The sequence below is a fragment of the Micromonospora sp. NPDC048887 genome, from assembly GCF_040649715.1.
Taxonomy (GTDB): domain Bacteria; phylum Actinomycetota; class Actinomycetes; order Mycobacteriales; family Micromonosporaceae; genus Micromonospora.
This window is the reverse complement of record NZ_JBEZGA010000009.1, coordinates 169,478-225,740: the sequence shown is the minus strand read 5'-3', so window position 1 is coordinate 225,740 and position 56,263 is coordinate 169,478. Positions and strand designations below refer to the sequence as shown.

Annotated in this window: 53 protein-coding genes (2 of these 53 cut by a window edge); 27 read left to right on the top strand and 26 right to left on the bottom strand. The window is 72.2% G+C overall.

Features of this window, described 5'->3' with window-relative positions:
• The 8 genes from AB0C17_RS16725 to AB0C17_RS16690 form a co-directional block, all read right to left on the bottom strand.
• Window positions 1-1,173 carry the 5' portion of a hypothetical protein gene (locus AB0C17_RS16725; RefSeq protein ID WP_357384471.1) on the bottom strand. 180 nt of this gene lie to the left of the window's left edge, so 1,173 of the gene's 1,353 nt are visible here — the first part of the coding sequence; its start codon is at window positions 1,171-1,173; its stop codon lies off the left edge, out of view.
• Entirely contained in the window at window positions 1,170-1,967 is a 798-nt protein-coding gene (locus AB0C17_RS16720) for an ABC transporter ATP-binding protein (protein WP_357384473.1), read from the bottom strand. The genes AB0C17_RS16725 and AB0C17_RS16720 overlap by 4 nt, the downstream gene beginning before the upstream one ends.
• A 79-nt stretch (window positions 1,968-2,046) precedes the next feature.
• A complete protein-coding gene (locus AB0C17_RS16715; RefSeq protein WP_357384475.1) occupies window positions 2,047-2,853 on the bottom strand; it encodes a zf-HC2 domain-containing protein in 807 nt (268 codons plus the stop codon).
• Window positions 2,850-3,416 carry an RNA polymerase sigma factor gene (locus AB0C17_RS16710; RefSeq protein ID WP_357384477.1) on the bottom strand — a complete coding sequence of 189 codons (567 nt, stop codon included), beginning with the start codon at window positions 3,414-3,416 and terminating at the stop codon, window positions 2,850-2,852. The genes AB0C17_RS16715 and AB0C17_RS16710 overlap by 4 nt, the downstream gene beginning before the upstream one ends.
• Before the next feature lie 82 nt (window positions 3,417-3,498).
• The gene (locus AB0C17_RS16705; RefSeq protein WP_357384479.1) at window positions 3,499-4,665 is read right to left on the bottom strand and encodes an SGNH/GDSL hydrolase family protein; all 1,167 of its coding nucleotides are present in this window, start codon (window positions 4,663-4,665) and stop codon (window positions 3,499-3,501) included.
• 73 nt (window positions 4,666-4,738) lie between these two features.
• Entirely contained in the window at window positions 4,739-5,578 is an 840-nt protein-coding gene (locus AB0C17_RS16700) for a sugar phosphate isomerase/epimerase family protein (protein WP_357384481.1), read from the bottom strand.
• Window positions 5,575-6,738 (bottom strand): dihydrodipicolinate synthase family protein, encoded by a 1,164-nt coding sequence (locus AB0C17_RS16695; protein WP_357384483.1) that lies wholly within the window; start codon window positions 6,736-6,738, stop codon window positions 5,575-5,577. The genes AB0C17_RS16700 and AB0C17_RS16695 overlap by 4 nt, the downstream gene beginning before the upstream one ends.
• Window positions 6,735-7,886, bottom strand: a complete 1,152-nt coding sequence (locus AB0C17_RS16690; protein WP_357384485.1) for a Gfo/Idh/MocA family oxidoreductase — start codon at window positions 7,884-7,886, stop codon at window positions 6,735-6,737. The genes AB0C17_RS16695 and AB0C17_RS16690 overlap by 4 nt, the downstream gene beginning before the upstream one ends.
• 102 nt (window positions 7,887-7,988) lie before the next feature.
• Between AB0C17_RS16690 and AB0C17_RS16685 the strand changes: the two genes are divergently transcribed.
• Together AB0C17_RS16685 and AB0C17_RS16680 are read left to right on the top strand one after the other, a co-directional pair.
• Window positions 7,989-9,008 carry a LacI family DNA-binding transcriptional regulator gene (locus AB0C17_RS16685; RefSeq protein WP_357479256.1) on the top strand — a complete coding sequence of 340 codons (1,020 nt, stop codon included), beginning with the start codon at window positions 7,989-7,991 and terminating at the stop codon, window positions 9,006-9,008.
• A gap of 39 nt (window positions 9,009-9,047) precedes the next feature.
• Entirely contained in the window at window positions 9,048-9,557 is a 510-nt protein-coding gene (locus tag AB0C17_RS16680; protein WP_357479253.1) for a pyridoxamine 5'-phosphate oxidase family protein, read from the top strand.
• Window positions 9,558-9,629: 72 nt separating this feature from the next.
• Here AB0C17_RS16680 and AB0C17_RS16675 read toward each other — a convergent pair whose 3' ends face one another.
• Both AB0C17_RS16675 and AB0C17_RS16670 read right to left on the bottom strand, forming a co-directional pair.
• Complete coding sequence (locus tag AB0C17_RS16675) at window positions 9,630-10,520, bottom strand: arginase family protein (RefSeq protein ID WP_357479250.1); 891 nt, start codon at window positions 10,518-10,520, stop codon at window positions 9,630-9,632.
• Window positions 10,521-10,559: 39 nt separating this feature from the next.
• Entirely contained in the window at window positions 10,560-11,291 is a 732-nt protein-coding gene (locus AB0C17_RS16670; RefSeq protein ID WP_357479248.1) for a methyltransferase domain-containing protein, read from the bottom strand.
• Between the two features lie 79 nt (window positions 11,292-11,370).
• Between AB0C17_RS16670 and AB0C17_RS16665 the strand changes: the two genes are divergently transcribed.
• The gene (locus AB0C17_RS16665) at window positions 11,371-11,838 is read left to right on the top strand and encodes a hypothetical protein (RefSeq protein WP_357472817.1); all 468 of its coding nucleotides are present in this window, start codon (window positions 11,371-11,373) and stop codon (window positions 11,836-11,838) included.
• A 17-nt stretch (window positions 11,839-11,855) separates the two neighbouring features.
• Here the strand turns inward: AB0C17_RS16665 and AB0C17_RS16660 are convergent, their stop codons facing one another.
• The 3 genes from AB0C17_RS16660 to AB0C17_RS16650 form a co-directional block, all read right to left on the bottom strand.
• On the bottom strand, window positions 11,856-12,674 hold the full coding sequence (locus AB0C17_RS16660) for an RNase H family protein (protein WP_357384497.1): 819 nt from the start codon (window positions 12,672-12,674) through the stop codon (window positions 11,856-11,858).
• 32 nt (window positions 12,675-12,706) lie between these two features.
• The gene (locus AB0C17_RS16655) at window positions 12,707-13,543 is read right to left on the bottom strand and encodes a hypothetical protein (protein WP_357384499.1); all 837 of its coding nucleotides are present in this window, start codon (window positions 13,541-13,543) and stop codon (window positions 12,707-12,709) included.
• A gap of 62 nt (window positions 13,544-13,605) precedes the next feature.
• Window positions 13,606-14,178: a DUF4352 domain-containing protein gene (locus tag AB0C17_RS16650; RefSeq protein WP_357479245.1), complete on the bottom strand. Its 573-nt coding sequence runs from the start codon at window positions 14,176-14,178 to the stop codon at window positions 13,606-13,608.
• 99 nt (window positions 14,179-14,277) lie between these two features.
• Between AB0C17_RS16650 and AB0C17_RS16645 the strand changes: the two genes are divergently transcribed.
• The 9 genes from AB0C17_RS16645 to AB0C17_RS16605 all read left to right on the top strand — a co-directional run bounded on the left by AB0C17_RS16645 (window position 14,278) and on the right by AB0C17_RS16605 (window position 28,998).
• Window positions 14,278-16,182 (top strand): N-6 DNA methylase, encoded by a 1,905-nt coding sequence (locus AB0C17_RS16645; RefSeq protein WP_357384503.1) that lies wholly within the window; start codon window positions 14,278-14,280, stop codon window positions 16,180-16,182.
• 211 nt (window positions 16,183-16,393) lie between these two features.
• Window positions 16,394-18,355, top strand: a complete 1,962-nt coding sequence (locus AB0C17_RS16640; RefSeq protein WP_357384505.1) for a class I SAM-dependent DNA methyltransferase — start codon at window positions 16,394-16,396, stop codon at window positions 18,353-18,355.
• Window positions 18,352-19,662, top strand: coding sequence for a restriction endonuclease subunit S (locus AB0C17_RS16635; protein ID WP_357384507.1), 1,311 nt, complete (start codon window positions 18,352-18,354; stop codon window positions 19,660-19,662). The genes AB0C17_RS16640 and AB0C17_RS16635 overlap by 4 nt, the downstream gene beginning before the upstream one ends.
• The gene (locus AB0C17_RS16630) at window positions 19,659-22,706 is read left to right on the top strand and encodes a type I restriction endonuclease (protein WP_357384509.1); all 3,048 of its coding nucleotides are present in this window, start codon (window positions 19,659-19,661) and stop codon (window positions 22,704-22,706) included. Before AB0C17_RS16635 ends, AB0C17_RS16630 begins: the two co-directional genes overlap by 4 nt.
• 25 nt (window positions 22,707-22,731) lie before the next feature.
• The gene (locus AB0C17_RS16625; protein WP_357479241.1) at window positions 22,732-23,517 is read left to right on the top strand and encodes a hypothetical protein; all 786 of its coding nucleotides are present in this window, start codon (window positions 22,732-22,734) and stop codon (window positions 23,515-23,517) included.
• A 46-nt stretch (window positions 23,518-23,563) separates the two neighbouring features.
• On the top strand, window positions 23,564-25,186 hold the full coding sequence (locus AB0C17_RS16620) for a serine/threonine-protein kinase (RefSeq protein WP_357479238.1): 1,623 nt from the start codon (window positions 23,564-23,566) through the stop codon (window positions 25,184-25,186).
• A 5-nt stretch (window positions 25,187-25,191) separates the two neighbouring features.
• Window positions 25,192-25,347 carry a hypothetical protein gene (locus AB0C17_RS16615; RefSeq protein WP_357384515.1) on the top strand — a complete coding sequence of 52 codons (156 nt, stop codon included), beginning with the start codon at window positions 25,192-25,194 and terminating at the stop codon, window positions 25,345-25,347.
• A 415-nt stretch (window positions 25,348-25,762) separates the two neighbouring features.
• Window positions 25,763-28,282 carry a DUF262 domain-containing protein gene (locus AB0C17_RS16610; protein ID WP_357384517.1) on the top strand — a complete coding sequence of 840 codons (2,520 nt, stop codon included), beginning with the start codon at window positions 25,763-25,765 and terminating at the stop codon, window positions 28,280-28,282.
• Window positions 28,283-28,314: 32 nt separating this feature from the next.
• Complete coding sequence (locus tag AB0C17_RS16605) at window positions 28,315-28,998, top strand: DUF6308 family protein (protein ID WP_357384519.1); 684 nt, start codon at window positions 28,315-28,317, stop codon at window positions 28,996-28,998.
• 128 nt (window positions 28,999-29,126) lie between these two features.
• Here the strand turns inward: AB0C17_RS16605 and AB0C17_RS16600 are convergent, their stop codons facing one another.
• The 6 genes from AB0C17_RS16600 to AB0C17_RS16575 all read right to left on the bottom strand — a co-directional run bounded on the left by AB0C17_RS16600 (window position 29,127) and on the right by AB0C17_RS16575 (window position 33,409).
• Window positions 29,127-29,600, bottom strand: a complete 474-nt coding sequence (locus AB0C17_RS16600; protein ID WP_357384521.1) for a hypothetical protein — start codon at window positions 29,598-29,600, stop codon at window positions 29,127-29,129.
• Between the two features lie 14 nt (window positions 29,601-29,614).
• Window positions 29,615-30,904, bottom strand: a complete 1,290-nt coding sequence (locus tag AB0C17_RS16595; protein ID WP_357384523.1) for a hypothetical protein — start codon at window positions 30,902-30,904, stop codon at window positions 29,615-29,617.
• Window positions 30,901-31,221, bottom strand: a complete 321-nt coding sequence (locus AB0C17_RS16590) for a type VII secretion target (RefSeq protein ID WP_357479235.1) — start codon at window positions 31,219-31,221, stop codon at window positions 30,901-30,903. Before AB0C17_RS16590 ends, AB0C17_RS16595 begins: the two co-directional genes overlap by 4 nt.
• A complete protein-coding gene (locus tag AB0C17_RS16585; protein ID WP_357479232.1) occupies window positions 31,208-31,609 on the bottom strand; it encodes a YbaB/EbfC family nucleoid-associated protein in 402 nt (133 codons plus the stop codon). Before AB0C17_RS16585 ends, AB0C17_RS16590 begins: the two co-directional genes overlap by 14 nt.
• Before the next feature lie 85 nt (window positions 31,610-31,694).
• On the bottom strand, window positions 31,695-32,012 hold the full coding sequence (locus tag AB0C17_RS16580; RefSeq protein WP_357479229.1) for a hypothetical protein: 318 nt from the start codon (window positions 32,010-32,012) through the stop codon (window positions 31,695-31,697).
• Window positions 32,013-32,017: 5 nt separating this feature from the next.
• Complete coding sequence (locus tag AB0C17_RS16575) at window positions 32,018-33,409, bottom strand: pyridoxal-dependent decarboxylase (RefSeq protein WP_357479226.1); 1,392 nt, start codon at window positions 33,407-33,409, stop codon at window positions 32,018-32,020.
• A 177-nt stretch (window positions 33,410-33,586) separates the two neighbouring features.
• On the opposite strand from AB0C17_RS16575, the gene AB0C17_RS16570 reads away from it, so the two are divergent.
• Together AB0C17_RS16570 and AB0C17_RS16565 are read left to right on the top strand one after the other, a co-directional pair.
• Window positions 33,587-34,510, top strand: coding sequence for a hypothetical protein (locus AB0C17_RS16570; RefSeq protein ID WP_357384533.1), 924 nt, complete (start codon window positions 33,587-33,589; stop codon window positions 34,508-34,510).
• 43 nt (window positions 34,511-34,553) lie between these two features.
• Complete coding sequence (locus AB0C17_RS16565; protein ID WP_357384535.1) at window positions 34,554-34,856, top strand: hypothetical protein; 303 nt, start codon at window positions 34,554-34,556, stop codon at window positions 34,854-34,856.
• Window positions 34,857-34,865: 9 nt separating this feature from the next.
• On the opposite strand, the gene AB0C17_RS16560 is transcribed toward AB0C17_RS16565, so the two are convergent.
• Window positions 34,866-36,815, bottom strand: coding sequence for a BTAD domain-containing putative transcriptional regulator (locus AB0C17_RS16560; protein WP_357479223.1), 1,950 nt, complete (start codon window positions 36,813-36,815; stop codon window positions 34,866-34,868).
• Between the two features lie 96 nt (window positions 36,816-36,911).
• Between AB0C17_RS16560 and AB0C17_RS16555 the strand changes: the two genes are divergently transcribed.
• Window positions 36,912-37,781, top strand: coding sequence for an alpha/beta fold hydrolase (locus AB0C17_RS16555; protein WP_357479220.1), 870 nt, complete (start codon window positions 36,912-36,914; stop codon window positions 37,779-37,781).
• 58 nt (window positions 37,782-37,839) lie between these two features.
• Here the strand turns inward: AB0C17_RS16555 and AB0C17_RS16550 are convergent, their stop codons facing one another.
• Window positions 37,840-38,811: an ABC transporter permease subunit gene (locus AB0C17_RS16550; protein WP_357479217.1), complete on the bottom strand. Its 972-nt coding sequence runs from the start codon at window positions 38,809-38,811 to the stop codon at window positions 37,840-37,842.
• A complete protein-coding gene (locus AB0C17_RS16545) occupies window positions 38,808-39,638 on the bottom strand; it encodes an ABC transporter ATP-binding protein (protein WP_357479214.1) in 831 nt (276 codons plus the stop codon). Before AB0C17_RS16545 ends, AB0C17_RS16550 begins: the two co-directional genes overlap by 4 nt.
• Window positions 39,639-39,756: 118 nt before the next feature.
• Here AB0C17_RS16545 and AB0C17_RS16540 point away from each other — a divergent pair, with 118 nt between their 5' ends.
• From AB0C17_RS16540 to AB0C17_RS16525, 4 genes are all read left to right on the top strand, one after another.
• Window positions 39,757-40,875, top strand: coding sequence for a histidine kinase (locus AB0C17_RS16540; RefSeq protein WP_357479211.1), 1,119 nt, complete (start codon window positions 39,757-39,759; stop codon window positions 40,873-40,875).
• On the top strand, window positions 40,875-41,522 hold the full coding sequence (locus tag AB0C17_RS16535) for a response regulator transcription factor (RefSeq protein WP_357479208.1): 648 nt from the start codon (window positions 40,875-40,877) through the stop codon (window positions 41,520-41,522). Before AB0C17_RS16540 ends, AB0C17_RS16535 begins: the two co-directional genes overlap by 1 nt.
• A 66-nt stretch (window positions 41,523-41,588) precedes the next feature.
• On the top strand, window positions 41,589-42,557 hold the full coding sequence (locus tag AB0C17_RS16530) for an ATP-binding cassette domain-containing protein (RefSeq protein WP_357479205.1): 969 nt from the start codon (window positions 41,589-41,591) through the stop codon (window positions 42,555-42,557).
• Complete coding sequence (locus AB0C17_RS16525; RefSeq protein ID WP_357384544.1) at window positions 42,554-43,363, top strand: ABC transporter permease; 810 nt, start codon at window positions 42,554-42,556, stop codon at window positions 43,361-43,363. Before AB0C17_RS16530 ends, AB0C17_RS16525 begins: the two co-directional genes overlap by 4 nt.
• 40 nt (window positions 43,364-43,403) lie before the next feature.
• Here AB0C17_RS16525 and helR read toward each other — a convergent pair whose 3' ends face one another.
• Window positions 43,404-45,575: an RNA polymerase recycling motor ATPase HelR gene (helR, locus tag AB0C17_RS16520; protein WP_357472769.1), complete on the bottom strand. Its 2,172-nt coding sequence runs from the start codon at window positions 45,573-45,575 to the stop codon at window positions 43,404-43,406.
• A 224-nt stretch (window positions 45,576-45,799) separates the two neighbouring features.
• On the opposite strand from helR, the gene AB0C17_RS16515 reads away from it, so the two are divergent.
• Both AB0C17_RS16515 and AB0C17_RS16510 read left to right on the top strand, forming a co-directional pair.
• Window positions 45,800-46,591 (top strand): TetR/AcrR family transcriptional regulator, encoded by a 792-nt coding sequence (locus AB0C17_RS16515; protein WP_357384548.1) that lies wholly within the window; start codon window positions 45,800-45,802, stop codon window positions 46,589-46,591.
• Window positions 46,592-46,634: 43 nt separating this feature from the next.
• Window positions 46,635-46,946 carry an NIPSNAP family protein gene (locus AB0C17_RS16510; RefSeq protein WP_357384550.1) on the top strand — a complete coding sequence of 104 codons (312 nt, stop codon included), beginning with the start codon at window positions 46,635-46,637 and terminating at the stop codon, window positions 46,944-46,946.
• Between the two features lie 16 nt (window positions 46,947-46,962).
• Here the strand turns inward: AB0C17_RS16510 and AB0C17_RS16505 are convergent, their stop codons facing one another.
• Window positions 46,963-47,961, bottom strand: a complete 999-nt coding sequence (locus AB0C17_RS16505; RefSeq protein WP_357384552.1) for a WYL domain-containing protein — start codon at window positions 47,959-47,961, stop codon at window positions 46,963-46,965.
• Window positions 47,962-48,057: 96 nt separating this feature from the next.
• Here AB0C17_RS16505 and AB0C17_RS16500 point away from each other — a divergent pair, with 96 nt between their 5' ends.
• Window positions 48,058-48,636: a DinB family protein gene (locus AB0C17_RS16500; protein ID WP_357384554.1), complete on the top strand. Its 579-nt coding sequence runs from the start codon at window positions 48,058-48,060 to the stop codon at window positions 48,634-48,636.
• A gap of 30 nt (window positions 48,637-48,666) precedes the next feature.
• Here the strand turns inward: AB0C17_RS16500 and AB0C17_RS16495 are convergent, their stop codons facing one another.
• On the bottom strand, window positions 48,667-49,875 hold the full coding sequence (locus AB0C17_RS16495; protein ID WP_357479201.1) for a MalY/PatB family protein: 1,209 nt from the start codon (window positions 49,873-49,875) through the stop codon (window positions 48,667-48,669).
• A gap of 34 nt (window positions 49,876-49,909) precedes the next feature.
• On the opposite strand from AB0C17_RS16495, the gene AB0C17_RS16490 reads away from it, so the two are divergent.
• Window positions 49,910-50,464, top strand: a complete 555-nt coding sequence (locus AB0C17_RS16490; RefSeq protein WP_357384558.1) for a GNAT family protein — start codon at window positions 49,910-49,912, stop codon at window positions 50,462-50,464.
• Window positions 50,465-50,530: 66 nt separating this feature from the next.
• Here the strand turns inward: AB0C17_RS16490 and AB0C17_RS16485 are convergent, their stop codons facing one another.
• Window positions 50,531-52,159, bottom strand: coding sequence for an acyl-CoA dehydrogenase family protein (locus tag AB0C17_RS16485; RefSeq protein WP_357384560.1), 1,629 nt, complete (start codon window positions 52,157-52,159; stop codon window positions 50,531-50,533).
• Window positions 52,160-52,337: 178 nt separating this feature from the next.
• Here AB0C17_RS16485 and AB0C17_RS16480 point away from each other — a divergent pair, with 178 nt between their 5' ends.
• The 4 genes in view from AB0C17_RS16480 to AB0C17_RS16465 are tightly spaced (at most 35 nt apart) and all read left to right on the top strand, a layout consistent with a single transcriptional unit that may run on beyond the window.
• Entirely contained in the window at window positions 52,338-53,876 is a 1,539-nt protein-coding gene (locus tag AB0C17_RS16480) for an ABC transporter substrate-binding protein (RefSeq protein WP_357384562.1), read from the top strand.
• On the top strand, window positions 53,876-54,820 hold the full coding sequence (locus AB0C17_RS16475) for an ABC transporter permease (RefSeq protein WP_357384564.1): 945 nt from the start codon (window positions 53,876-53,878) through the stop codon (window positions 54,818-54,820). The genes AB0C17_RS16480 and AB0C17_RS16475 overlap by 1 nt, the downstream gene beginning before the upstream one ends.
• Window positions 54,817-55,698, top strand: coding sequence for an ABC transporter permease (locus AB0C17_RS16470; protein ID WP_357384566.1), 882 nt, complete (start codon window positions 54,817-54,819; stop codon window positions 55,696-55,698). The genes AB0C17_RS16475 and AB0C17_RS16470 overlap by 4 nt, the downstream gene beginning before the upstream one ends.
• A 35-nt stretch (window positions 55,699-55,733) precedes the next feature.
• Window positions 55,734-56,263, top strand: the 5' portion of a protein-coding gene (locus AB0C17_RS16465) for an ABC transporter ATP-binding protein (protein ID WP_357384656.1). It continues 448 nt past the right edge of the window; 530 of the gene's 978 nt are visible here — the first part of the coding sequence; it begins with the start codon at window positions 55,734-55,736; its stop codon lies beyond the right edge, outside the window.

Here is a 56,263-nt window from a genome sequence, read left to right as displayed (position 1 = left end):
CCACAGCCGCACCGTTTCGGCATCGAGCAGCCAGGCGGCGGCGACCGCCGGGGCGATGTCGTCGCCGCTGCGCCCGCAGCCGTACCACTTGGTGCCGCCGCCCAGGGCGATGCGTTCGGCCACGTCGGCGGCCCGGCCGGTGTCCGGGTCGACTTCCAGGAGGAACTGCACGGTGCCGGGTTCGGGTTTGGGCCGGTGCCACTGCTCGCTGTCGTTGCTGCCGATGGTGTCCAGCCGCAGTTCCACCGCGCGGGTCGGCGCGTCCGGCAGCTTCGCCAGCGCGCGCAGTCCCCGGCGGGCCTCGGGAGTGATCTGGGGCAGCAGGTGCGCGTTGATCGCGGTGACGCACACCTGCGGCGTGCCGTCGGCGCAGACGTAGCGGCGTGCCGACTGGTCGAGCTGCCAGATGCCGGCGGGGCCCGGTGCGCTGATCAGCAGGAGTCCCGCGACACCGGCGGCCAGGCTCGCCGCCGCGCCGGCCCGGAGCGGCCACGACCGGCCCGCCGCCAGCAGCAGGCCGGCGAGGACCAGCCCGACCCCGAGCGTGAGGCGGCTGAGCAGCAGCCGGTCGGACAGCGTCTCCCACGGCGTGTCCGGCGGCCAGGAGATCATGAGGGACGCGTTCGTCAGCCGGCTACCGGCCGGACCGCCGAGCATGGCGGTGCCCTCCTGCGCCACCAGGCCGGCGGCGGCCAGCAGCGGCGGCAGCAGCGGTGAGGACCACAGCCGGCCCGCTGCCACACCGACCCAGGCCGCGCCCACCAGCACCAGCACGTCGATCAGCGGCCCGGCGAGTCCGCGTACGCCGAGGTAGGTGCCGCCGGTGGCGATCACCGCCGCGCTGGCGGCGACCACGAGCAGGTGCGCGGCGGCGGCGGCGACGCCGAGCGCCGTCATCGCCGGCAGCGCGCGCTGCCAGCGGGGCCGGCCGGTGCTGTTCATCAGCTCGTCGGCGCGGGTACGGCGGTCCCGGCGGCCGAGCACCGCGCCACCGGCGAGCGCGAGCGGCATCAGCAGGAAGACGTTGGAGGCGTGCACGTAGCCCAGCCGCAGCCACTGTCCCTGCCAGAAGTCGTACATGCTGGCGGTGCCGAGGACGCCGACGGCGATCAGCAGCACCGCCACGACCGGCGCGTTGGAGCGGCGCAGTTCGACGCGGATCTGTCGGATCATCGGGCGCTCCGGTGCTGCTGGAGCAGGTACGAGTAGCCGCGCTCGGCGGCGCTGTCGCCGATGCCGCCGGTCTCGCCGTGGCGGACCAGGTCGGCGGGCAGGCCCTGGAACACGCGGGCGCCGTGATCCATCAGGATGACGTCCGAGCAGGCCGCCACCACGTCCTCCACCAGGTGGGTGGAGACCAGCACGCAGGCGTCCGCGCCGAGTTCGCGGATCAGCTCCCGGAACTCGACCCGCTGTTCCGGGTCGAGGCCGACTGTCGGTTCGTCGAGCAGCAGCAGGTCCGGTTCGTTCACGATCGCCTGGGCGATGCCGGCCCGGCGCAGCATGCCGCCGGACAGCGACTTGAGTTTGGCGTCGGCCCGGTCGGTGAGGCGTACCCGTTCGATGGCCCGCTGGGCCGCGCCCGGCACCGCCGAGGCCGGCATCTCCCGCAGCCAGGCCACGTACTCGACGTACTCCCGCACCGTGAACCGGGGGTAGTAGCCGAACTGCTGCGGCAGGTAGCCGAGCCGGCGGCGCACCGGCCGCAGCTCGCGGGTCGTGGTGGCGTCCGCGCCGAGCAGCCGCAGCACTCCGGCGTGCGGCTTGACCACAGTGGCGAGCGCGCGCATCAGCGTGCTCTTGCCGGCGCCGTTGGGGCCGAGCAGCCCGTGCACGCCGGCGCCGAGGGTCAGGCCGAGGTTGTCGACGGCGAGGTGCCGGCCGGCCTTCACCGACAGTCCCACCGCCTCGATCCGCCAGGCGTGCCGGGTCGGCGCCACCTCGTCGGCGCTCACTGCGCGTACCAATGTCGTCTCCTTTTTCCGGGCAGGGTGGACAGCGGCGCCGGACGGGCGCCGTGTGGTGGTGGGGGTCGCGGGGCCGGCGTCAGCCGGTGGGCCGCCGCAGGTGTTCGGCGCGTAGCGCGGTCAGCACCGTGAGCACGACGGCGGCCGTCGCCCAGGCGGGCATGGTCGCGGGCCGGAGCAGGGTCTCGGTGACGGCGGCGGCGCGGTTCGCGTCGGCGGTGAACGACCCGGCCGCGACCGCCGCGAGCCAGCCGCCGCCGAGGAGCGCGGCGGCCACCGGCACGCCGACGCGGCTGCCGAGCAGCAGCGTCGCCGCGGTGAACGTCAGGCAGGGCAGCAGCCACAGCGCCGGGTTGCGGCCGACCGCGAGCCCGGCCACCGCGAGCACCGGCGCGACCAGGAGCAGAACCGCGAGGGTACGGCGCAGCAGCAGTTCCAGCCCGGCGCGGGCGGTGCCGGCGACCACCTCCCAGTTCGGGTTGGCGCGGCGGGACCAGGCCACCGCGAGCCCGGCCAGCGGCGCCACCGGCGCGAGCAGCAGCACCGCCGAGGGGCGATCCGGGAAGTTGCGGTCCAGCAGCACCGCGGCGAGGATCGCCGTGCACGTCATGGCCGCCCAGGCCGGCATCGACCAGTCGGTCCAGCGCAGCCACCACCGGCGCAGCGGCCGCCGGGGCACCGGCTGCGGGCCGGTGCGGGCCTGTTCCAGGATCGCCTCCCGGGCGTCGCCGAGCAGGGCCCGCAGCGGCGGCGCGGCCAGCTCGCCGAGCCGGTCGCGGCACTCGGCGCAGCCCTCCAGGTGCACCTCGATGGTCCAGGTGGCGGCGTCGTCGGGGCTGCCCGCCGCGTACGCGGCCAGGGCCGGCGGGGGAACGTGAGCGGTCATGTCAGTGCCTCCCGGAGTGCGGTGCGGGCACGCCGCGCCCGGCTCTTCACGGTGCCCTCCGGCACCCCCAGCAGGACCGAGGTCTCCCGGACGGTGAGCCCGTCCAGGACCATGGCGGCCAGCACCGCCCGCAGCTCCGGGGCGAGCGCGTCCAGCGCGGCGCCCACCTCGGAGCCGAGCGACCCGGCGAGCGCCTCGTCCTCGGCGGCGGGCGCGCTGCGTACCGGAAGCACGTCGGTCGGCACCTCCCGCACCCGGGCGCGGCGGCGCATCGCGTCGACCAGGCGGCGGGCCGCGATGGTCCAGATCCAGCCGGCGGCCGAGCCGCCCGGCGCGTCCGCGCCACCGGAGGGCCGGAGCCCACTGAACGAGCCGGCGGCGCGCCACACCGTCAGGTACGTGTCCTGGAGGACCTCGGCGACGAGGCCGTCGTCGGCGCACCGCCGCCGCAGCCGGATCGCGAGCCACGGCGACGTACGCCGGTACAGCTCGTCGAACGCGTCCAGGTCGGCGCGTGCGACCCGCCGCAGCAGCCGCTCCTCGTCCTGTCTGCTTCCTTCCACGCCTAGATGGTCGTTCCCGGCGCCCTCGACGGATCACGGCCCGGAGTGACCTGGGTCACTCCCGGCCGTGCGGGGCTGTCCGTCACTCCGACGCGGCGAACGGTCCCGCCGGGCCGAACGCCAGTGCCGCGAACCGCTCGCCGATGCGCCGGTCGGCGGCGGGATCGGGGTGCAGCTCGTCGGGGAGCGGCAGCTGCGCGTAGTCGGCCTCGCCGTACAGCTCCAGCCCGTCGAGGTAGTGCAGGTTCGCATCGGCGCCGGCCCGGGACGCCACGATCCGGGCCAGTTCGGCGCGGATGACGCGCAGCGTGAGCCGCCCGGCGGCCACCTCGGCCGGGTCGCCGGTGGCCCGGAACCGCACCTTCCCGTCGGCGAACCCGGCCGCGCCGGGGCCCGGCGTGTCCTCCTGGATCGGGCACAGGATCGACGACACGACGAGCAGCGGCGTCCGCGGATGCCCCTCCCGGATGGTGTCCAGGAATCCGTGCACCGCCGGGCCGAACGCCCGCAGCCGCATCGCGTCGCTGTTCACCAGGTTGATGCCGATCTTGACGCTGATCAGGTCGGCCGGGGTGTCGCGCATGGCCCGCGCGGTGAACGGGTCGAGCAGCGCGCTGCCACTGAACCCGAGGTTGACCACTTCCACGTCGGCCAGCGCGGCGGCCACGGCCGGCCAGGTGCCGGTGGGGCTCTCCGCGTCCGAGCCGTGGCTGATCGAGCTGCCGTGGTGCAGCCACACCCGGCGGCCGTCCGTGCCGGCCGGCTCGACCGGCGCGTCGGTGCGCAGTGCCACCAGTTCGGTGATCTCCCGCTGCGGCAGCCAGATCACCACCTCCTTGTCGGTGGCGGGCAGGTCGGTGAAGCGCACCGTGCCGACCGGGCCGGGCTCGACGCCGGACGTGCCGGTGGTCAGGTCGATGGTGAGCACCCTGCCGCCACCGGCGGTGGCCTGACCGGCGAGACGGCCGTCGACGACCAGGTCGTAGCGGCCGTCGGGACGCGGCCCGGTGCCCCGGTAGACCATCTTCGTGGGCAGCACGTCCAGCTCCACAGTGGTGGCCCGGGTGCGGAACGCCAGCCGTACGCCAGAGGGCATCGCCTCCGCCATCATCACCTGCGGGTCGGTGTTCTGCGCCCGGGCCCACGCGGGCAGCCGGTGCGGCAGCACCCCCTGCGCGGTCCGTTCCAGGTCGAGTGCGCCGCGCAGCAGGTCCGGGGTGATCGGAGTGGTGAGGTGAGGGGATGACATGGTTCCGATCCTGCCGCCGGATCCGGCGGGCGGCCACCTGATTTGTCCGACAGGCCGGACTCGTCACGCTGGGTCAGCCGGTCAGCACGCGATCCACGTACCGAGCCGTCATGGTGGCGAGCACCAGGTCCGGATCGGTGGCCCACACCTCGGCGTTGAAGATCTCCACCTCGACGTCACCGGAGTATCCGGCGGCCTCCACCGCGCGGCGCAGCGGCGGGAAGTCGATGTGCCCGTCGCCCATCATGCCGCGCCCCAGCAGCACGTCGGCCGGCAGCGGGGTGAGGAAGTCGCAGACCTGGAAGCTCGCGATCCGCGCCCCGGCGCGGGCGATCTGCCGCCACACGTCCGGATCCCACCAGACGTGGAACGTGTCCACCACCACGCCGACCTGGTCGGCCGGGAACGCCTCGGCCAGGTTGAGCGCCTGCCCGAGCGTGGACAGCACCGCCCGGTCGGCGCAGTACATCGGGTGCAGCGGCTCCAGCGCCAGGCGTACCCCGCGCTCGCCCGCGTACGGCGCCAGCTCGGCCAGCGCGTCGGCGACCCGCAGCCGCGCGCCCGCCAGGTCGCGTGAGCCGGGCGGCAGGCCACCGACGACGAGCACCAGGCAGGCGGCACGCAGTTCGGCGGCCTCGTCGATCGCGCGCCGGTTGTCCGCCAGCGCCGCGGCCCGTCCGGCCTCGTCGGCGGCGGTGAGGAACCCGCCCCGGCACAGCGACGACACCCGCAGCCCGGCGTCCGCGACGAGCCGCGCCGCGGCCGGTACGCCGATCTCGGCCACCGGCTCACGCCACAGCCCGATCGCCGGGATGCCGGCGCGCACACAGCCGCCGACCGCCTCGGCCACGGACCAGCGCTGCGTGGTGCGCTGGTTGAGCGACAGCCTCGCCAGCCGCGCATCGGTGGTCATCCGGGCACGCCCGCGACGTCCAGGTACGCGCGCATCCGCCGGGCCGCGAGCTCCGGGTCGCGCAACAGCCCGGCGGCGTCGGCCAGCCGGAACACCTGGACCAGGTGCGGGACGCCGCGCCCGCCGTGCAGGCCGCCGACCATGGTGAAGCCCGGCTGCCGCCCGTTGAGCCAGGACAGGAACGCGACGCCGGTCTTGTAGTACGGCGTGGGCGGGGCGAACAGGTGCCGGGACAGCGGCACCGTCGGATCGAGGACCGCCCGGAACCCGGCCGTGTCGTCCGCGTCGAGGCGCCCCAGCGCGGCGGACGCGGCCGGGGCGATCGCCGCGAACGCGCCGAGCAGCGCGTGGCTGAACCGCTTCCCGTCGCCCTCGATCAGCTCCGGGTAGTGGTAGTCGTCGCCGGTGTAGACCTTCACCGCCGGTGGCAGCAGCTCCCGCAGCCGGACCTCCCGGGCGGCGTCCAGCAGCGACACCTTCACCCCGTCGACCGCCTCGGCGTGGGCGTGCACCAGCGCGGCGAACGTGGCGGTGGCCTCGTCCAGGTCGGCCGAGCCCCAGTAGCCGGCCAGCGCCGGGTCGAACATGTCGCCGAGCCAGTGCAGCACCACCGGCACGCCGGCCTCGCGCAGCACCCGCTCGTAGACGCGCAGGTAGTCGTCGGGGCCGGTGGCGAGCGCGGCGAGGTGCCGGCTGGCCATCAGCACCGGCGTGGCGCCGCACCCCCGCACGAACGCGACCTGCTCGGCGTACGCGGCGACCACCTCGTCCAGCGTGCGCGGGACGTCGGTGAGCTGGTCGGTGCCGGCCCCGGCCACAATGCGCCCGCCGCAGGCTGCGGCCTCGGCGGCGCTGCGCCGGATCAGCTCCCGGGTGGCCGCCCAGTCCAGCCCCATCCCGCGCTGCGCCGTGTCCATCGCCTCGGCCACGCCGAGGCCCCACGACCACAGGTCGCGCCGCACCGCGAGCGTCGCGTCCCAGTCCAGCCGCGCCGGGCGGCCGGGGGAGTTGTCGGCGTACGGGTCGGCGACGACGTGCGCCGCCGCGTACGCGATCCGGCTGGCCGGCGGCGCGAACGGCCGGCGCCAGGCGGGCGGTTCGCGCAACGTCAGCTTCTCGGTGCCGCCGCCTGGAACCGGCAGCGTGATGCGTGTGCTCACCGGGGGATCTCCTCGATCGTCACCCGCCGCCCCTCGCGGGCGGAGCGCAGCCCGGCCTCGGCCAGTTGCACGCCTCGGGCGCCGGCCAGGAAGTCCCACGGGAACGGCTCGTCGTCGACGACGTGGCGCAGGAACGCCTCCCACTGCACCTTGAACGCGTTGTCGTGCTCGCCGTTGTCCGGCACCGTCTGCCACTGCGCGCGGAACGGCTCGGTGACCGGCAGGTCGGGGTTCCACACGGGCATCGGGGTGGTGCCCCGGTGCTGGATGCGGCAGTCGCGCAGCCCGGCCACCGCGCTGCCGTGCGTGCCGTCGACCTGGAACTCGACCAGCTCGTCCCGGTGCACGCGGACCGCCCAGGAGGAGTTGATCTGCGCGACGATGCCGCCGGCCAGCTCGAAGATGCCGTACGCGGCGTCGTCGGCGGTGGCCCGGTAGCTGTTCCCGGCCTCGTCGACGCGCTCGGGGACGTGCGTGGCGGTGACGGCGGTGACGGCGGTGACCGGGGCGATGATCTGCTCCAGCACGTAGTGCCAGTGCGGGAACATGTCCAGCGTGATGCCGCCGCCGTCCTCGGCGCGGTAGTTCCAGCTCGGACGCTGCGCGGCCTGCCAGTCGCCCTCGAACACCCAGTAGCCGAACTCGCCGCGCACGGATAGGATCCGGCCGAAGAAGCCGCCGTCCACCAGCCGCTTCAGTTTGCGCAGGCCGGGCAGGAACAGCTTGTCCTGCACGACGCCGTTGCGGACGCCGGCGGCGGCGGCGAGCCGGGCCAGCTCCAGCGAGGCGAGGAACCCCTCGGCGAGCGGCTTCTCGGTGTAGACGTGCTTGCCGGCCTCGATCGCCGCCCGGATCGCCTTCTCCCGCTGCGCGGTCACCTGCGCGTCGAAGTAGATCCGGTTGGCGTCGTCGGCGAGTGCCGCGTCCAGGTCCGTCGTGTACGCCGACAGCCCGTGCCGCCCGGCGATCTCGCCGAGCCGGTTCTCGTCCCGGCCGACGAGGGTCAGCTCGGGCCAGATGCGGCTGCCGTCGCGGGCCGGCACGCCGCCCTGTTCGCGGATGGCGAGCAGGGACCGGACGAGGTGCTGCCGGTAACCCATCCTGCCGGTGACGCCGTTGAGGATGATGCCGACGGACGTACGTTCCACTGTGCCTCCCGGCCCTGAATGCGCTTTCAGTAAGCGCTTTCAGGGTGCTACCGTAGCCACGCCGGAACACCGGGTCAAGACGTTCCGCAGGGAGCCGCATCGATGTCGCACGTGACGCTGGAAGACGTGGCCAGGGCGGCTGAGGTCTCCCTGGCCACCGCCTCCCGGGCACTGAACGGCCGGCGGGTCACCCCGCACCTGCACGACCGCGTCCTGGCCGCCGCCGCGCGCCTCGCGTACACCCCGAACGCCCACGCCCGCGCGCTGGCCGGCGCGTCCCGGCGCAGCGTCGGCGTCGTCTGCCACGACGTCACCGACCCCTACTTCGCGGCGGTCGCCGGTGGCGTCATGCGCGTCGCCGCCGACAATGACCTGCTGGTCATGCTGGCCAGCACGTTCCGCGACCCGGAACGCGAGATCGCGTACGTGTCGATGCTGCGCGCCGAACGCGCCCCGGCGATCCTGCTCATCGGCTCCGGATTCGAGGACCCCCGCTGGGAGCGGGCCATGGCTGCCGAGCTGGCGCCCTACCTCGACGGCGGCGGCCGGGTCGCGGTGGTCAGCCGGCACCGCACCCTGAAGGTCGACAGTGTCCTGCCGGAGAACCGGTCCGGTGCCGCCGAGCTGGCCCGCGCGCTGCTGGGCCTGGGCCACCGCCGCTTCGCTGTGCTCTCCGGCCCGCCCGAGCTGACCACTGTCGCCGACCGGCTCGGCGGGTTCCGCGACGAGCTGACCGCCGCCGGTGTGGCGCTCGACCCGGGCGCGGTGGCCGAGGCGGCGTTCACCCGCGACGGCGGCTACCGGGCGATGACCGAGCTGCTCGACCGAGGGCTCGACGCCACCTGCGTGTTCGCGTGCACCGACGTGATGGCCGTCGGCGCGTACGCGGCGCTGCGCGACAGGGGGCTGTCGGTGCCCGGCGACGTCTCGGTCGCCGGCTTCGACGACATCCCTGTCGTACGCGACCTCGCCCCGCCGCTCACTACTGTGGCGCTGCCGCTGCACCGGCTCGGCGAGGAGGCGATGAGACTGGCCCTGACCGAGAACACCGCTCGCCGCCGCCGGGTCGTACGCCTGCCCGGCGCTGTGGTGTTGCGGGACAGCACCGCGCCGGTCGCCTGAGCCGGGCCGGTAGGGTGCCGTCATGATCGAGGACGCGCCGTGCCGTTGACGAACCCCTGGCTGACCGGGCCGACGCCGACGAGAAAGCTGGACCGGGAACGCCTGGCCGAACGCATCCTCAACCTGCTGTCGTCGCAGAACATGTGCGTGCTCGCCACGACCGGGCCGGACGGGCCGCTCGCCACGCCGGTGCGTTACTACCCGCTCGACTTCACGCTGATGTTCACCGCCGCGCCGCGCTCACCGAAGATGCGCAACATCGCCGCCGACCCCCGGGTGTCAATCGGCGTCTTCGCGCCGCTGGTCGGGCTGGCCAGCAGCCGTGGCGCCCAGGTGTTCGGCACCGCCCGGGTGCTCGGCCCGGACCACCCCGACCGGGCGCACCACTGGGCCGCGTTCCGCTGGGAGAACGAACACGCCGAGCGCGGCCGGTCGCTGTCCGAGCCGCCCGAGGACCCGCTCGTGGTGATCGAGGCCGACCGGATCGTCTACACCGAACACTGGTTGCGCCGCGAGGGCTACGCCCCGCGCCAGCACTGGCGTCGCTGACCCGTCCGCCGGCCGGCGGTGGGTGGAGCACCGCGTGTGCCACCCATGACCTCTACACCTCGCGGAAACCGCCTAACGCCCGGTCAGCGCCCCGGCCAACGTGTCGACGAACCGGGGGAGCACCTCGTCGTCCGGCAGGTGAGCCGGGTTGATCTCGGTGACCGACAGCCCGGCGAACCGAGGGCTCGCCACCAGCTCCGCCAGCGTCGCCGCCGCCTCGCCGAGGCTGAGCCCGAACGGCTCCGGCACGTCCGCCAGCGGCGCGTCCACGAAGCTCAGCACGTCCACGTCGAAGTGCACCACGAACCGGTCGGCCGCGCCCTCGGCCACCGACCGTGCCCGGCGTGCCGCCGCCCGCGCGTCGGCGTGCACCTCGTCGGCCGGCACGTACGCCAGCCCCAGCTCCGCCACCAGCTCCCGCTCGTGGTCACCCCGGGGCAGCGAGTCCCCGTACACCACCACCCGCTCCGGCGACAGCAGCGGCACCGCCGGCCCGACACCCGCCACCTCGGGCAGCGTCCCCGGCAGGCCGAGCATGTGCGCCAACCCCATCGCGTCCAGGTTGCCGTTGGCGCGGGTCTCCGGGGTGTAGAGATCCGGGCCGCCGTCCACGTACACCAGCGCGGACGGCAGCCCGGCCCGCGCGCAGCCGGCGACCAGGCCGAGCGTCACCGTGCAGTCGCCGCCGAGCACCAGCGGCGCGCGCCCCCGGCCCAGCGCCGCTGCGACCCGGTCGGCCACCGCCGAGGCGACGGCGGCCACCGCGCCCGCGTTCTGACCCCTGGGGTACGCCGGATCCGGCCGCCACCGGAAGCCCGGCACGTCACCGGCGTCCTCGACGTCGGCGCCCAGCAGGTCGAGCAGGCCGGCGGCGCGCAGGGCGGCTGGTGCGCGTTCGACGCCCGGGGTGTGGGCGCCCGCGCTCGACGGTGCCCCGACGACCGTCCACTGACGAGTGTCCATCGCCCCACCCTAACCACCGCCGGGGCAGGTCACCGGGGATCAGCGCAGCACCAGCAGGTCCAGCGCGTCGATCACCGGGCCGCTGTCGGCACGTGCCGCCTCGCGTAACCGCTGGACGCCGGCGGCGTACTCCGCATCGGTGATCAGCTGAAGCGGCGTGTGCGCCTCCCGGCGCAGGCCGGCCGCCGCCTCCCGCAGCGACGGCGCGGTGACCTGCGGGACCGCCTCGACCACCGCGGCGGCGAAGCCGGCGCCGGCGAAGGCGGCCGCGACGTCGGCGACGGCGGGATACGTGTCCAGCACGCGGACCGCCTCGGGGAAGTAGTCGAACAGCGTGATCGCCTCGTGGCGTCCGGCGAACGCCGACCGGATGAGCACCGGCGCGCCGGGCCGCAGCACCCGGCGCAGCTCGCGCGCCGCGGCGGCCAGGTCCGGCACGTGGTGGATGACAGTGGACAACCACGCCCCGTCGACGCTGCCGTCGGCGAGCGGGAGGTGCCCGGCGTCGCCCGCGACCAGCGGCGCGAACGCGCACCGTGCGCGCATCGCCGCCGACGGCTCGACGGCGACGACCTCGACGCCGGGGAACCAGCCGCTGAAGGCTCGTGCCCAGCTACCGGTCCCGGCGCCCAGGTCCAGCAGCCGCATGCCTCGACGCGGGCCGAGGTGCCGGGCGACGGCGGCCCGCCAGGCCGTGAGACCGTCGTCGGTGAGGTGCCGGGTCGCGGCGAACGCCTCGGCGTCCGCGTCGTGGTACGCGATGCGGGCCATACGCCACAGCCAACTCCCGGCAAGCCGGCGAGGCAAGCACTGTGGCGGGTCACACGCCGGCCTGGGAGAGGGGTGGGGAGTGCGGTATCGGATCCACTTCGCCGCCGGACTGCCGGCGGCGGACCTTCGCGCGTTCCTGCTGACGGAGTACGGCGTCGCACCGGAGACCGTGTACGTCGGGCGGATCGAGGACCGGGCCATCGACGATCCTCGGCCGGTGGTGATGCTCACGCCGCCTGACGAGGACGAGGGATTCGGCTGGATCCTCACCGGCGACACCGACCTGGCCGACGCCACCGGTCTGCGCGAACATGACCTCGCGGTTGCCCTCGCCCGGGCGTTCGGCGTACGGGCGCTGGTCGACGACGGCGGCGTCCACCCGGACCGGTGGGTGCTGGTCAGCGCCGACGGCAGCAGCGGCCGGGTGCTGACCGACGCCGACGCCGCCGCCGACGGGGACCTGCGGATCGTGCACGCGCTGGAGCCGATCAGCGGGGAGCCGCAGCTCGCCGTCGTACCGCCGCCGGACTGGGCCCGCGACTGGTGACCCGGCCGGGCCCGGGATCAGTGGATGAGGCTCGCGTGCCAGTCCCGCAGAAACGCCTCCGCCAGCGCGCGAGCCCGGGGGCGAACGTCGAAGCTCTCCCCGACCCGGCGGCGGGCCATGTGTGACAGCCCGTCAGCGGCCTCGTTGAGCGCGTGCCCGCTGTGCGCCTTGACGTGCCGGAAGGACAGGTCCGGTCGACGGCTCACCTGCTCGGCGAGGCGTACCAGCGTCGGCCGGTCGGCCCAGCGGCGCCGGCGCAGGCTGTAACCGGCCGGCATGTCCGCCACCGAGCCGGACTGCCAGCGGTGCAACCACCGCAGCGCGGAGAGGCTGTCCACCAGCACGGTCATCGCCGGTGGCGGGTCGTCGTACGCGGTGAGCAGGAAGTCCACCGCCCGCAGCTCGTTGATCAGCACTCGGGACGCGCCGGTCGGGTCCAGGCGGCCGGTGCCCCGGCTGCGCAAGCCGTACCGGCCGTCGCTCGCCACGTACCCGATGCCGCCGGCACGGCCCTTCCAGCTCGCGTCGGTCGCGGCGACGACCGGCGCGGAAGCTGTCGCCCACCGCTGGACCTGCCCACGTCCCCGTTCCGGCTCCGGTTGTGACCGGCAGTCGGCGCCGTGCTCCTCGGCCAGCCGGGTGGCGTTGTCCAGGAGCTGCCCGGCCGAGGCGAGCTGGTCGTAGTGCGCCGCGGTCAGGGCGAGGGTGACCGCGTCGCCGATGCGCTGGCACTGCGGGCAGGTGGTGCGGAAGACGTAGCGGCGCAGCGGGAGCGCGCGGGCGTACAGGGGCGCGGGCAGGAGGCTCAGGGCGTGGCGGAACTCATCGGGTCGCATACTTGCTCCTGACGGGTATGGGAGGGCGGGGGTCAGGCCGGCGCGATGGTCCAGTTGCCGTCGGCGGTGATCTGCACGAGCGCGGGCGTGGTGAGCGGGCGGACGCCGGAGTACGCGCCGATCTCGTTGACGAGCAGGCCCCCCTCGCCGTCGTCCAGGGAGTACGCATGGACGACGAAGTTGGACGAGCCGCGCCGGTGGGTGATCCGCACGGCGGTGGCGTCGCCGCCGAGCAGCAGCACGTCGTCACCCTTGCCGGACGCCTTTCCGGTCTCCGACGTGGTGGCCAGTTGCGCGACAGTGCCGATGGTGAGCGTCCACGAGCCGCTGGCCTCGATCTCGAACTGCGTCGTCAGCGAGCCGTCCTCCACGTTGATCCACCGCTTGCCGGTGTACGACCCGATCTCGTTGACGAGCAGCCCGTCGCCGTCGCTCTTGAGCACCGTGTTGCTGTTGCACCGGCAGGTGAACTTGACGACCGCGAGGTCGGTCAGGTCGGGGATGCGCACCACGTCGTCGCCGCGTCCCTTCACGACCTTCGGCTTCGGAGTGGGCGACGGCGCCGGCGGCTCGGTGGTGGCCGGCGCGGCCGGGGTGGGCGCGGCGGTGGTCGGGGCCGCCGTGGTCGGCGCGGCGGACGGGGACGCCGAGGCGGGGACGGTGCTGCGCTGAGCAGCGGTGACCGGCTGCGGCTCGTCGTCCTCGGTGAGCGCGCCGGCCAGGATGACGCCGCTGATCGCGAGAGCGAGCACGACGCCGCCGGCGACGAGGGGACGCGCGTCTGCGGGGCGGTTCGCTGCGGCGGGCGGGTTCGGCATCGTCGCGTCGCCGGTCCGGTCGGGCGGCGCGGGCTGGGTCGGGTCGGACATTGCGGTTCCTCTCGGGGTCGGGGGTGCGGGGCGGGTGCGGCCCGCCCCGCAGCGGTGGCTGGTCAGCTCAGCGCGACGGTCACGCCGCCGGAGAACGGCGAGTCGTGCAGCTCCAGGCGGGCGAGCTTGACGCCCTTGGGGATGTCGAAGACGACCACGCCGGTGACCTGGTTGCCGGGGTTGATGTCGTTGAGGAACGTCTCGGCGTTCTTGTTGGCGTAGAGGCCGGCCGAGCCGTCGGCGGAGTACTCGGTGCCGTTGGCCGCGTACGCCTTCTGGCTGCTGCCGTCGAACATCTGCGACTCCTTGCCGATGTTCTTCACGTTGAGCGTGACCAGGCAGAACTGGCCCTGCGCCGTGGCGCCGAACGCCGACGAGCCGACCTTGCCGACGCCGCACTTGGCGGACTTGACGGTGAACTCGAACTTGCCGTCGCGGGCCGGCTGGCCGATCTTCGCGGTCTTCGGGTTGTCGTCGCTCTTGCCGGCGTCCGTCTTGCCGCCGTCGGTCTTGCCGGCGGCCGCCTCGGTGCCGGAATCGGCCTTGCTTCCGGTGGTGTCGTCGGTGGTGCCGGCGCCGCAGCCCAGGGCCATGAGGGCGCCGGCGATCAGGGCGAGCGTGGTGGTCTTGCGCATCGTTTTCCTCCTGCTGTGAACGTGGCGGCGTCAATAAGAGCATCATCTGTGAACGGTGTCAACGAGCATCATGCTTGACAGATGTGACACACTCCGAACGTGCAGGAGACACCGACAATCACCGCAGCGGAGATCGCCCGGCTCGCCGGTGTCGGCCGGGCCGCCGTCAGCAACTGGCGCAAACGGCACGGCGACTTCCCCGACCCGGTCGGCGGCAGCGCCACCAGCCCGGAGTTCGACCTCGCCCAGGTCGAACGCTGGCTGCACGCCCAGGGCAAGCTCCCGGAACTCGCCACCGCCGACCGGCTCTGGCGCCACCTCGCCCCGGCCGGCGCCTCACCGGCCGCCGGGCTCGCCGCCGTCGGGGCCCGGCTGCTCGCCCGGCAACGCGGCCAACGACCTGCCCGTCCCGCGGACCCGCAGCTCAAGGCGCTGCTGCCGGACGTCGACGCGCTCGCCGACGAACTCGGCCCACAGGGCGCCTTCGACGCGCTCTGGCAACGCTTCTCCGCCCCCGGACCGGGCCGCCCCTTCGCCACCCCCGACGACATCGCCGACCTGATGGCCGGGCTCGCCGCCGTCGCCGGCGGCTCCGTGTTCGACCCCGCCGCCGGCACCGGCGCCACACTGCGCGCCGCCGTCCGCGCCGGCTGCACCTCCGCGTACGGGCAGGAACTCGACCCCGACCTCGCCCGGCTCGCCGGACTGTGGCTGGCGCTGCGCGACGTACCAGGCGAGGTGAGCACCGGCGACTCACTGCGCGCCGACGACTACCAGGGGCGCACGTTCGACGCGGTCGTCTGCCACCCGCCCTTCGGCGCCAGCAACTGGGGCGACGAGGAACTCGGCCACGACCCCCGCTGGATCGTCGGCACCACCCCACGTACCGAGCCGGAACTCGCCTGGGTCCAGCACGCGCTATCCCACCTGCGCCCCGGCGGCCACGCCGTACTCCTCATGCCCCCCGCCGTGGCCGGCCGCCGCGCCGGCCGCCGCATCCGCAAGGAACTGCTGCGCCGCGGCGCGCTGCGCGCCGTCGTCGCGCTGCCACCGGGGGCGGCGGCACCGCACGGCGTACCCCTGCACCTGTGGGTGCTGCGCCGCCCGCCCGCCGACGCGCCGCTGCCGGCGCGGACGCTGTTCGTCGACGCCGCCACCGGCGACCACTCCCGCATCCTGGAGACCTGGCGGGCCTTCACCGCCGACGGCGAGGTGGACGAGCCCGGCTACGCCCGCGCCGCCGACGTCATCGAACTGCTCGACGACGACGTCGACCTCACCCCCGCGCGTCGCCAGCCCGCCGTCGCGGGCGAGGCGACAGGCGAACATCTGGTACGCACACGCGAGCGCCTCGCCGCCGTCGTCGCCGACCTGCCCACACTGATGCCACAGGTGACGCCCGCAGCCGACGGGGGCCAGGGGGAGTTCCTCACGGTCGGCGAGTTGGTCCGGGCCGGCGCTTTGCAGCTTCTCGGACCGATCCGGGGCGCTGCCTCCGGCGACGACGGTGAGCCGACCGGCGACGGTAGGCCGGTGCTGACCGTGCCGGACGTGCTCGGCGGCGGCGAACCCTCGGGCCGCGACGACGGGCGGCTCGGGCAGGAGATCGTCCTGGCCTCCGGGGACGTGGTGGTGCCGATGATCGCGCGGCAGCTCGTCGCACGGGTGGTGACGACCGATGGCGCGCTGCTGGGGCGCAACCTGTATCTGCTGCGGCCGAATTCCGCCGCCTTGGACTCGTGGTTCCTGGCGGGCCAGCTTCGGACGTCGACGAATGAGCGGCAGGCGTCGAGCCTGTCGGGGACGCTGCGGTTCGACGTGCGGCGGGCGCAGGTGCGGCGGGTGGCGCGGGAGGAACAGCAGGCGTACGGGGAGGCGTTCCGGCGGCTGCACGCGTTCGAGTCGGCGCTGCGGCAGGCGGCGACGCTCGGGGCGGAGCTGGTGCAGCTCACGGCCGACGGGTTGGCCCGTGGCGCGGTCCGCCCCGCGGATGGCCCCGGGTGATTCCCCGGCGGATCTTCCTTCCGTCAGATATCCGACGCGGGGGCGGCGTTCTGGTGACAGATGCGGAAGCCTGCGGGCCGGTGGCCCGCCGTGCATCCTCCGCCTGAGACGACACGCTGACGCTCGGTTGATCGTTTCGGCCGAGTGGGCGACTACAACGATGCAGGACGGCAGTGATACTGCTTGTCTTAAGGCAATCGAAAGGAAACTGGTGAGCACCAAGCACCAAGAGTTGGCCAACTTCATCTGGTCTGTGGCCGACCTGCTTCGCGGCGATTACAAGCAGTCCGAGTACGGACGTGTGATCCTTCCGTTGACAGTGCTGCGACGGCTGGACTGCGTGCTGGAGCCGACGAAGGACGCGGTGCTCGCCCGGTACCAGCAGCTCCAGGACGCCGGCGTGCAGAACATGGAACCGGTGCTGCGGAGGGCAGCCGGACTGCCGTTCTACAACACCAGCGAGTTGTCCTTCAAGACCTCGTTCGGCGACCAAGACCACGTGGCGCTCAACCTGCGCGCCTACATCGGCGGGTTTTCGCCGGGCGCGGTCGACGTGCTGGATAAGTACGGCTTCGACGCCCAGATCAGCCGGCTCGCCGAAGCCGGGTTGCTCTACCAGGTGGTTGCCAAGTTTGCAGAAGTGGACCTGCACCCGGACGTGGTGTCCAACCACCAGATGGGCTACGTCTTCGAGGATCTGATCCGCCGCTTCTCGGAAATCAGTAACGAGACCGCGGGTGAGCACTTCACGCCGCGTGAGGTCATCCGGCTTATGGTCAACCTGCTGTTGGCGCCCGACGAGGACGACCTCGTCACCCCGGGTATCGTCCGCAAGATCTACGACCCGGCCTGCGGCACCGGCGGCATGCTCACCGAGGCGCAGGAGCACATCCAGGCCCACAACCCGCACGCCACCGTCGAGGTGTACGGGCAGGAGCTCAACGGCGAGACCTACGCGATCTGCCGCTCCGACATGATGCTCAAGGGCGGCGACCCGACGAAGATCGCCTTCGGGAACTCGTTCAACCAGGACGGCCACGAGGGCGAGCGGTTCGACTACATGCTCGCCAACCCGCCGTTCGGGGTCGAGTGGAAGAAGGTCGAGAAGTTCGTCAAGGACGAAGCGGCCCGCGGCCACGCCGGCCGCTTCGGTGCCGGCCTGCCCCGGATCAACGACGGTTCGCTGCTCTTCCTCCAGCACATGATCTCGAAGATGAAGCGCCCCGAGGACGGTGGCAGCCGCCTGGCGATCGTCTTCAACGGCTCGCCGCTGTTCACCGGCGCAGCCGGCTCCGGTGAGTCGGAGATCCGCCGCTGGATCCTGGAGAACGACCTCCTGGAGGGCATCGTCGCGCTGCCCGACCAGCTCTTCTACAACACCGGCATCTCCACGTACTTCTGGATCCTCACCAACCGCAAGGCGCCGGCTCGCCGTCGGAAGGTCGTGCTGCTCGACGGCCGCGACTACTGGACGAAGATGCGCAAGAGCCTCGGCGACAAGCGCAAGATGCTCACCGACGAGCACATCGCCGAGCTGACCCGGGCGTACGTGAACGCGCTGGCCATCGCGGACGATGCGGAGCACCCGCAGCACGCCAAGGTGAAGGTCTTCAAGACCACGGACTTCGGCTACCAGCGGATCACCGTCGAGCGCCCGCTGCGGCTGCGCTTCGAGGTCACGGAGGAGACGGTCGCGCTGCTCGCGGAGGCGAAGGCGGTGCTCAAGTACGCGGAGCGGGAGTCGCTGCTGGCGGCGGCGAAGTCGCTGATCGGTACATCGTCTGCGACGCGCGCCGAGTTCGCGATGAAGCTGAACGGACTGGGGAAGCTGCCGACAGCAGTGGAGAAGGCGGTGTGGGAGGCGTTCTCGGTCAGCTCACCCGAGGGGGAGGTGCAGACCGACCGCAAGGGCAAGCCGCTGCCGGATACCGACCTGCGCGACAACGAAAACGTCCCGCTCGAAGAGGACATCCACTACTACCTCGAACGCGAGGTGCTGCCGCACGTCCCTGACGCTTGGATCGACGAGAACAAGACCAAGGTCGGCTATGAGATCCCTTTCACGCGATATTTCTACGTATATGCGCCGCCCCGGCCGCTCGCGGAGATTGACGCCGAGATCAAGGCTCTTGAGGCTGAGATTCAGAGTTTGCTCGGCGAGGTGACGAGGTGAGCGTTGGACTTGCCGGGCTGCGCATACCGGCCTCCTGGAGATGGTGGCCCCTGAAGCGCGCTGCCCTTTCCATTAGTCGAGGATCTGCTCCAGACTATGTGGAGGATGGGCCGGTCTGGGCGGTAAGCCAGGCAGCAAACCAGCCGGGGGGTCTTGATTGGAGCCGGGCCCGCTTCCACGCCTTCGGTGGCAACCCTGCAAACCTGAAGGGGCTGCTGCGTCCGGGTGACGTCCTGATCAATTCGACAGGTCGAGGCACGTTAGGCCGGGTGGGCTACTTTACGGGCTCGCCCGATCGCCGTGTGGCGATGGCCGATGGTCATGTGACCCGTGTCAGAGTGCGGCCAGACGTGCTTCATCCCCGGTTCGCATACTATTATTTATCCTCGGATCCGTTTCAGCACTACATCTACTCGGCACTTATCGTGGGAGCAACAAACCAGATTGAACTTGTAGGCGAACGGCTCGCATCCGCACCGATTCCAATGCCGCCGATTGAGGAGCAGCGCCGCATCGCCGACTTGCTCGACGCAAAGGTTGCCGTGCTAGACAGGCTGTCAGCTTTATCGTTGCAGCAACTGTCCCTCATGGACGAGCGTCTAGTCGAGTTATGCCGGGCCATGACGACCGGCACCCTGCGCTCGATTGACCACGTAGAAACTGGTGTACCTTGGATGCCCAAGGTCGCGTCCGGATGGGCTTTAAATCGCGTTGGGCGTGTCTTTCGAACCGGAAGCGGAACTACACCCAAGTCGAGCGAGGCTACTTATTTTGAGGGTGATGTTCCGTGGGTAAACACCGGCGATCTGCGTGACGGTCCTGTCACTGCTGTCAATCGTCGGGTGTCTAGGTTGGCTCTGCGGGAGTATCCGACCCTAGCTCTCTATAGGCCCGGTTCCCTCATAGTCGCGATGTACGGGGCTACGATTGGTCGGGTCGGTATGCTCGAAACCGAAGCTTGCGTCAATCAGGCGTGCTGCGTGTTGTCCCAAGCGACTCTCGTCGACACAAGATTTGCCTTCTATTGGTTTCTCTCCCACCGGTCGGAGATCATCCGGCTGGCGTCTGGCGGGGGTCAGCCGAATATTAGCCAGGATATCGTTCGCGGCCTCAGGATCCCTGCTCCAGACCTACATGAGCAACGCGAAATTGTGCAGAAGATTGACAGGGAATGGGATCGAGCGGCGGCCATGCGGTCAGCGCTTTCGCGGAGGATCAATCATCTGACGGAGCGGCGACAGGCACTGATCACCGCGGCCGTCACCGGACAGGTCGAGGTCACGACTGCGGGGGGGATGGACGTATGAGCCCGGTTCCGCAGGAGCAGGCGTTCGAGGCAGCAATTGAGGGTCAGCTGCTCGGCTCGGGCTGGCTGCGGGGCAACGGCAGCACCTACAGGCCCCAACTCGGACTCGACCCCGCCGAGCTGCTCGCGTTCATCGGCGCTACCCAGCCGGACGAGTGGGCGAAGCTTCTGGCCTACCACGGCAACAACCCGGACGAGGCGCAGCGGCAGTTTGCCCAGCACCTCGCCAAGCAGATCGATGAGCGCGGCCCACTCGACGTCCTCCGCCGTGGCGTGAAGGACAAGGGCGTGCTCATCCGTCTCGCCTACTTCAAGCCCGCCCACGCCATCACCGACGACGCGCTCAAGCTCTACCGCGCCAACCGTCTCACCGTCACCCGTCAGCTCGCGTACTCGACAAGCAACAACAACACCCTCGACCTGGTTCTCTTCGTCAACGGCATTCCGTTGGCAACCGCCGAGCTGAAGAACCCGCTCACCGGCCAGACCGTCGAGGACGCCAAGGAGCAGTACCGCAAGACCCGCGACCCGAAGGAACTGATCTTCGCTCGGCGTACCCTCGTACATTTCGCCGTCGACCCTGACCTGGTCTTCGTCACGACGAAGCTCGCGGGGGAGAAGACCCGGTTTCTACCGTTCAACACCGGGTCGAACGGGCCCGGCGTGTCCGGTGGCGCCGGCAACCCGCCGGCTACGGACAAGGGTTACCGCAGCTCCTATCTCTGGGAGCAGATCTGGGACCCCGACGTTTTCATGGACCTGGTCCGGCGGTTCCTGCACTACGACAAGGAATCCAAGGCGCTGATCTTCCCGCGTTACCACCAGTGGCACGCGGTCACCCAGCTCACCGACCATGCGGCCCGGCACGGATCGGGTCACAACTACCTGGTCATGCACTCGGCTGGGTCGGGCAAGTCGAACACCATCGCCTGGCTGGCGCACCGGCTGTCCAGCCTGCACACCGCGCCCGACACCGCCAAGGACGGGCTGCGCCCCAACGAGCCGGTCTTCGACAAGGTCATCATCATCACCGACCGGGTCGTCCTCGACCGGCAGTTGCAGGACACCGTGTTCCAGTTCGAGCACGTGCCCGGCGTGGTGCAGCGGATCGACAAGGACTCCGCGCAGCTCGCCGCCGCGCTTCAGGGTGAGACGGCCAAGGTCGTCATCACCACGATGCAGAAGTTCCCGTACGTGCTCAACCAGGTGCAGGGCCTCAAGGGGAAGCGGTTCGCGGTCATCGTCGACGAGGCGCACTCGTCGCAGTCCGGCGACTCGGCCGCCGCGCTGAAGAAGGTGCTGCTCAAGCTCGGCAGCGACGACGTCGACGAGTCCGGTGACCTGCTCACGGCGTCGGCGCTGGCCAGGGGCCGGCACGAGACGTTGTCGTACTTCGCGTTCACCGCCACCCCGAAGCCGAAGACGCTCGAACTGTTCGGCACGCCGCACCCGGTCACCGGCAACCCGCAACCGTTCCACACGTACTCGATGCGGCAGGCCATCGACGAGGGGTTCATCCTCGACGTGCTGCGCAACTACCTCACCTACAAGTCGTACTGGAAGCTGGCTAACGCCAACCCCGACGACCCGGAGGTCGACCCGAAGAAGGCCGGCGCCCAGCTCGCCCGCTTCGCCAGCCTGCACCCCACCATGCAGGCACAGAAGGCGGAGATCATCGTCGAGCACTTCCGCAAGCACACCGCACCGCGCCTCGGCGGGCGCGCCAAGGCCATGGTGGTCACCGGCTCCCGCGAGGCCGCCGTCCGCCTGCACACCGCCATCAAGAAGTACGTCGAGATGCAGGGCTACGTGGGCTGCGACTCCCTCGTGGCGTTCTCCGGTGATCTGGAGGTCGACGGCGTCGAGCACACCGAGGCGCGGATCAACGGTTTCGGCGAGGGTGAGCTACCCGGCAGGTTCGGCTACACCGCCGCCGACGACAAGCACGCCGGTACGCCGAAGGCCAAGCAGGACACCGAGTACAAGATCCTGGTCGTCGCCGAGAAGTACCAGACCGGCTTCGACCAGCCGCTGCTCACCACCATGTACGTCGACAAGCTGCTCAAGAACGTCGCCGCGGTGCAGACCCTGTCCCGGCTCAACCGCACCCACCCGCTCAAGAGCCAGGGTGACGTGTTCGTTCTCGACTTCGTCAACGAGGCCGGCGACATCGCCGAGCAGTTCAAGCCGTACTTCGAGACCGCCGCCACCACCCCCACCGACCCGAACCTGCTCTACACCGCGCAGAACGCCGTCACTGGCTACCCGGTCCTCGTCGACTCGGAGATGCAGGCGTACGCCGAGGCCCTGCTCGCGGCGGAGCGGAAGGCGACCACGGAGACGGGCCTCCAGCGGGCCCACGCCGCCCTCTACCGCTTCACCGAGCCGGCCGTCCAGCGCTTCAACGCCCTGGCCGCCGACGACCCGGAGGCCGCGGACGGCTTCCGGTCCGCGCTGCGCGACTACACCCGGATGTACGCGTTCCTCAGCCAGGTGGTGCCCTACCACGACGAGGACCTGGAGCGGCTCTACCTGTACGGTCGGGCGCTGCTCAACCGGCTCCCGCGACGGCAGGACCCGTCCGTCGACATCGGCGAGGTGCAGTTGACCCACCTGCGGGTCAGCAAGACCGGTGAGCACGACGCCTCGCTGACCCCCGAGGGGGAACAGATGCTGCCCGGCTTCGTCGGTGGTGGCGTCGGCTCGCAGCACGACCCGGAGAAGGTCGCGCTCTCGGAGCTGATCGACGTGTTCAACGACCGGTTCGGTATCGGCCTGGGCGAGGCCGACAAGGTCTGGGTCGAGCAGCAGATCGTCGCCCTCGCGGAGGACGGCACGCTGGAAGCCGCCGCGCTGGTCAACGACGAGAGCAACTTCGGCGTCGTCTGCGACAAGCGGATCGAGGACGTGATCCTGTCCCGCCACGACGACAACGGCAAGCTGATGCAGCGCTACCTCGACGACGAGAGCCTGCGGTCGCAGCTCAACGAGTTCGCACGCCGGCAGGCGTACCAGATGATCCGCCGCCGCAAGGGCATCGCATAACCGAGACTCGCCGAGAGGAGGACGGTTGTCCCCGTCCACGTCCACCTTCCACCTCTGGATCGCCGTGAACGAGTCCCAGGTCACGACAGCGCTCACTGCGCTGAAAGTGACCCGCTCGTCACGCCGGCACGAATGGGGCAGCATCACCGACCTGCGAGCGGTCCCGGCCACCCCGGAGCCGTCGAAACTGCCCGGCGTCCTCGTGCTCTGCACCGCTACGGTGATCTTCTCCGCCGTGCTCTTCTTCGCGGGCGCACCACTGCCTGTCGTGCTGTTTCTGGTCGCGCTTCTGCTGGTCTGCGGGCTAGCCGCGATCACGTTGACGAAGCCGCCACCGCAGATCGAGGCGCCCGACCAGGCGGCTTTTCCGGCCCTGCACCGCACCCTGACCGACGCCGACGACCGGCGAGACTTCCTCGACCTGGTGGAGCTGGCGGAGCGGGCCGGCCGGGCACTGCCCGAGGTGGACCGCGTGATGGATGCGGCAGAGGGTGGGCAGATCCTGGCGCAGGCGCTCTGGGAGGCGAGCGACGTGCTCAGCCGCCGCCAGCAGTTGCGTACCCAGATGGGGCGCCGGCAGCCCGGCCCGGCGGCGGAGGATTCGACGAGCAGCGTGGGGAAGGCGCTGGCGGAACAGCGGCAGCGCGTGACAACGCTGTGGGACGAGACGGAGTCGGAACTGACCCGGGTGCGTAACGCGCTCGAACTCGCCGCCGTGGCTGCCGAGAACGCGGCACACGATCCCGGTGCGGACGATGCGGTCCGAGAGGCTTACCAGGAGTTGCTCAACATCTATGGCGAGCGGTACTAGCCGACGACTCGTCGGTGTCATCTGACAGGACTGCCGGGGGAGACGAATGCAGGCGCAGGAACGAGTAGCCGATCGATACGAACTGACGTATCCGATCGGTCACGGCGGTATGGGGGAGGTGTGGGCGGGCTTCGACGAGAAGCTGGACCGGCCCGTCGCCATCAAGTTCCTGCGTAAGCTCGCCGTACCCGATGGCGACCGCGACACCGCTGTCGACCGGTTCATCCGTGAGGCACGGGTCACCGCCCGCCTGGACCACCCCGGGGTGCCGAGCGTGCACGACGTCGGCCACCACGGCGACGACCTCTACATCGTCATGCAGCTCGTGCCGGGCGTGCTTTTGTCCGATCTGATCGCCGAACGCGGATGGCTCGCCGTGCCGTGGGCCGCCGCCATCGGCACACAGATCTGCTCGGTACTGGCGGTGGCGCACGCGGCCTCGCTCGTGCACCGTGACCTGAAGCCGCAGAACGTCATGGTGACCCCCAGCGGCGCCGTCAAGGTCCTCGACTTCGGGGTGGCCGCCCTGCTTGGGCCGGACGTACCCCGGCTGACCGCCACCGGGCACACGCTGGGCACGCCCACCTACATGGCTCCCGAGCAGGCGCTCAACAGTGCCGTAGGTCCCCGCACCGACCTCTACGCACTCGGTTGCGTGTTGTTCGAGCTGCTCACCGGCAAGCCGCCGTACCGGGCCGACAACCCACTCGGCATGCTGCACCGGCACCTGAACGACCCCGTCCCGTCAGTGCAGGAGCACCGCGCGGGCGTGCCGGACGTCCTGGTGCACCTCCTCGTACGGCTGCTTGCCAAGGACCCGCAGCACCGGCCCGAGTCGGCGGCCGAGGTCTACGAGCTGCTGGCGCCGTTCGGAGCGGTCGATGCCGAGAAGGCAGCCGACGCTGCCCCGACTGTGGCGGACGGGCAGCGGGTGGACCCGACAATGCCGTACCGGTATCCGTTCGGGCCGTTGCCGCCCCGTTCACCGCTGCCGCCGACGCGCATCGACATCGTCCGTCCACGAGCAGCGGCAGAGATCGTCGAGCCGCCGTCGCTCGACCAGCTCGCCGAGGTGGAGGAGAGGGCCTGGGAGCTTGCCGAGGAAGAGCGGTTCACCCAGGCCGCCGAGCTGCTCGAATCGGTGTTGCGGCCGATCAGCGGCGCGCACGCCGCCAGGCAACCGCGAGTCCTGGAGCTGCGGCTCAACCTGGCCAACCTGTACGTCCTGGCCGGGGCGTTCCGGCAGGCGCTTCCGGAGTTTCAGCGGCTCGTCGTCGATCTCGCCAAGCGTCCCGTGCCGGACGAGGAATTGATCTGGCAGTGCCGGCAGCAGGCGGCGAGCTGCCAGGCGGAGCTGGGCGAGGCGACCGAGGCGTTGCGAGAACTGCGGGCGCTCCTCGCCGAAGAACAGCGGGTGATGCCGCCGGACTCGCCGGAGCTCTTTCCGCTACGGCAGCAGATCGCCATGCTTGTCGCCGGCTTGGGCGACGTGCCCGAGGCGCGGCAACTGCTGGAGGGGCTACGGCGCGACATCAGCGCGCTCTACGGCTCAGGGTCTGCGCCGTCGGCCGAGATCGAAGCGCTGCTGAGCCATCTGCATCGGCTGGGGGAAGAGATGCCCGGATCGACGGGCCAGACTTCGTCCGGGGCAACACAGCGTGAAAGATGAGGAGCATGTTCGAACTGGAAGACGCCGTCAGCCGGGACGGCCTCGGCCGTCTCCCGCACGGCCGGGACCGGCTCGAGCAATGCCTTGACCGGTTGGCGCGCTTCCGGCGCGAACACCAGTTCTTCTTGCACAGCAAGGAGAACGTTACGCGACACACGTAATGCCGTGGCCGCGTGCGGCGTTCAGATCGTGTGGTGCCGCACCAGGCGGCGCCAGCGAAGCGCACACGAGCCGGCCAGCTTCGAGTTCTGGTCGACACCTGTTCTACCTGGAACCTCGCCATCGACCACCGGTCCTGCCACACCCGTTTCACCTGCGAGCTCGGCTTGGAGTTCAATCTGCGGCAACTGAGCGCAGGAGGTCGCCCAGCTCTTGCTCGCTGGCCAGCCCAGCGGGCCTGCTTGCGGGAGGAACACACCTGCCCGCTGTGTCTGGGCGCGGCCCCGACTCGTCCCTGTCGCAAGTACGACAGAGCGGTCGTGCTGATTTCCTCCACATCGCGCCTATCGTGGCTGCTCTGTGTCAAAGGCGGGCGGCCGGCTGCAGAATGCAGCTTCGAGGATGAGGAGTCGGCGCATGGTTTCGGCGCACGAGACGACGTTGCGTGAGCTGCTCGAGGGTGCGAAGCAGTATCGGGTGCCGCTCTATCAACGGACCTACTCGTGGACTGACTCGCAGCTCAAGCGACTGTGGGACGATATCCGCAAGTTGGCCGAGGAGCGTGTCGAGAGCCCGGACCTCACGCATTTCATCGGCTCGCTCGTGCTCGCGCCCAGCCCCACTTATGGGCCTTCGGTATCGGAGTTCCTTGTCGTGGACGGTCAGCAGCGGCTGACCACCCTGTCGATCCTGCTCTGTGCGATCCGCGACCACCGGGCCAAGCACGAGGACCTCGGCCACCGAGACCGGATCGACCAGGAATATCTCATCAACAAGTACAAGCCCGCCCACCGATTGAAGCTCGTTCCCACTCAGGCAGACCGGGCTGCCTACGAGGCGTGCCTGGAGGCGACGCCACAGGCTGGGGGCAGTGACCAGGTGGGCGCGGCGTACCGATTCTTCGCCGCCCAACTTGTCGCCGTCGACGATCCGGACGATCCGCTGGACATCGAACGCATCGAGGATGCCGTCATTTCCGGGATGTCCCTGGTCTCGGTCGTGGCGAAGGCCGGCGACAACGTTTATCGGATCTTCGAGTCGCTCAACAACACCGGCCTGAAGCTCACCCAGGCCGACCTGCTCCGAAATTACCTGTTCATGCGGCTACCGACCCGTGGCGAAGCGGTCTACGACTCGTTGTGGTTCCCCCTGCAGAAGCAGCTGGACTCTGGGGAACTGGAACAGTTGTTCTGGCTCGATCTGGTGCACCGCAACCCCGAGGCGAAGCAGACCGACACCTACGTTGGTCAGCAGGAACGGCTCAACGGCCTGCGCACCGAGACGGAGATCGAGGACGAGGTGCGCAGATTCTGCGGCCTCGGTGCCCTCCTGCGGGCCATCCTGCATCCCGAGGAGGAACAAGACCCGGAAGTGCGGCGACGCCTGACCAGGCTGAACGCGTGGGACACCACCACCGTATTGCCACTGCTGCTGCACCTGCTGGACCGTCGGCAGGAGGGGACCGCGACCTCCGGCCAGATCGCCTCTGCGATGCTCTATGTCGAGAGCTACTTCGTCCGGCGTCTGCTCATCGGCCGGGCCACCGCGAGCATCAACCGGGTGCTGCTGCGCATCGTAACCGACATGCGGAAGGACCTGTCGGTCGACGAGGCGGTACGCGCCTATCTGTCGGTGGGACGAAAGTACTTCGCCACCGACGCCAACCTGCGGGACGCTGTTCGGTCGATCCCGTTCTACCTCAATGGCCGCGCCACCCAGCGCAAGTTGGTGCTGCAATGGCTCGAAGAATCATACGGTAGCAAGGAGCCAGTCTCGCCGACGACGCTGACCATCGAACACGTCATGCCGCAGAGCCCGACCGCCGAGTGGAAGCAGATGCTCGGCGAGGACCTGCGAGGTGAGGAGAGCTTCGCCGAGGTGCATGAGGCACTGGTGCACACCTTGGGTAATCTCACCCTGACCGGCTACAACGCGGAGCTGAGTAATAGCTCTTTCCTGGTGAAGCGGGCCCAACTGGGTAAGAGCGGGATCGCGCTCAGCCGGGAGATCGCCGAGCAGAAGCGTTGGGGTCGCCCCGAGATCCATGCCCGTGCCGATGCCCTCGCAGATCGCATCATCGCCACCTGGCCCGGGCCGACTGAACAGGCAGGCGGCAAGTCGGAGGTGCCCTGGGACATCATGAACACGGCACTCGCCGCGCTGCCCGCCGGCTCCTGGACCGCGTACGGCGACCTCGCCGCGCTCATCGGTAGCCACCCCGTTTCGGTCGGTGCGCGGCTGGCCAACCATCGTGCGCCCAACGCACACCGGGTGCTTCAGGCAGAAGGCGTGGTGGCTCCTAATTTCCGCTGGCTCGATGAGGGCCGAAATGACGATCCACGCGACCTGCTGCGTGACGAGGGCGTGGAATTCGACAAGTATGGTCGGGCCAGCCAGGCCCAGCGCATCGGAGTGGAGGAGCTGGCCCAGCTCGCCGGACTGCCCCAGCAGGACGCGTCAGATCAACTGCTTCGGCCTCGGTCCCGGCGGAACAACTCGCTGGATGACCGCTTCCTTGAGCAGTTGACCGACCTGCAGGACGCGCAGGTCGCGCATGGGACGGTTGCGGTGCTCGAGGCGTGGGTCGGAATGGGTGGTCAGCTCTTCTACGGCACCGGGGGCGAGACGTCATGCTTTCTTATGGCCCGCGACAAGGCCCATCCACTTGGCAACATCTGGCCTTCCACCATTTATCCGAGTGGAAAGTTTGAGATTGTCTTTCAATACCTGACCATCCGAACTCCATTCGACGACATAACACTGCGGGAACAGTTCCGTCAGCGGTTGAACGAGCTGCCGGGCGTGAAGATCGCCGCCGCAAAGCTCGCGCTGCGTCCGGGCTTCTCCCTTGACGTACTCGCGGACGCGGCCGCCCGGGAGACGTTGGTCGAGCACCTCCGATGGTTCTACGCGCAGGCCCTGACGAGTGAAGCGTGATACGCCCGCCGGTGCCTGAGAGGAAAAGAGAAGTGAATCAACCCCTCACCTTGCATGAGATCCTCGCCGTGCTGAATGCCCCGGCTTCGGTCGATGACCTTCGTCGGTACTTCCACTCAGCCGGCGAGTCGGCCTTCACCGGCGGGCAGTTCGATGTGCTCGGCGGGGGCGGGTCCCGTCCCGAGGTCGCGTACGTGGTCACCGCTGAAGACGTGGTCGCGGTCGAGTTGCTCGGCGTGTGCATCCCGGCGAGACAGCGGCTCAACCTGCTGCGGGGCCAACTCGGCCGGGAAGTGACCGCCCAATTGGTCGACATCCCGAATGATGTCGAACTGGGGAACGCGGCGGCGCTGCAGTACATCGTCGATGCTGGTGCTGCGAGCTCCCTGTGGAATCGCCTCTGTGCCGCGGACGGCATCGGTTGGGTGACCGCTGGCAAACTGCTCGCCCGGAAACGGCCGTCGCTCGTGCCGGTTTACGACACCGTCGTCTCCTGCGCCTACGGCACACGGACCGGCTTTTGGCGGTGGCTACACGGCAAGCTCGGCGAAGAGGGCGGAGTCTTGAGGGAGAAGCTCGACACCCTGCGTCGGGACGCCGAGTTGCCGGCCCTGGTCAGTCGGCTGCGGGTGCTCGACGTCGTGTTCTGGATGCGGCACCGAAGCGATCACGTTCCCGGCGACTGCTCTGGGCTACGAACGCCCGACCCCGTGTAGGGACGAGATGCGTGAGATCACGGTCCGGTTCGACTGTCCCGACCATGACGGTGAATGGCGTCCGTAGGCTGAGGAATTCGATCCGGTGCGCTGTAACTATGCTGGCTGCGATGCCGTACCGCCTCCCTTCAGGCTCCCGACGGCCGGCGGTGCTTCTCCCAGAGCGCACGGTCTGCGATATCGGGCGTGGTGCCGGGCGGGAAGTCCCGGTAACCCGACCGGGGGTCCCAGGCCGCGACAAGCAGGTCGAGGCCATGCAGGAGAAGCACCGGCCAGGGGCTCACCGCGGTCAACTCGATGAACAAACGTCGTGCCTCGTCACGCTGCACCTCGCCGTCCCGTCGGCTGTAGCCGAGGTCCCACACGAGGCTGTAGCCGTCGATGACGGACTCCTCCTCCGGCTCGTCAAAGGGGTAGCTGTAAGGGTTGGCTGACAACTCGCCGCCGACGACGCCGGGCCGTCCGTCCGAGGCCGGTCGACTGAGGTACACCTTGCCCTCGTCGTCTCGGCTGAACTCCACGTGCATGCGGGCGGCGAGTTCAGCCGCCACACCCTCGGGCGTCAGATTGGTGTGGATGAAGATGTGCTCGAAGGTGGACATGCGCCGTCCGGCTCCTAGGGAAGATCGATGATGCGGCCGTCGCCGAGGATGATGCGTACCGTCGCCGGCATCTGCTGGTCATGAACACGGGCCTGTCCGGCCGCCCGGCCGTAGCCGCGGCGCGCATCCTCCTCCGTCAAACCGACGTTACGACCGTCGAGGACCGCGACCCCGTCGGATCCTGCCTGTTCACCCGCCTCAAGGATATTCCGCCGTACGCTACTGCTGCCTGACCCGACCAGTGTCTTGAACTCGGTGATCACACCGGGATCCTCCGGACCAGTCCGCACCATCGCATCGGGATTCTTCATCTTGTGGGCGTCGTCTATTCGTTCCCTCGGATGGACCATCTCACCGTCGCCGGCGAGACGGTCCGCGATCGCCCGCTCCTTCTTTTCGAAAAGCGCCCGAGGATCGTGCACCCCCGGGTGGAACTCGTCACCGAGCGGGCCGTGGTGTCGGCCCGGATCGAAGTCGGCGGGCCTCGACCCGTGCGGGCCGTCCGGTTTGGCGGATCCGCCACCTGGAACCTCAGGGGAGCGACGACCCAGAAGGCGGCTCAGCGCCTCCTTCAGCTTCTCGATCAGCTCACCCAGCCGCCGTACCTCCGGCATCAGCCGCCGCAGGCTCGCCAGCAACCCCCGCAACAACCGCCCGATCCGCGCCGCCCACGACGCCACTGTCGTGGTCACCTGCTCGACCACCAGCGGCGTCGCCAGCCCGGCCGTGGCGACCAGTTCGGTCGCGTACACGATCAGGCGGGACACGCAGGCGGCGATGGCGTCGCGGACCAGCAGCCGCACGGCCGCGACCAGGCCGGCGGCGCCTTCGGTGATCGCGGCCATCGCCTCTGCGCCCTGCGCCAGCCCGGTGATGGCCTGCTGCTGTTCGCCCGCCCAGCGGCGGTAGCCGGTGGCGGCGGCGCCGGTCCAGCCGGCCACCTCGGCGCGTACGGCGTGGGTCAGCTCGGCGGCGTCGTCGCGCAGTGACGCGGCGACGTTGCGCCAGGTCTGGGCGTGCGCGGTGATCTCGGCGGGGTCGCCGGCGAGCCAGTCCAGGGCCTCGCTGAGCGGCTTGACGTGTTCGATGAGCCAGGCGATGCCGTACTGGAGGAGGGCCCCGGCCGGGTCGGAGACGAGCGCGAGCGCGTCGAGGCCGGCGCTGACCACGCCGAGGCTGCTGTCGATCCAGCTGCCGGTGCGTACGCCCTGGGCGATGAGTTCGATGTCCTCGCAGATCCACACCCCGGCCCACGGGCTCGGTCCGGTGTCCGCCGGGTCGGCGACCAGCGGATTCGTGCTCACCTCTGCTGCCGCAGCCGGTCGAGCAGGTGCGCGGCGCGCGCGTCTGAGGCGCGGTAGCGCTCCGCGCTCGCTCGCACCCTGTCCGCGGTGTCCCGGACCGAGGTGGCGGCGGTGCCGATGCCGTCGGTCAGGGTCCGTTGGAGGCCGTCGAGCAGGACCGGCATGATCGCGCAGAGTTGCCCGTACGCGTCGGCGCTCAGCCGGACGTGCTCGCCGGCCTGCCGGGCGGTGTCGATGCTGTCGGCGCGGTGGCCGAGGCGCGCGGCGTGCGCGTTCAGGTCGTCCGGGTCGACCTGGAGGCCGTCACCGGGCTGCATCCGGTGTGCCCGGATCGGGGTCGAGCCGTCGCCGGTGCGACTCGACAATCGCCGTCGCGGCCGGGTCGTCCGCGCCGAACGTTTCGGTGGTCGCCTCGGTGAGCCGACGCAGCAGGTCCGCCCGGGCGGCCCGGGTGACCACCAGGATCTGCCGGGCGGTGTGCGCGGCGGAGTGCTGCCGGACACGCTCGTCCAGTCGTACGTCGGTGGGCAGCCCGGACGCGTCGACGGTGACCTCGACCAGCCCGTCGGCGCTGCGGGCGATGCCGGTCAACGCCTGTGTGCGGGCGGACAGCTCGCGGGCGCGCGCCCCCCGGTCGGCCAGCGACGACTCCCACTCGTCCAGCCGGCGTGCCGCCGCGTCCAGCGCGGCCTCGTCCGCCCACATCACGACCCTCCCCGGAGGACTTCGACAGCGCCACGCTACCAACCGATCGCGGTGCGTGTATGCCCCGTCGAGGCTACGGAGCGGGTCAGCCCTGCAGCCGCCGCGCCCAGTACACCTGACCGTCAGGTCCCATGTAGACGAGCGCCAACAGCAGGTCCGGCAAGGACACCGGCGCGGTGGCGATCGGGTGCACCCGCTGGTCACCGTCGTAGGCCACCGGCGCCTGGTACGCCCGCCCGAGCGCGGCCTGCGCCCCGTCGTAGCCGACGAACTCCAGCGACGAGCGGAGATGGAGCGCCTCCGGCCCGTACGGCGGGTGCTGGCGCCACCAGCGCCAACCGCCGACGGCCGCCACGGTCAGGACCAGCACCGCCACCATCGAAGCCGCCCGCCGCCACGTCACGGTCCTCAGTGAACCACTCCGCCGCCGCCCCTGCGGGCCAGCCCGGCGATGGCTGCCACCGACCGGTCCACGTCCGCCTCCGTCGTGGTCGCGTTCGACACCGAGATCCGCATCAGCCGCCGTCCCCGCCAGGTCGTCCCGCCCACCCAGCACGTCCCGTCGGCCTGCGCCGCGGCCACCACCCGGTCGGTGCGCGCGTCGTCGCCGAACCCGACGAGCACCTGGTTGAGCACCACGTCGTTGACCACCTCGAACCCGGCTGCGGTGAGCCCGTCGGCGAACCGCCGGGCCAGCGCGCAGCATCGCTCCACGAGCGCGGCGACGCCGTCGCGGCCCAGCTCCCGGAGGCCGGCCCAGACCGCGAAGCCACGGGCGCGGCGGGAGGACTCCGCGGTCAGGTCCGCGCCCGCCGGCACACCACCGGAACCCACGAGGTACGCGGCCGCGTACGACATGGCCGCCGCGTGCGCGTCGGGCCGGGCGCAGAACGCGAACGCCGTGTCGTACGGCAGGTTGAGCCACTTGTGGCCGTCGCAGGCCCACGAGTCGGCGTTTTCCAGCCCGTCCACCAGGTGCCGGGTCGACGGGCTCGCCGCCGCCCACAGCCCGAACGCGCCGTCCACGTGCGCCCAGCCGCCGTGCCGGTGGACCAGGTCGCAGGCGCGGCGCAGCTCGTCGCACGCGCCGGTGTTCACGTTGCCCGCCTGAAGACAGACGATCGTCGGTCCGGGACCGGCGTCGCGCAGCGCCGCCGCGAGCGCGTCCGGGTCGACAGCGCCCTGCGGGCCGGCCGGTACCGCCCGCAGCGCGTCGGTGCCGAGACCGAGCAGGCGCAGTGACCTGTCGATGGTGGCGTGCCGCTCCGTGCCCGCGAACACGCGTACCTCGGGCGCGCCGGACAGGCCGCGTCGTTCCACGTCCCAGCCGGCGTCGGCGAGCACCTGGTGGCGGGCGGCGGCGAGCCCGGCGGTGTTGGCGGCCTGCCCGCCGGTGACGAACCCGACCGACGCGGTGGCCGGGATGCCGAGCAGGTCCTTGAGCCAGGTCCCGGCGGCCGCTTCGGCGGCCACCGCGGCGGGGGAGGTGACCGCGTTGAACGCGACCTGGTCCCACCCGGCGGCCAGCATGTCGGCGGCGGTGGCGGCCGGGGAGGCGCCGCCGACGACGAAGCCGAAGTAGCGCGGCCCGGCGGTGGCCACGAGCCCCGGTTCGGCGGCGGCCACCAGGTCGGCGAGGACCCGTCCGGGCGGGGTGGGCGCGTCCGGCAGCGGCCCGGCGAACGCCTCGTTCAGCGCGGCCTGGTCGACGGGTACGCCGACCGGCCGGTCCGGCAGCGACAGCCGGTAGTCGGCCGCGTGGTCGGCGGCGCGCCGGAACAGGTGCCTCAGCTCGTCCATCGCCGCACCCTAGCCGCAGCCACCCGGAGGTGGGGCCTGTGCGGGCTGTCCGGGCGCACGTGGAGTGAGTGCTGAGTGACGTCCGTGACCGCTGGCTCACCCATCGTTCCTGCGCTTGTGTGGATTGCAGAAAACCGTTTGTGGCTTTCCCACTGAGAGGTGGAACCCGGAGGACCGATGATTCTGAGAAGACTGCTTGACAGCGCATCCGCCCGTCTCGCCCGCCAGAGTTCCGATCTGCTTCAGCTCGTCGTCCTGACGGGTACGGCGCTCGTGGCGATGTTCGGCATCGGACGTGCGTGGATGGTGGCGCTGCACCTCCCGTCGTGGACGCTCGCCACCCCGCTGGTGCTGCTGGCCGTTGCAGCCATGGTCGTTTACTACGTCCGGTGTGTTCACCACCCGGCTGACTTCGTCATCGAGGAACTCGACGGATCGTTGGTCGTCACCAGGGTCGAGGGTGAGGATGGCCGCCATCATCACCGATACGCCTACACGCGACAGCAACGTGTCCGGGCCACCCGGCAGATCCGTCTCGTAGGCATCCGTTCCCACTGGAGCGGACAGACTCGGGTGATCGAGGGGGCGACGTCGCTGTTTCCCGAACATCGGCTTCTCGACGGCGCAGTGGCCGAGGAGGACGGGCGCGTCTACCGGTGGTTGTATCTGCTCGGTCCGCTTGCCCGCGGTCGTCGCGTCAACGTCGGAATCAGACAGGTGTTTGAGGATGTCTACGCCCCTATGAAGCCCTATTACCGCGAGAGCTGCGAGGAACGGCGGGTGGGAAAACTGTCGGTACGTGTCCAGTTCGATCGGGCGGATTCGCCAGCCGAGGCGTGGCAGGTCGTGTGGCGGAGGACGCGGTCGGGATCGAGCCGCCAGGAGATCGCCCGTACCCGCTGCCAGCCGAGCGGTAACCACCTGGCGGGGAAGGTGGTCTATGAGATGACCTTTCAGCGTCCGGACCGCGAATGCGCGTACGGCATCTGGTGGCGGTGGCCCGAGCCGCCGACCCGCCGGCGCCCGGGTTCGGCATCCGCCGGTGCTACGACCGAGCCCGAGCACGACATCAGCCCGGATTCCCCGGCCGGACGGCGGTGATCCGACCCGGGAATCCGGAGGATCGACCTGATCATCTCTCCAGATGCCGGTCTACGAAACCGCCGCGGTCAGGGTGGCAGCCGAGACGGTCGCCGCCGCCCTGACCGTCCTGTGCGGACGTCCGGCCTGTCTCGTCGACGCGGGGGAGAGCCTCCGCGTGATCACCGGTGAGCTCGCGACCGTTCTGGCCGACGAGATGAGCATGGACGATTGGGACGAGGCGGTCCCGCCGTGCCCGGGTCACGGTCATCCCCGCCGGCTGGTCCGGCGGGGCGATTCGGTGGTGTGGCAGTGTCCCCGGGACCAGGCCCACGCGCCGGTGCTCCTCATCGACTGCGGCCGGTGAGCAGCCCGGTCAGCCGCCGCCGAGGGCGGCGTCGAGCCGGTCCAGGTGTGCGGCCACCGGCCCGGCGGTGAGCAGCCCGCTGCCCGCCCCGGCTACCTCGCCCGCCGCCGGGGCGAGCGAGGACCGCGCCCGGAGCATCGCGTCCCGGTCGTCCAGCGCGACGGCGGCCCGCGCGGTCAGGCACCACAGCGCCTCCATGAGCAGGTCACGCGGCGGTGCCGGGGTGCGGCGCAGCGCGGCGGCGGCCTCGTCGCGGCGGCCGCCGGCGAGCAGCTCCAGCGGGCGCGCCCAGGGCGCGTACGGCCCCCAGTCCGTGTCGGCGGGATAGTCGGCCGGCAGGTCGTGCCACACCCGCAGGCAGAGCAGCGCCAGCGGCGTCAGCCCGTGTTCGACACCGGGCATGCCGCAGCCGGCCAGCGCGGTCGCCCACGACCGGTACGCCGCCTCCGCCTCCGGGTACGCGGCACCGGTGGCGGCGGTCCGCATGGCCCGGTAGCCGCCGGTGAACACGCCGACGAGTGGGCTTTCGTGCCGGGCGGCGAGCCGGTCCGCCGCCTCGGCGTGTGCGTCGGCGGCGGTGAAGTCGGCGAGCGCGCTCCGCGCCTGCACCCGGATCAGGTGTCCGAGGATCTCCACCGTGGCCAGGCCTTGCCGGGCGGCGAGCGTGACCAGTTCCGCGCCGATCGAGTCCCGCCGCGCGGCCAGCCCGGCCCGCTGGAACGTCTGCATCCACACGCCGTTGAGGGCCTGGGCCAGCAGCGCCGGGTCGGCCACCCGCCGCGCGATCGCCTCCGCCTCCCGCGCGGCCTCGGCGGGGCGCGGCGACGCCGTACCGCGCGACTCGATCGCGACGGTGGCCAGCAGCCGGGCGCGCGTCGCCTCCGGCGCGTCCGGAACCAGCCCGGCCAGGGCCCGCTCCGCCGCCGCGACGACCCGGGTCGCCTGCGCCGGGTCGTCCGAGCGGGTCCAGATCGCCGGTACGTCGTACCCGCCGATCACCCGCGCGGTGAACTCCGGGTCGCCGAGTTGCTCGGCCGCGCTGATAGCCGCCTCGCGCTGGTCCCGGGCCGCCTCCAAGCCGCCCGGCCCGGTCACCGCGAGGCTGCGCAGCAGCCCGACAGTGGACTCCAGCCGGGCCCGCGCGCCGGGGACCACACTGCGCTCGTACGCCGCCGCCGTCTCGGCCCAGACGCGTGCCGGGCCGGTCGGTTCGGGTTCGGCCTGGCGCAGCAGGTCCGTCTCCAGGCGCCGCAGTCGCGGTCCGGGGTCCAGGCCGAGCTGGTCGCGCAGCAGCTCCCGGGCGCGGCGCAGCACGGCGAGCGCGTCGGCCTGCCGCCCGGCCCGGTAGAGCGCCGACGCCAGCAGCGCCCACCCGTCCTCCCGCCACGGGTGCGCGGCGACGTGGGCGTCCAGATCGGGTACGGCGTCGGCGGCCCGGTCCAGCGCCAGCAGCGCCTCGGCCCGCCGCTCGACGGCGGTGAGCCGGATCTGGTCGAGCCGGGTCCGTTCGGCGTGCGCCCACGGCTGGTCGAAGTCGGCGTACGCAGGCCCGCGCCACCAGCCCAGCGCCTCGTCGAGCCGGTCGAGCGCGGCCCGGGGCAGCGCGTCGGCTGCTGCGGTGACGGTGTCCTCGAATCGCCAGGCGTCGACGGTGCCCGGGGCGGCGCGCAGCGCGTACCCCGGTCCGTCGGTGACCAGCAGCCGGGCCGGCTCGCGTGGCGGACGGTGCGGTTCCAGGCGGCGGCGCAGCGCCGCGACGAACGTGCGGACCGCGCCCACCGCGCCGGCCGGCGGGTCGTCCCACAGGTCGTCGACGATCTGCCCGACCGGCACGGTCCGGCCCCGGGCGGCGACCAGCCGCGCCAGCACGGCCCGGTGCCGGGGCCCCTTCAGGTCGACCGGCACACCCGCGTCGTCCCAGGCCGTCACCGGACCCAGCACACCGAAACCGACAGGCACCGACCCCTCCTCGCCAGGGGTCACCGTATCGCGCTCATCGGTTGCTCATCCGGCGCCGCCACGCTGGTCAGGTAACGAGACGAAAGAGGGATCATGATGAGCACCACCATCGCGGGATTCGACTACCAGCGCGTTCCGGTCGCCGAGGGCGTGACGCTGAACGTGGCGGTGGGCGGCTCCGGCAGCCCGGTCGTGCTGCTGCACGGCTTCCCGCAGACCCACCTGATGTGGCGGCACGTCGCCGCCGACCTGGCCGGCGAGCACACGGTGATCTGCCCGGACCTGCGCGGCTACGGCGCCAGCGACAAACCGGCCGCCGACACCGAGGACACGTACAGCAAGCGGACCATGGCCGCCGACGTGGTGGCGGCGGCCCGCGCGCTCGGGCACGAGCGGTTCGCGCTGGCCGGGCACGACCGGGGCGCCCTGGTCGCGGTCCGGGCCGGCCTGGACCACCCGGATACGGTCACCCACCTGGCGTCGCTGGACGTGCTGCCAACCCTCGACATGTGGGACGTGCTGCACGGCGCGTCCGCCTCGGTGGCGTTCCACCTCTACCTGATGGCCCAGCCGCCCGGCCTGCCCGAGAAGATGATCGCGGGCAGCGCCGACGCGTTCTTCGGGCACTTCCTCGACGCCTGGGCCGGCGACCCGGCGGCCATGCCGGCGCAGGTGCGCGCCGAGTACCTGCGGCCTCCCGGGAGGCGGTCGACTCGATCGTCGCCGACTACCGGGCGTCGGCCGGGATCGACGTGGCGCACGACCGGGCGGACCGGGACGCCGGGCGGCGGCTGGCCATGCCGGTCACCGTCATCCAGCAGGACTGGGTCGCCGCGCTCGGCTACGACGCGGCGGCGGTGTGGCGGGCCTGGGCCCCGGACCTGGAGCACCGCACCACCACGGCCGGGCACTTCATGGCCGAGGAGGCCCCCGGCGAGATCGCCGAGGCGCTGCGCGCGCTGCTGAAGCGATAGGTACGGCGGTCCGGGCGCGCGTGGCGCCCGGACCGTCCGCCCCCGTCCGCTCAGCCGGCCCGTCTCCGGACGTGCCACAGGCCGAACGCCGCCAGCAGACCGGCCGCGCCGAGGTGGAGCGCCAGTTCGATCCACTGGAACGCCCAGAACCGGCGGTTCGGCTGGTAGGCCAGGTCCACGTGCAGGTCGAGCCCGCCGAGGCAGATCGCCGTGTCACCGAACGTGCCGGTGGCGCCGGTGCGCGGCGGGTCACGGAAACAGGTGCCGAACGCGGCGTCGGAGAGCTGCCGCCCGTCGGCGGTCCGCAGCGGGCTGATGTCGGTGACCCAGGCGCCCGGCACGTCCAGCCCGCCGACGACCGGCGAGCCGGTGATGCTGCCCAGGTTGCGGGCCCGGTTGACTGTGTCGGCGGTCATCGGCACGGTGACCCGCTCCGGCGGCAGGTAGTGCGGGCGCAAGAGGTTCGGCACCACGAGCTGCACCACGACCACAGCCAGGAACACCACTGCCATCGCCGGCAGGGTGCGGCGCAGCACCAGCCCGGCGACCACGCCGAGGACGAGGGCGAACACGGCGTACCCGGCCGGCGCGATGCCGCGCGCGCCGAACAGCACGGTGCTGAACCGGTCGCCGGCGACCCGGTCGACGGGCGCGGCCGCCCAGGTGAGCAGCGCGCCGAGCACACCGGCGACGAGCGCGGCGGCGGCCGACAGCACCGCGAGCTTGACCGCCAGCCAGCGGCGGCGCGGCACGCTCTGGTTCCACACCAGCCGGTGCGTGCCCTGCTCCAGCTCCCGGGCCACCAGCGGCGTGCCCCAGAACGCGCCGATCAGCGCGGGCACCAGCGCGAACCCACCGGCGAGGAACAGCATCGTCTGCGCGTACCGGTCGGGCAGCCGGGCCGGGTCGGGCTCGGCCCGGATGTCCGCGCCGAGGCGCAGCAGGTAGGCGCCGGCCAGTGCCAGCAGGACGGCGCCGGCGAGCGCCGGAAGGCGGAACTGCCGCACCGTCATCCTGATCATCGGGTCACCGCCGGGTGGGCGGCCCGGGCCAGGTACGCCAGGACCAGCTCCTCCAGCGTGACCGGCGCGCCGTCGCGTACCGCCGGGCCCCGGACCACGACGCGGCCGGGCTCGGCCCAGACCACGTCGGCCCCGGCGGGCGCGGCGGCGGCCCGGTGGTGCGTGGCGAGCAGGTCCGGGACCGGGCCGGCCACCTGGACCCGGGCGGCGCAGAGCACGACCAGGTGGTCGCAGACCTGCGCCACGTCGCCGAGCAGGTGCGAGGAGAGCACCGCGCCGGCGCCGAGTTCCCGCACGAAGCCGGCCAGCCCGTGCATGAACTCGCGGCGGGCCAGCGGGTCCAGCGCGGCGGCCGGCTCGTCGAGGATCAGCAGCTCGGGGCGCTTCGCGGCGGCCAGCGCGAGGGCCAGTTGCGCGCGCTGGCCGCCGGAGAGCCGGCCCGCCTTCTGCGCCGGATCCAGGCCGACCTCGTCGACGCGCCGCCGGGCCAGCGCCGCGTCCCAGGACGGGTTGAGCCAGGCGCCCATCCGCAGGTGCTCGGCGACGGTGAGGGAGGCGTAGACCGGCGTGTCCTGGGCGACGAAACCGACCCGGGCCAGGTGCGCGGCGTCGGCGGCCGGCGGCGAGCCGAGCACCGTCAACGAACCCGAGGTGGGCGCGATCAGCCCGCAGGCCAGTTGCAGCAGCGTGGACTTTCCGGCGCCGTTGGGGCCGACCAGGCCGACCACGTGCCCGCGCGGGACGCTCAGGTCGCAGTCGGCAAGCGCGGTGCGGCGGCCGTACCGTTTGGTCAGCCGCTCGGCGTGCAGGGCGAGTGGTGGATGCATGCGGCTCATCCTGGGCACGGCGGAACCGGCGGGCATCGGTCCGGAGCAGGGTCCGGCGCGCGGCGGACCCTCCTTTCGGCCGGTTCGGCCCGGCCGCCGATCTCCTAGCGTGCTGGGCATGGCTACCGAACGGCTCACCCGGGTGGCGGCGACGGCGGGGCTCGCCGTGGTGCTGCTCGCCGCGATCGGCGTCCAGGCGGTCGCGATCGCCGCGAGCTGGGGACTGCGGTACTGGCTTGCCGGCGGCGCGGCCGCCGTCGTGGTCGGCGCGCTCGCTCTGGTACGCGACAGGCAGCGCGTCGCCACGGCCACCGCCGGACTCGTCGTCGCGGCGTCGGCCGTCGTCGCCGCCCGCCTGTTCGACCTGCCCACCGAGCCGGGGCCCGCGCTGGCGCTGGCGTCGGCCGTCCTGGTCGGATCGGGGGTACGCGCGCCGCCGCCGCTGCCCGCCGGCCTGATCGCGGCGGGGGGGCTCGGGGGGGGGGCGGGGGCGGGGCCGGCCGCCCGGCCGGGGGCGGGCGGGCCCGGGGTGGTGGCGCTCAACAGCCTGTGCTGGTTCGGCGGGGTCGCCGCCGGGCTCACGTTGCGGCTGCTCGACGAGCGGGCGAAGGCCACCGCTGAGCGGGTGCGCCGCGACGAGCGGCTGGAGCTGGCCCGGGAACTGCACGACGTGGTGGCCCACCACGTCACCGGCATGGTGGTGCAGGCGCAGGCCGCCCACCTGGTAGGGCGCCGGGATCCGGCGCGCGCCACGGAGTCGCTGGCCGGCATCGAGGCGGCCGGCGGCGAGGCGATGCGGGCCATGCGCCGCCTGGTCGGGCTGCTGCGGGACACCGGTGACGCGCCGCCGGCCTCGGCCGGTCCGGAGCAGGTCGAGGAGCTGGTCGAGCGGTTCCGCCGGCAGGGCCCGCCGGTGCGGCTGCGGCTGCCGGAACAGACGGCCTGGCCGCCGGAGGTCACCAGCACCGTGCACCGGGTCGTCCGGGAGGCGCTGACGAACGTGGCCCGCCACGCCCCGCACGCCGCCCAGGTCACCGTGGACGTGGCGCAGGAGCCGGACGCGGTGGTGGTCGAGGTGACCGACGACGCGTCCGGCGCGCCCGCCGAGTCCCGGGGCGGGTACGGCCTGGTCGGCCTGCGCGAGCGGGTCGAGGCCCTGGGCGGCACGCTGCACGCCGGTCCCCGCCCCGAGGCCGGGTGGTCGGTGCGGGCGGTAGTGCCGAAGGGGAGGGCGTGATGACGATCCGCGTGCTGCTCGCCGACGACCAGGCGATGGTCCGCGGCGGGCTGCGGCTGATCCTGGAGGACCAGCCCGACATCTCGGTGGTCGCCGAGGCGTCCGACGGCGTCGACGCGGTCGCCCAGGCCCGCCGGCTGCGTCCCGACGTCTGCCTGGTGGACATCCGGATGCCGCGGCTCGACGGTCTCCAGGTGACGCGGGCGCTCGCCGGGCCCGAGGTGGCCGACCCGCTGCGGGTCGTCGTGGTCACCACGTTCGACCTGGACGAGTACGTCTACGGCGCGTTGCGCGGGGGAGCGGCCGGGTTCCTGCTCAAGGACGCCGGACCGGCCCTGCTGGTGGAGGCGGTGCGGGCGGCGTACCAGGGCGACGCGCTCGTGTCCCCGTCGGTGACGGTCCGGTTGCTGCGGCACCTGGCCCCGCCCGCGCCGCCGCGTGACGAGCGCCGCCCGGCGCTGTCGGAGCGGGAGGTCGAGGTGGTTCGCCAGATCGCCCGGGGTCGGACCAACCTGGAGATCGGCGCGGAGCTGTTCATCTCGCTGAGCACCGTCAAGAGCCACGTCTCCGCGGTGCAGACCAAGCTCGGCCTGCGCAACCGCACCGAGATCGCGGTCTGGGCGTGGGAGCACCGCGTGGTCGACTGAAAACGTTGGCGGACGCCCTACCGTACGTTGTACGTTAGTGCCCTCGTCGACGGAGGGGACACAGACGTGGAACACGCGATCCTCGCGGAGGGCCTGCGCAAGCGGTACGGGGACACGGACGCGCTGGACGGCTTCGACCTGCGGGTGCCACCGGGCACCGTGTGCGGGCTGCTCGGCCCGAACGGCGCCGGCAAGACCACAGCCGTACGCATCCTGGCCACACTGCTGCGCTTCGACGCCGGGCGGGCCGAGGTCGCCGGCTTCGACGTGGCGGGGCAGGCCGACCAGGTGCGCCACCGCATCGGCCTGGTCGGCCAGCACCCGGCGGTGGACGAGGCGCTGAGCGGGCGGGAGAACCTTGTCCTCTTCGGCCGCCTGTTCCACCTGGACCGGGCCGGGGCGAGGCGACGCGCCGGCGAACTGCTCGACCGGTTCGGGCTCGCCGACGCCGGTGACCGGCCGGTGCGCACGTACTCCGGTGGCATGCGCCGCCGCCTCGACCTGGCCGCCGGGATGATCCTCGCGCCCTCGGTGCTGTTCCTCGACGAGCCGACCACGGCGCTTGACCCGCGCGGGCGCAACGAGGTGTGGGAGGCGGTACGCGACCTGGTCCGCGACGGCACCACGGTGCTGCTGACCACGCAGTACCTGGACGAGGCCGACCAGCTCGCCGACCGCGTCTGCGTGCTGGACGCCGGGCGGGTGATCGCCGAGGGTACCCCTGACGCGCTCAAGTCCCGCCTCGGCGGCGACCGGATCGAGCTGGTCGTCCGCGACGCCGCCGACCTCGCCACCGCCGCCGGGCGGCTGCGTACGGTCGCCCGCGCCGAACCGGCGGTCGATCCGGACCGGCGGGCGGTCAGCGCCCAGGTCGGCGACCGGGCCGGCGCGCTGACCGAGGTGCTGCGCGCGCTGGACGCCGACGGCGTGACCGTGGCCGACGTGGCGCTGCGCCGGCCCACACTGGACGAGGTGTTCCTCCAGCTCACCGACGGGCCGGCCGCCGGCCGGACCGGCGTGGAGGTGACCGCGTGACCGCCACAGTGACCCCGGCCCGGCGCGCGTCGCTGGCCGGTGACGGCCTGACGCTGACCGGGCGCGCGCTGGCGCACTGGCGGCGCGAGCCCGGCCCGCTGATCGGCTCGCTGGGCTTCGACATCCTGATGGTGCTGATGTTCGCCTACCTGTTCGGCGGCGCGCTCCAGGTGCCCGGCGGCGGCGACTACCGGGAGTTCCTGATGCCCGGCATGTTCGCCATGACGATGGTCTTCGGCATCAGCATGACCACCATGGCGGTCTCGGCGGACCTGGAGCGCGGCGTCACCGACCGGCTGCGGTCCATGCCGGTGTCCCGGCTGGCGCCGCTGCTCGGCCGCGCGGTCGCCGACCTGATGTTCGCGGTGGTGACGCTCGCCGTCATGCTGCTCGCCGGCCTGGCCGTCGGGTGGCGGGCGCGCGGCGACGCCGGCGACACGTTCGCCGCGCTCGGGCTGATCCTGCTGCTGCGGTTCGCGCTGGTCTGGGTGGGCGTCTTCCTCGGCCTGACGGTGAAGGGGCAGAGCGCCGTCACCGCCGTGCAGACGCTGGAGTTCCCGCTGGGCTTCCTGTCCAGCGCGTTCGTGGCGCCGTCCACGATGCCCGCGTGGCTGGGCGCGGTAGCCGAGTGGAACCCGCTGTCCGCGACAGTGGGGGCCACCCGGGAGCTGTTCGGCAACCCCGGGTGGGGCGGCGACTCGTGGGTGGCCGCGCACCACCCGCTGCTGGCGGTGCTCTGGCCGCTGGCGCTGGTCGCGGTGTTCCTGCCGCTGTCGCTGCGCCGCTACCGGGCGCTGAGCCGCTGAGCCGAACCCGGGGGCGGTGTGCGCCGCCCCCGGGCACGGGTCACGGCCCGGTCAGCACGACCAGCTCGCCGGTGGCCCGGGTCATCGCGACGTACCTGTCCACCGCGCCGGAGACCCCGTCGCCGAACGACTCCGGGGCGACAAGCACCACCAGGTCGAACTCCAGCCCCTTGGCCAGCACCGGGCTCAGCGAGCGGACCCGGTCCGAGGCCGGGAACGCCGGGTCGCCGATGACGCACGCGACGCCCTCGCTGTGGGCGTCGAGCCAGCCGTCCACCACCGCGCGCAACTCCGCGCGGTCGCCGTACCGCACCGGTGCGCCGTCGCGGATGGACGTGGGCACGTTGGCGTCCGGCAGCACGGCCCGGATCACCGGCTCGGCGGCCGCCATCACCTGCGCCGGCGTGCGGTAGTTGACTGACAGCGTCGCCACCGCGACGTGGTCGAACCCGGCCCGCGCCAGCCGCCGCTGCCACGACTCGGTGAACCCGTGCCGGGCCTGCGCCCGGTCGCCGACCACCGTGAAGCTGCGCGACGGGCAGCGGGCCAGCAGCATCTGCCACTGCGCGTCGGTCAGCTCCTGCGCCTCGTCCACCACGACGTGCGCGAACGGCCCGGCGAGCAGGTCCGGGTCGGCAGCGCTCAGCGCGCTGGAGTCGACCAGGCTGGTGCGCATGTCCTCGCCGTACAGCATGGTCATCAGACCCTCGCCGTCGTCGTAGGCGTGCGACGCGATCAGCGCGTCGACCACCGTGTCCATCTGCGCGCGCTGCGCGGCCAGCACCGCCTCGTCGCGCCGCCGCCGCAGGGACGCCTCCGGGTCGCCGACGCGGCGCCGGGCCGCGTCCAGCCACGGCAGGTCCGCCACCGTCCAGGCCCGGGGGTCGGCCCGCCGCAGGGTACGGATCTCCTCCACGCCCAGCCCGGGGGCGCACCGGCGCAGGTAGGCCGGCACCGACCACAGGTCGGCCACCACGTCGAGCGGGTCGAGCAGCGGCCACGCCCGGCCGAACGCGGTGACCAGCTCCCGGTCGCGCGCCAGCGACCGGCGGACCGTCTCCTCCGGCTCGTCGCCGCGGTACTTCTCCACCAGGATCGTGAGCAGTTCCTCCCACACGTCGTCGCGGGCCTCGTTGTGCGGGACGCCCGGTCCGGCCGCCTCGAACGCCGTCACCCAGTCGTCGGCGGTAAGCCGCAGCTCGTCGTCCCCGACACCGACAGTCATCCCGGTGGCGGGCGGCTCCTCGTAGAACCGGACCGCGGCGTCGACCGTCCGCACCGGATCCGCCGACGCCTTCAGCCGGGCCACCTCGGGTTCGATCTCCGGCATCGCCGCCGCGCCCTCGGGCACCAGGTCGGCCAGGGTGCAGATCTGCACGTCCTCCTCACCGAGGCTGGGCAGCACGTCGGACACGTAGTTCAGGTACGGCTGGTGCGGCCCGACGACGAGCACCCCGCCCCGGCGCTCGCCCAGCCTCGGGTCGGCGTGCAGCAGGTACGCGGTGCGGTGCAGCGCCACCACCGTCTTGCCGGTGCCGGGACCGCCGTCGACCACAAGCGCGCCCCGCGACCCGGCCCGGATGATCGCGTCCTGGTCGGCCTGGATGGTGCCGAGCACGTCGCGCATCCGGGCCGACCGGGTCGCGCCCAGGCTGGCGATGAACGCCGACTGGTCGTCCAGCGCGGCGTGCCCGGCCAGGGCGTCGGCGGTGAACACCTCGTCCCAGTAGTCGGTGATCCGGCCCGCGCTCCACCGGTAGCGGCGGCGGCTGGCCAGGCCCATCGGATCGGCGTGGGTGGCGCCGAAGAACGGCTCGGCGGCGGGGGAGCGCCAGTCCAGCAGCAGCCGGCCGCCCGCGCCGTCGGTCAGGCCGAGCCGGCCCACGTACACCGGTTCGGCACCGTCCGCGCCGACCATCCGGCCCAGGCACAGGTCCAGGCCGTAACGGCGCAGCGTACGCAGGCGCGCGCTCAGCCGCCGGACCTCCTGGTCCCGGTCCACCGCCTGCCGGCCCCGCCCGCCCGCGGCCCGGCGTGTCTCGTCGAGCCGGTCGGTCAGGTCGGCGATCGAGCGGCGCAGGCTGTCCGCGATGGCGGCGAAGTGCCGCTCGTCGGCGGCGATCAGTTTCGGGTCGGCCTTCGCCGACAGACGATCGGGAAGATCGAAAACGCTGGTGGCAGGCAGGTTCAACTCGTCTCCGATCACGGGCACGGCCGGGCCTCCGCTCTTCGCGGCTCCGGCCGAATACCTCGGCAATGGGGTTACGGGCGGCAATTCTGCGCCATTACCCGGGCCTTGCGGCAAGACCGGGGGTGCGCTATATGTTGGTAGTGGCGGGAGAACCCGCCATTCTTTTTGCGCGAACAATTCTCGTACCCATTCCGGGTGTCCCGCCGCCCGCCGGTGACCGGCGTGGTCGGTAGGATGACGGCACCATGTCGAAGGAGCGCCGGCGCAAGGCCGATCCCGCCCGCAGCCTGGCCCTTCTCTGGCGCACCCGGGAGCCGGCCAGCCGGGGCGCCGGTCCCTCCCTCAGCGTCGACCGGATCGTGCGCACGGCCGTCGAGATCGCCGACGCCGAGGGCATCGACGCGCTCACCATGCGCCGGGTCAGTGAGGCGCTCGGCGTCGGCACCATGTCCGTCTACACGTACGTGCCCGGTAAGGCGGAACTGCTCGACGTCATGGTGGACACCGTCCTCGGTGACCTCCCGCGCCCGGCCGACGTGCCGGGTGGGTGGCGCGGCCGGCTGGAACGCATCGCCCGGGACAACCTGGCGCTCTACCGGGCCCATCCGTGGCTGCTGCGCGCCGAGACCACCCGGCCGGTGCTCGGCCCGAACGTGCTCGCCAAGTACGACTACGAGCTGCACGCCGTCGCGGACATCGGGCTCGACGACGTGGAGATGGACGCGGTGCTCACGCTCGTGCTGGGGCACGTCAAGAGCGCGGCCCGGGCCGCCCTGGACGTGGCCGAGCTGGAACGTGAGACCGGGATGACCGACGACCAGTGGTGGCAGACGCACGGGCCGTGGCTGGAGAAGTTCATGACCGCCGGCAGCTTCCCGCTCGCCGCGCGGGTCGGCACCGCCGCCGGCATGGCGCACGGCGCCGCGTACGGGCCGGACCACGCCTTCGAGTTCGGTCTCCAGCGGGTGCTCGACGGCATCTCGGTGGTGGTCGCCGAGCGTGCCGGTGACGGGACGGCGCCCGGGACGACCTCGTAGTCCGGCTGTTCACGTCGGAAATCGCCGTCGCTATGGTGGCCGCGTGATCACCTGCGTCGTGCACTACACGATCGACCCCGCACAGATCGAGGCGTTCGAGCGCTTCGCCCGTGCCTGGATGCGGCTGGTGGCACGGCACGGCGGTGTGCACCACGGCTACTTCCTGCCCGCCGAGGGCGCCAGCGACCGGGCCGAGGCGCTTTTCAGCTTCGAGAGCCTGGCGGCGTACGAGCGGTACCGGGCCCGGTTCGGAGTGGACCCCGAGTTCGTCGCCGCCGACCGGATCCGCGACGAGTCGGGCTGCGTCCTGCGGTACGAGCGCACGTTCATGCGCCCGCTCCTGCCCGGCGACTGATCCTCCGGCCGGGCGGCTACCGAGCCGGGTGCGGGCTCTCGGCCGCGGCGGCGTACCGGCGGGCCAGGTGGGCGAACGCCGCCCGCAGCTCGGGCGGCCCGACCACCTCGATGTCGGCGTCGTAGCGGCCGAGCACGGCGGCCAGCCCGGCCCACGACCAGCCGCCCAGGACCAGGCGGCAGCGGTCCGGTCCCAGCTCCTCGACGATGCCGTCGCGGGTCCACGCGGACACCGTCCGGGCGGGCAGGTCGAGGGTCACCTCGCCCCGGCAGGGCCAGTCACCGGGCCCGGTGGCGCCCTTGAACCGCCCGGTGACGTACGCGGCGACGTCCCCGCCGGGTAGCTCGCGCGGCGTGAACCGGGGGCCGGTGGGCGTACGCGGACTGATCCGGTCGACCCGGAACGTGCGCCAGTCGGCCCGGTCGAGGTCCCAGGCGACGAGGTACCAGCGTCCGCCCCAGGTGACCAGGTGGTGCGGCTGCACCCGGCGCGGCGGCGCATCCGGTGTGCGGGCGGCGGACGTCGACACCGACTCGTAGTCGAAGCGCAGCTCCTCGCGGGCGTGCACGACGGCGCTCAACGTCATCAGCAGACCCGCGTCCACCCGGGACGCGGCGGGCGTGGCGGTCCGTTCCACGGCGATCACCCGCAGCGCGTCCACCCGGTGCCGCAGCCGCGCCGGCATCACCTGCCGCACAGTGGTCAGCGCCCGGGCGGCGGCCTCCTCGATGCCGGTGACACCGGTGGCGGCGGTCTGCAACGCCACGGTGAGCGCGACCGCCTGCTCGTCGTCGAAGAGCAGCGGCGGCAGCGCGGAGCCGGCGCCGAGCCGGTAGCCGCCGTCCGGGCCCTTGGCGCTCTCGATCGGGTAGCCCAGCTCGCGCAGCCGGTCGACGTCGCGCCGCACCGTACGCGGGCTGACCCGCAGCCGTTCGGCCAGCAGCGCGCCCGGCCAGTCCCGCCGGGCCTGGAGCAGGGACAGCAGGGAGAGCAGTCGCGCGGAGGTCGTCGGCACGACACGCATTCTGCCGCGAGAAGAGGACAGAAACTGACCGCTACGCCTGCGAGTGTGGTCTCCGTACCCGATCAGGACCGGAAGGAACAGATGACGATGACCGGCACGACCACGACCTCCACCACCCTCGACGCCGAGCGGGCCGACCTGCTCGCCGAGCTCGCCGACGCCCGGAACATGCTGATCAACACGGTGCGCGGCCTCACCGACGAGCAGGCCGGGCTGCGGCCGACCGCCAGCGCGCTCTGCCTGGGCGGAGTGATCAAACACGTCGCGTCCACCGAGGAGGCGTGGCTGCGGTTCGTGGTCGAGGGCCCGTCGGTGATGTCCTTCGCCCTGCCCGAGGGCGTGACCTGGGAGGACTTCATGTCGGGCAAGGCGCGAGAGCTGCCGGAGTGGGCGATCGAGCGGGGGCGGGACTTCCAGATGCTGCCCGAGGACACGCTGCCGGCCATCCTGGACCGGTACGCCCGCGTCGCCGCCCGTACCGAGGAGGTCGTCGCCGGCGTCGAGGACCTGTCGGCGACGTGGCCGGTGCCGGACGCGCCGTGGAACGAGCCCGGCTCGGTCCGCAGCATCCGGCGCGTGCTGATCCACGTCATCGCCGAGACCACCCAGCACGCCGGGCACGCGGACATCCTGCGCGAGAGCATCGACGGGCAGACCACCACCTGAGCCGCCCCGCAGACCCGTGCCGGGCGGCGGTCAGGCGACCGCCGCCCGGCCCATCCGGGTCACCGCCTCGGTGAGCACCGCCGGGGAGGTGGCGAAGTTGAGCCGCACGAAACCGGCGCCGCCGGATCCGAAGACGTGCCCGGAGCTGAGCGCCACCCGGGCCCGGTCGAGGAACATCCGCGCCGGACCGGCCAGGTCGCTGGCCACTCCCGGCCCGTCGCCCGCCTCGGTGGGTACGCCGAGGGCGCGGCAGTCCAGCCAGGCCAGGTACGTGCCCTCGGGCGGCCGCCACGACACAGCGGGCAGGTGTTGGCTCAGCAGCGACCCGAGCAGCGCCCGGTTCGCGTCCAGGGCGTCGAGCAGCCGGTCCAGCCACGGCCCGCCGGCCCGGAACGCGGCGGTGTGCGCGAGCACCCCGAGGTGGCTGGGGCCGTGGCTGACCTCCTCCGGCATCCGGGCCAGGTCGTCCGCCGCGTCCGGCCCGGCGACCGCCAGCGCCGCCTTGAGCCCGGCCAGGTTCCACGCCTTGGACGCGGACAGCAGCGCGAACGCGTTCTCCGCGCCGGGCACCGTCAGGTACGGGGTGAACCGCGCGCCGGGCAGCGCCAGCGGCGAGTGGATCTCGTCGGCCACCACCCGTACGCCGTGCCGGGCGGCCAGCTCGGCGACGGTGGCCAGCTCGTCGGGGCGGTGCACCACACCGGTCGGGTTGTGCGGGTTGCAGAGCAGGAACGCCGGCCGGTCGCCGAGCGCGCGGGCCCGGCGGAACGCCTCGTCCAGCGCGGCCGGGTCGAGCCGCAGGTCTGCCCCGAGCGGCGCCTCGACCACCCGGCGCCCGGCGTTCGTGAGGAACGCGTAGAACGGCGGGTAGACCGGGGGAGTGACCACCACGGCGTCGCCCGGGCCGGTGACCAGGCGCAACACCTCGACCGTACCCATCATCACGTCCGGCACCAGCGAGGTGCGGCCGACCGGGAAGTCGGCCCAGCCCCAGCGCTGCGCGGCGAACCCGCCGACCGCCTCGGCGTACCCGGTGCCGAACGCGTAGCCGGTGTCGCCCAGCTCGACCGCCCGGCGCAGCGCCTCGGCCACCGGCGGCGCCAGCGGCACGTCCTGCTCGGCCACCCACAGCGGCAGCACGTCCGGCGGGTAGAGCCGCCACTTCACGCTCGTGCGCTGCCGCAGCTGGTCGAGCGTGAGCTGGGTGAGCGGGTTGCCCTCGTCGGCGGAAACCGTCATGCGGCCCACCCTAGGTGGCACCTACCATCGGCCGATGGCCCACCCGGCGTACCCGCTGCGCACGTCCCGGCTGCTGCTGCGCCCGGTGACGCTCGGCGACCTCGACGACGTGCACGCCTGGCAGCGCCGGCCGGACGTGGTCCGCTGGATGGCCGGCGCCGCGCCGCGTACCCGAGCGGGGTCGAGGTCGTCGGTGACCGCGATGGCCGGCGAGGACGCGCTGCGCGCGGAGGGCGACTGCCTGACGCTCGCCGTGGTCGGCGGCGAGCGGGTCGTCGGCGCGGTGGAGCTGGTCTGGCGCAGCCGCGCCGACCGCACCGCCGAGCTGGGGTACGTGTTCCACCCCGACCACGGCGGCCGTGGCCTGGCCACCGAGGCGGCCGGCGCACTGCTGGACTGGGGTTTCGGCGAGTTCGGGCTGCACCGGGTCATCGCCCGCTGCCACGCGGACAACGAGCCCTCGGCACGTCTGATGGCCCGGCTCGGCATGCGGCGGGAGGCGCGGCACGTGCGCAGCTACCGGTTCCGGGGCGGCTGGGCCGACCAGCTCGTCTACGCGATCCTGGCCGACGAGTGGCGGTCCCGCTGAGCCGGGTCAGGAGACGGCGACCGGATCGCCGACGTGGATCTCGCCGGTGAGCCGCATCACCGCACCCTAGCCGATCTTGGGGGTGGCGCGGTCGATGATCGCGGCGAGGTCCAGCCCGCCCGGCAGCGTCCCGTACGCCTGCCCGTGGTCTCCGTCGAGCCGGGACGCGCAGAACGCGTCGGCGACCGCCGGGTGGCCGTGACGCACCAGCAACGCGCCCTGGAGGACCAGCGCCAGCCGCTCCACCACCCGCCGGGCGCGCAGCTCCAGGTCGCTGTGGTCGGCCAGTTCGTCGCGGACCCGGCGCACCGCGGCGTCCAGCCGGGCGTCCGCGCCGGCCGCGGCGGCCACCTCCGCCTCGTACGCGGCGAGCACCTGCGGTTCCCGGGTCAGGGCGCGCAGCACGTCCAGCGCGGCGACGTTGCCGGAGCCCTCCCAGATCGAGTTCAGCGGCGACTCGCGGAACAGCCGCGGCATGCCGGACTCCTCCACGTAGCCGTTGCCGCCCAGGCACTCCAGCGCCTCGGCGGCGTGCCCCGGCCAGCGCTTGCAGACCCAGTACTTGCCGACGGCCAGGGCGAGGCGCTTGAACGCGGTCTCGCCGTCGTCGCCGCGCGCCGACCTGTCGGTCGCGCCGGCCAGCCGGACCATCAGGACGGTGGCCGCCTCCGACTCCACCGCCAGGTCGGCGAGCACGTTGCGCATCAGCGGCTGGTCGGCCAGGTAGCCGCCGAACGCCCGCCGGTGGGTGGCGTGGTGCACGGCGGTGGTGACGCCGTGGCGCATCCCGGCCGCCGCGCCGATCACGCAGTCGAGGCGGGTCAGGTTGACCATGTCGATGATGGTGCGCACGCCCCGGCCCTCGTCGCCGACGCGCCACGCCACCGCGTGCTCGTACTCGACCTCGGCGGAGGCGTTGGAGCGGTTGCCGAGCTTGTCCTTGAGCCGCATCAGCCGCATCGGGTTACGGGTGCCGTCGGGCAGCACCCGGGGGACCAGGAAACAGGTGAGGCCACCGGGCGCCTGGGCGAGGGTGAGGAACAGGTCGCACATCGGCGCCGAGGTGAACCACTTGTGCCCGACCAGCCGGTAGCCGCCGTCCGGCTCCGGCCGGGCCGTCGTGGTGTTGGCGCGGACGTCCGAGCCGCCCTGCTTCTCCGTCATCGACATGCCGGCGAGCAGGCCGCGCTTGGTCTGCGGCGGGCGCAGCCCGAAGTCGTACTCGCGGGTGGTGAGCAGCGGCTCGTAGCGTGCCGCCAGGTCCGGGCTGTGCCGCAGCGCGGGCACCGCCGCGTAGGTCATCGAGATCGGGCAGCCGTGCCCGGCGTCGGGCCGCCACAGGTAGAAGCCGGCCGCGCGGGCCACGTGCGCGCCCGGCCGGTCGTCGGCCCACGGCGCGGCGTGCAGGCCGTGGCCGACCGCGGTACGCATCAGCTCGTGCCAGGACGGGTGGAACTCCACCTCGTCGATCCGGTGGCCGTACCGGTCGTGGGTGCGCAGCACCGGCGGGTGCTCGTTGGCGAGCCGCCCGTGTTCGGCGGCCTCCTCGCCACCGGCGAGCCGGCCCAGCTCGCGCAGCCCGGGCAGCGCCCAGCCGGCGCCCTCCCGGGTCACGCCGTCGCACAGCGCCGGGTCGTCGGCGGTGTCGTGGCCGACCATCGGGGGGACCTGGTTGACGACCTCGTGTGTGGTCACGGCGGCAACTCCCAGCGCGGTGGCGGATCAGGTCGGGGCCCGGATTGAACCATCGTTCAGTCCGCACCGGCAAGCACCCGCCGACCTGTCAATTTGACTGGTTTCGTTTGACATCATCCGGCTCGGAGATAAGACTCGCCGAAACTTTCTTTTGTCCGGGAAGTGGCTAGGGGGGCCTGTGTCCAGGAAGAAGCTCGGCGTGCTCGGCGCCGCACTCACACTGACAGTCGGCGTCCTGTCCGGATGCACCGGCGGCGAGGCGGTCGACGTCGGCGGCGGGGGGAACGCCGGCGGCGCCGGTGGTGTCCTCAACGCCGCGATCGGCGGCGAGCCGGATCAGCTCGACCCGCACAAGACCTCGGCGTACTACAGCTTCCAGGTGCTGGAGAACGTCTACGACACGCTCGTCGAGCCGGACGCCGACCTGAAGATGGTGCCGTCGCTGGCGACGAAGTGGACCACCAGCGCCGACCAGCTCACCTGGACGTTCACGCTGCGCGAGGGCGTGAAGTTCTCCGACGGCTCGCCGCTGACCTCGGCCGACGTCGTCTACTCCTATGAGCGGATCATCAAGGAGAAGCTGAACAACGCGTACAAGTTCGCCACCGTCAAGTCGGTCACCGGCCCCGATCCGGCCACAGTGGTGGTGACGCTGACCGCGCCCACACCGAACCTGCTGGCGAACCTCGGCGGGTTCAAGGGTGTGGCGATCGTGCAGAAGGCCAACGTGGAGTCGGGCGCGGTGAAGACCGCACCGGTGGGCAGCGGGCCGTTCAAGGTGGCCGGCTACACCTCCGGCGACAGCGTCAAGCTGGTCCGCAACGACGCCTACTGGGGGGACAAGCCGAAGCTGGACGGCGTCACGTTCACCTTCGTCAAGGACCCGACGGTGGCGTTGCAGAACCTGCGCAGCGGCCAGGTGCAGTGGACCGACAACCTGCCGCCGCAGCAGGTGAAGTCGTTGCAGGACGGCGACGACCCGGTGGTGAAGTCGGCGGCCTCCACCGACTACTGGTACGTGGCGCTCAACGAGGCCCGCAAGCCGTTCGACAACCCCGAGGTGCGGCGCGCGATCGGCTACGCGCTGGACCGCGAGGCGATCACCAAGGCCGCGAAGTTCGGCCTGGCGACCGTCAACCAGACCGCTATCCCGAAGGCCAGCGGTTTCTACTTCGACTACGCGCCCTACAACCACGACCCGGCCAAGGCGAAGCAGATGCTCGGCCAGGCCGGCGTGAGCAACCTGACCATGGACCTGATGGTCACCAGCGAGTACCCGGAGACGGTCACCGCCGCCCAGGTCATCGCCGCGCAGCTCAAGGACGTCGGAATCACCGTCAAGATCCGTACGCTGGACTTCGCCCAGTGGCTCGACGAGCAGGCGAAGGGCAACTTCGACGGGTTCATGCTCGGCTGGCTCGGCAACATCGACCCGGACGAGTTCTACTACGCCCAGCACCACAGCGGCGGCACGTTCAACTTCCACAAGTACAAGAACCCGGCGGTGGACAAGCTGTTGGACGACGCCCGTACCCAGACCGACCAGGGCGCCCGCAAGCAGGCGTACGAGCAGGCGGCGAAGCAGATCGTCGACGACGCCAGCTACCTCTACCTCTACAACCCGGACGTGGTGCAGGGCTGGTCGAAGAAGGTCTCCGGCTACGACGTGCGCACCGATCGGGCGATCCGGTTCCGGTCGGTCGCCCTGGCCAAGTGATGGCCCGCTTCGTCCTGCGGCGGGTCCTCCAGTCGGCGATCGTGCTGGTCGGCGTCACGCTTGTGGTGTTCCTGCTGCTGCAACTGGTGCCGGGCGACCCGGTCCGGGTGGCGCTCGGCACCCGGTTCGACCCGCAGACCTACGAGGCGCTGCGGGAGCGCGCCGGGCTCGACCAGCCGCTGCCGGTGCAGTACGTGAGCTACCTCGGCCACGCGCTCACCGGTGACCTGGGGGTCAGCTTCCGCACCGGCCAGCCGGTGAGCCACATCGTGCTGGAGCGGCTGCCCGCCACGCTGTCGCTGGCAGTCACCGCCGTGGTGTTCGCGTTGCTCGTCGCGTTCCCGCTGGGCATCGTCGCGGCGGTACGCAGCGGCTCCGCGATCGACCACGCCGCCCGCGTGTTCAGCCAGTTCGGCGTCTCCGTGCCGGACTTCTGGATGGGCATCATGGGCATCCTGCTGTTCGCCGGGGTGCTCGGCTGGCTGCCCCCGTCGGGCTACGTGGCGCTGACCGACGACCCCGGCCGGTGGGCCACCCACGTGGCGCTGCCGGCGGTCACCGTCGGCCTGGTCACCGCGTCGATCCTCACCCGGTTCATCCGCTCCTCGGTGCTGGAGGTGCTCTCCGCCGACTACGTGCGCACCGCCGAGGCGAAAGGGCTGCGCAACCGCGTGGTGATCCTGCGGCACGTGCTGCGCAACGCGCTGATCCCGGTGGTCACCGTGGTCGCGGTGCAGCTCGCCAGCCTGCTCGGCGGCGTCATCGTGATCGAGGTGCTGTTCGCCTGGCCGGGCATCGGCCGGCTCACCTTCGACGCCGTGCAGGCCCGCGACTACCCCGTCCTGCAGGGCGCGGTGCTCCTTGTGGCGGCCCTGTTCCTGCTGGTGAACCTCCTGGTGGACATCCTCTACGCCCGCCTCGACCCGAGGATCACGGTCAAGTGAGCACCACGACCGAGAGCACCGGACGCCGCGTCCTGGACGCGCTGCGGCGCGACCCGCTCGCCGTCGGCGGGACGATCGTGCTCGTGCTGCTGGTGGTGGTGGGGATCGCCGGCCCGTGGCTGGCACCGGCCGGCGTCAACGACGTCGACGTGGACCAGATGCTGCGCCCGCCCAGCGGCGCGCACCCCTTCGGCACCGACGAGCTGGGCCGCGACGTGCTCAGCCGGGTGCTCGTCGCCGCCCGGGTGTCGCTTCAGGTCGGCGCCGTCAGCGTCGGCATCGCGCTGGTCGCGGGCGTGACGCTCGGGCTGTTCGCCGGCTACTACCGGGGCTGGCTGGACAGCGTGCTCATGCGCTGTATGGACGTGCTGTTCGCGTTCCCGGTGCTGCTGCTGGCGGTGGCCATCGTGGCGGTGCTCGGCCCCGGCCTGCTCACCGCCATGGTCGCCATCGGCGTGGTCTACACGCCCATCTTCGCCCGGATCACCCGCGCCGGTGTGCTCTCCGTACGCGAGCAGGTGTTCGTCCGGGCCGCCGTCTCCATCGGCGCGTCCGACCTGCGCATCATGCGCCGGCACGTGCTGCCGAACATCGCCGCGCCGCTGATCGTGCAGACGTCTCTGTCGCTGGCGTTCGCGATCCTCTCCGAGGCCGCGCTGTCCTTCCTCGGCCTGGGCATCCAGCCGCCCGCACCGGCCTGGGGCCGGATGCTGTTCGACGGGCGTGGCTTCGTCACCGACGCGTGGTGGCTGGGCGTGTTCCCGGGCGCGGCGATCTTCCTCACCGTGCTGGCGTTCAACCTGGTCGGCGACGCGCTGCGGGACGTGCTCGACCCGCGCCAGCTCACCCTCGGCGAGGCCCGCAGGAGCACCCCATGAGCGAGCGCACCGAGCGAACCGAGAGCCACGAGCGCATGACCGACTCGACAGTGCTGTCAGTGGACGACCTCACCGTGACGATCGGCACCCGCCGCGGCCCGGCCCGTGCGGTGGCCGGGGTGTCCTGGCAGGTGCGGCAGGGGGAGACGTTCGCGCTGGTCGGCGAGTCGGGCAGCGGCAAGAGCATGACCCTGCTCGCCGCCACCGGTCTCGCCCCGCGCGCCGCCACCGTCACCGGCCGGGTCCGGCTGCTCGACACCGAGCTGACCGCGCTGCCCGACGAGCGTCGGCGCAAGGTACGCGGCCGGCACGTCGGGTTCGTCTTCCAGGACCCGATGACCTCGCTCAACCCGGTGCTGCCGGTGGGCCGGCAGGTCACCGAGGCGGCCGAGGAGCACCTCGGGCTGACCCGCCGCGCCGCCCGCGACCGGGCGGTGGAGTTGCTGGAGCTGGTGGGCATCCCGTCGGCGGCGCGGCGCGTCGACGCGTACCCGCACCAGTTCTCCGGCGGCATGCGCCAGCGCGTCGCCATCGCCATGGCGCTGGCCTGCGAGCCGGATCTGCT

What these genes read in the sequence shown, in the direction of transcription:
- AB0C17_RS16715 (WP_357384475.1), bottom strand. Translation starts at nt 2,853, where the DNA reads ATGACCGCTCACGTTCCCCCGCCGGCCCTGGCCGCGTACGCGGCGGGC.
- AB0C17_RS16705 (WP_357384479.1), bottom strand. Translation starts at nt 4,665, where the DNA reads ATGTCATCCCCTCACCTCACCACTCCGATCACCCCGGACCTGCTGCGC.
- AB0C17_RS16700 (WP_357384481.1), bottom strand. Translation starts at nt 5,578, where the DNA reads ATGACCACCGATGCGCGGCTGGCGAGGCTGTCGCTCAACCAGCGCACC.
- AB0C17_RS16685 (WP_357479256.1), top strand. Translation starts at nt 7,989, where the DNA reads ATGTCGCACGTGACGCTGGAAGACGTGGCCAGGGCGGCTGAGGTCTCC.
- AB0C17_RS16675 (WP_357479250.1), bottom strand. Translation starts at nt 10,520, where the DNA reads ATGGACACTCGTCAGTGGACGGTCGTCGGGGCACCGTCGAGCGCGGGC.
- AB0C17_RS16670 (WP_357479248.1), bottom strand. Translation starts at nt 11,291, where the DNA reads ATGGCCCGCATCGCGTACCACGACGCGGACGCCGAGGCGTTCGCCGCG.
- AB0C17_RS16660 (WP_357384497.1), bottom strand. Translation starts at nt 12,674, where the DNA reads ATGCGACCCGATGAGTTCCGCCACGCCCTGAGCCTCCTGCCCGCGCCC.
- AB0C17_RS16655 (WP_357384499.1), bottom strand. Translation starts at nt 13,543, where the DNA reads ATGTCCGACCCGACCCAGCCCGCGCCGCCCGACCGGACCGGCGACGCG.
- AB0C17_RS16650 (WP_357479245.1), bottom strand. Translation starts at nt 14,178, where the DNA reads ATGCGCAAGACCACCACGCTCGCCCTGATCGCCGGCGCCCTCATGGCC.
- AB0C17_RS16630 (WP_357384509.1), top strand. Translation starts at nt 19,659, where the DNA reads ATGAGCCCGGTTCCGCAGGAGCAGGCGTTCGAGGCAGCAATTGAGGGT.
- AB0C17_RS16620 (WP_357479238.1), top strand. Translation starts at nt 23,564, where the DNA reads ATGCAGGCGCAGGAACGAGTAGCCGATCGATACGAACTGACGTATCCG.
- AB0C17_RS16615 (WP_357384515.1), top strand. Translation starts at nt 25,192, where the DNA reads ATGTTCGAACTGGAAGACGCCGTCAGCCGGGACGGCCTCGGCCGTCTC.
- AB0C17_RS16610 (WP_357384517.1), top strand. Translation starts at nt 25,763, where the DNA reads ATGGTTTCGGCGCACGAGACGACGTTGCGTGAGCTGCTCGAGGGTGCG.
- AB0C17_RS16600 (WP_357384521.1), bottom strand. Translation starts at nt 29,600, where the DNA reads ATGTCCACCTTCGAGCACATCTTCATCCACACCAATCTGACGCCCGAG.
- AB0C17_RS16590 (WP_357479235.1), bottom strand. Translation starts at nt 31,221, where the DNA reads ATGCAGCCCGGTGACGGCCTCCAGGTCGACCCGGACGACCTGAACGCG.
- AB0C17_RS16585 (WP_357479232.1), bottom strand. Translation starts at nt 31,609, where the DNA reads ATGTGGGCGGACGAGGCCGCGCTGGACGCGGCGGCACGCCGGCTGGAC.
- AB0C17_RS16575 (WP_357479226.1), bottom strand. Translation starts at nt 33,409, where the DNA reads ATGGACGAGCTGAGGCACCTGTTCCGGCGCGCCGCCGACCACGCGGCC.
- AB0C17_RS16570 (WP_357384533.1), top strand. Translation starts at nt 33,587, where the DNA reads ATGATTCTGAGAAGACTGCTTGACAGCGCATCCGCCCGTCTCGCCCGC.
- AB0C17_RS16565 (WP_357384535.1), top strand. Translation starts at nt 34,554, where the DNA reads ATGCCGGTCTACGAAACCGCCGCGGTCAGGGTGGCAGCCGAGACGGTC.
- AB0C17_RS16555 (WP_357479220.1), top strand. Translation starts at nt 36,912, where the DNA reads ATGAGCACCACCATCGCGGGATTCGACTACCAGCGCGTTCCGGTCGCC.
- AB0C17_RS16550 (WP_357479217.1), bottom strand. Translation starts at nt 38,811, where the DNA reads ATGATCAGGATGACGGTGCGGCAGTTCCGCCTTCCGGCGCTCGCCGGC.
- AB0C17_RS16545 (WP_357479214.1), bottom strand. Translation starts at nt 39,638, where the DNA reads ATGCATCCACCACTCGCCCTGCACGCCGAGCGGCTGACCAAACGGTAC.
- AB0C17_RS16540 (WP_357479211.1), top strand. Translation starts at nt 39,757, where the DNA reads ATGGCTACCGAACGGCTCACCCGGGTGGCGGCGACGGCGGGGCTCGCC.
- AB0C17_RS16535 (WP_357479208.1), top strand. Translation starts at nt 40,875, where the DNA reads ATGACGATCCGCGTGCTGCTCGCCGACGACCAGGCGATGGTCCGCGGC.
- AB0C17_RS16515 (WP_357384548.1), top strand. Translation starts at nt 45,800, where the DNA reads ATGTCGAAGGAGCGCCGGCGCAAGGCCGATCCCGCCCGCAGCCTGGCC.
- AB0C17_RS16500 (WP_357384554.1), top strand. Translation starts at nt 48,058, where the DNA reads ATGACCGGCACGACCACGACCTCCACCACCCTCGACGCCGAGCGGGCC.
- AB0C17_RS16495 (WP_357479201.1), bottom strand. Translation starts at nt 49,875, where the DNA reads ATGACGGTTTCCGCCGACGAGGGCAACCCGCTCACCCAGCTCACGCTC.
- AB0C17_RS16490 (WP_357384558.1), top strand. Translation starts at nt 49,910, where the DNA reads ATGGCCCACCCGGCGTACCCGCTGCGCACGTCCCGGCTGCTGCTGCGC.
- AB0C17_RS16475 (WP_357384564.1), top strand. Translation starts at nt 53,876, where the DNA reads ATGGCCCGCTTCGTCCTGCGGCGGGTCCTCCAGTCGGCGATCGTGCTG.